Below are 57671 nucleotides of genomic sequence, written 5' to 3'. Positions count from 1 at the left end.
TCAGGTGGATGATTCCCGGCCAGTCGAAGGCGAACGACGGGGTAGGCGATGCGCGAGTCGGTAGTACAGGCAGAGGTCATGATGAGCTTCGTCGTCTCGGAGGAGCTCTCCTTTCGCATCCCGGTGGAGCTGCGCTACGAGACCTGTGATCCCTATGCCGTGCGGCTGACCTTCCACCTGCCCGGTGACGCGCCGGTGACCTGGGCCTTCGGCCGGGAACTGCTGATCGACGGGGTGGGCCGGGCGTGCGGGGACGGTGATGTGCACATCGCTCCCGCCGACACCGAGGGGTTCGGCGACGTGCTGATCCGGCTTCAGGTGGGCTGCGACCACGCGTTGTTCCGCTGCGGTACGGCGCCGCTGCTGGCGTTCCTCGACCGTACGGACAGGCTGGTGCCGCTGGGCCAGGAGCGTTCCCTCGCGGACTTCGACACGCACCTCGACGAGGCGCTCAACCGCATCCTGGCGGAGGAGCAGAGCGCCGGCTGAAGAGAGACGGGGCCGGGGCAGGACGGACGCTGCCTGGCCGTACGTCGTCCCGTACAGGTGTGACGCGTGCTCATCCCAACCGGCGCCGGCCGTACGTCATACCGCTTGTGGCTTCGCGGCTGCGCGGGCTGCTGTAACGCTTCTTCTCAGCTCTCAGCTCTCAGCTTCCAGTTCTCGGCGCTCAACTCTCGGCAACCGGGGCCGGGTCCGGCAGGGGCCGGCACGGGCCCGCTTCAGTGCTTGCGGCGGCGGCCACTCCCGCCACGCAGAGGCGCCCTGGCGCCTGACTGGGGCTGCGGCTGCGGCTGTGGCTGTTCCTGCTGTGCCGGGGCGGCGGGGCCCGGGCGGTCGGCCGAGACCACCAAGGCGGCGAGAACCGTCGTCACCGGCACGGAGGCGACCAGTCCGATCGAGCCGACGAGCGTGCGCACGATCTCCTCGGCGACCAACTCGCTGTTGGCCACCGTCCCCACACTGCTCTGCGCGATGGAGAAGAGCAGCAGCAGCGGCAGCGCGGCGCCCGCGTAGGCGAGGACGAGCGTGTTGACGACCGACGCGATGTGATCGCGTCCGATGCGGATGCCGGCGCGGTACAGCCCGCGCCAGCCCATCGTCGGATTGGCCTCGTGCAGCTCCCAGACCGCCGACGTCTGCGTCACCGTCACGTCGTCGAGCACACCCAGCGAGCCGATGATGATGCCCGCGAGCAGCAGGCCGCTCATGTCGATGGACGGGTACAGCCCGTGGATCAGACCGGTGTTGTCGTCCGTGTTGCCGGTCAGCGCTGCCCAGTCGATGAACAGCGAGCCGAGCAGCCCGATCAGCAACAGGGAGAGCAGGGTGCCGAGCACCGCCACGGACGTACGGGCGGACAGTCCATGGCACAGATAGAGCGCGATCAGCATGATGGCGCTCGCCCCGACCACCGCCACGACCAGGGGGTTCGAGCCCTGCAGGATCGCGGGAAGGATGAAGAACGTCAGGATGAGGAAGCTGGCGGCCAGCGCGACCAGTGCCATGACGCCGCGCATCCGGCCCACCACGACCACGGCGACGGCGAAGATCCCGGCGAGCAGCGTCATCGGGAGCTTGCGGTTCACGTCGGTGACCGAGTACTGGAGCTCCTTGGGGGCGTCCGGCGCATACGCGACGATCACCTCCTGGCCCTCCTCCAGCTGCCGCGAGGAGTCCGGCTGGACGATCTCCGTGAACGTACGGCCCTTGTCCTTTCCGGTGTCGACCCGGACCGTCGCCTTCTTGCAGCTGCCGGTCGCCTGCTGCTGCGCCGACGAGCCCTCGGCGGTCGAGGTGTCGCCGGTCGGCGTCTCCCCCGAGGCGTTCACCGACTTGCAGTCGACCTTGTCGACCTTGGTCACCGTGGCCTGCTGGGTCTGCCGGTCGAAGCCCACACCGGTGCGCTCGTGCCCCGGGGCGCCGCCGGGCCAGAGCACCACGAGGCCGACGACGACCGCCGCCGCGAAGGGGATCAGCACGGCCGCGATGACCTTGCGCAGATGCATCGAGACAGGCGCTGCGGGTCCATGACTGTGCGAGTGTCCGTGCCCGCCGCCACCCGGTCCACCGCCGTCACCACCACCGGGCCGGTCTCCGCCGCCGCCCCCTCCGGGGCCGTGGGGTCCGTTCCCAGGTCCGCCGCCGTGCCCATGGCCGTCATGGCCGTGTCCGTGGGGCGGTTCGGACGGCGGAAGTGGGGGCTGCTGCGTCGTGGTCACCGACCGATCATCGCAAGAACAGCCCGGGCCCACTGTTCACCGCGCCACATCTGACGCTAGCGTGGAGGCACCTTTGCACACGCGGGAGCTCGGAGCACCGGGCTGAGAGGGCGCTGACCTCCGTAGACGCGATGTTTCACGTGGAACATCGCCGGACGGAAATCGCTGCGTCGACCGCCGAACCTGTTACCGGGTAATGCCGGCGTAGGGAGTAGGTCTCATGACCAACAAGGACGTACGCACGCCTGCCTCCAGCCTGACGGACGGGGCGTTCGCCTCGGCCGAGAGTGGCGGAGTGACTGCTTCGCCCGAGAACGGCGAGGCCGGGAAGTCCATCGGCTGGCACAAGGCGTATGTCGAGGGTTCGCGCCCCGACCTGCGGGTGCCGGTCCGTCAGGTGCACCTCACCAACGGGGAGTCGGTCACTCTGTACGACACCTCCGGCCCGTACACCGATCCGAGCGTCGACACCGACGTACGCAGGGGCCTCGGGGCCCTCCGGGCCAACTGGATCATCGCCCGCGGAGACACCGAGGAGTACGCGGGCCGCCCCGTCCGACCCGAGGACGACGGGATCAAGCACACCTCACCGCGCGGCGGACTGCGCAACCTCGACGCGGTCTTCCCGGGGCGCCCGCGCCAGCCCCGGCGCAGCCGTGACGGACAGGCGGTGACGCAACTCGCTTACGCCAGGCGGGGTGAGGTCACACCGGAGATGGAGTACGTGGCCATCCGGGAGAACGTTTCTCCCGAGGTCGTCCGCGAGGAGATCGCGGCGGGCCGGGCCGTACTGCCGGCCAACGTCAACCACCCGGAGATCGAGCCGATGATCATCGGCAAGCGGTTCCTGGTGAAGGTCAACGCCAACATCGGCAACTCCGCGGTCACCTCATCCATCGAGGAGGAGGTCGAGAAGATGACCTGGGCGACCCGTTGGGGCGCCGACACGGTCATGGACCTGTCCACCGGCCGCAACATCCACACCACGCGGGAGTGGGTGCTGCGGAACTCCCCCGTCCCCATCGGCACGGTCCCGCTCTACCAGGCGCTGGAGAAGGTCGACGGGCGGGCCGAGGAGCTGACCTGGGAGATCTACAAGGACACGGTCGTCGAGCAGGCCGAGCAGGGCGTGGACTACATGACCGTCCACGCGGGTGTGCGGCTGCCGTTCGTCCCGCTGACCGCGAACCGCAAGACCGGGATCGTCTCGCGCGGCGGCTCGATCATGGCGGCCTGGTGCCTGGCGCACCACAAGGAGTCGTTCCTGTACGAGAACTTCGAGGAACTCTGCGAGATCCTCGCGGCGTACGACGTCACGTACTCGCTCGGCGACGGGCTCCGGCCCGGTTCGATCGCGGACGCCAACGACCCTGCCCAGTTCGCGGAGTTGAGGACGCTCGGGGAACTCAACAGGGTCGCGAAGCGTTTCAACGTACAGACCATGATCGAGGGCCCGGGGCATGTCCCGATGCACAAGATCAAGGAGAACATCGACCTTCAGCAGGAGATCTGTGATGAAGCTCCGTTCTATACGCTCGGCCCGCTGACGACGGACGTCGCCCCTGCGTACGACCACATCACCTCCGGCATCGGTGCCGCGATGATCGCCTGGTGGGGCACGGCCATGCTCTGCTACGTCACGCCCAAGGAGCACTTGGGCCTGCCCAACCGTGACGACGTCAAGACGGGCGTCATCACCTACAAGATCGCGGCCCATGCGGCGGACCTCGCCAAGGGGCACCCGGGCGCACAGGAGTGGGACGACGCGTTGTCGGACGCCCGCTTCGAGTTCCGCTGGGAGGACCAGTTCAACCTGGCCCTCGACCCCGACACGGCCCGGGAGTTCCACGACGAGACCCTCCCGGCCGAGCCCGCCAAGACAGCGCACTTCTGCTCCATGTGCGGGCCGAAGTTCTGCTCGATGAAGATCAGCCACAGCATCACCGAGCAGTTCGGTGGCACGGCGGCCGCGGGCGCTACGGCCGAGGAGGTCGCCGAGGGGATGCTCCAGAAGTCGAAGGAGTTCGCGGCCAGCGGAAACAGGGTGTACCTGCCCATGGCCGACTGACTCCGGCGCGCCGTCCGACCCGACCTCTTCTCCGAGGTCCCGGCCATCCCGGCCGAGACCTCACGGAGGATGGCGACGCCTTGCCCCGGGCCGTACCGGTAGAGACAAGATCGAGCCCGGTGTGATCAACTTCCGGCTGCGGACCTGCTCGACTCGTGCCGTACGCAGCCTGAGGCAGCGGGAGGAGTCCAGTCCGGCGTGGAGAAGCTTCGCCCTGGTGCATGTAGAAACGGAATGAAGGCGCGCGATGAGGGCGCGGCGCGATGGCCGTGCCTGCCGGGACGCGGCCGTCGCGGGCCCAGTGCCCGCGACGCTGCGGCCGGTCGGTCCCTGCTCCCGCCTGGCCGCGCCCGGTTGCCGGCCCCGCTCAGGGCCGGGCCCGGGCGAGGGCGGGGCTACTCCGGCTGGTGCTCCGGCCCCCCGAAGTCGGGGCTGCTGAAGTCCGGGCTGGAGAAGCTGGGGCGGGGTCCCGCTGTCGGGCCGCCGTCCGGGCTGCTGAAACCTGGCCGGTTGTAGCCGAGTTGGGGCATCCGGCTGATCGGCGCCGACGGCTTCGTACGGCCGAGGGCGGCCGTGCCCGGGTCGGCGAGGGCCTCCCTGAGGAACGGCATGATGCCGCGCTCCAGAAGGGCGTCGTGCCAGGCTTCCCTGGCGCGGTTCACCTCTTCGCTGCGTTCGCCGTGCGCGTCGGCCTGAAGTGAACTGGCGCCGTTGCGCAGGGCGGCGAGCAGGAGACCGACCGCGGCCACCAGGATCGTGACGGCCGTGATGGCTCCGAAGACCCACCCGGTGGTGAGGAGGGTCTGGGCGATGCCCGGCTGGGGGTCGAGCATCTTCAGTATGTAGCCGACGAGCAGGAAGATCGCCGCGGCGGTGCCGGCGAGGACGGGGGCGAGCACGGCGACGACCGCCGCGGCACCCGCCCCGGCGGTCTCGGCGACCTCTCCCATGGTGGTGGCGAGCCCGACCGCGCCCGTGGCCGGATCCGTGGTGCTGCTGCTGGATCCTTCGCGGACGGGAGGGGTGGACGGCGCCGGCTGGCGCAGTTCCTCGCGGACCTTCACATAGTGCTGGTACTCGGTCGCCGCGGCTGCCGTGATGAGAGCGGTGGCGTTGAGCGCCATCGTGCGCAGTTGTTCGGGGTTGAGCCGCTGACCGACAGCGGCGAGTTCCGGACGGTGTGGTGCGGAGCGCAGCGCCTCATCGAGGATCCGCTCGTACTCTTGGCGGTCCTCGCTCAGCAGGTGCTGCGGAACGCTGTTCATGTGCATCCCCCGATGCTCCGTAGGGCTTGGGGCTCGGCATGCTGACGAGCCGTCGGGCAGAAACGGAGGGGAGCCTGCTACGGATAAGCCGATGGTAGAGCGGTGACGGCACACGGTGACAGGGGGTTTCCAGAATTTGCCCCTGTGTTGTGCTTGTCCTCCGTCGGGGGACGCCTGCCCGATGAACGCTCAGCCATCCAGAGGAAGTTGCTGGACCAGTAGCTTTCCGGCCATGGTCACGCCGCCGTCCATCGCGATGGCGAGCCCGTCGGCGTACACATGCGGTTTCTCGACGACGGGGTTCGGGGAATCCTCCCCTTCCTCCGAGCCGACCTCTCCCAGGAGATAGGGAATGGGGCTGTGACCATGGACGATGCGTGAACCGCCGTACATGTCCAGCAAGGAGCGCACCGCCTGGGCACCGCCGTCGTCGCGGAACGCGAAGCGCTTGGTGAACTTGCGGAAGACGTCCCAGCACTCGTCCGCGTCATTGCGGGTGAGCGTTTCGCGGACGGTGTCGTTGACCGCTTCGATGGAGTCGCCGTAGTCGAGATAGGCGGTGGTGTCGGAGTGCACCAGAAGGTGCCCGTCGGCCATCTCCATGGCGTCGAGGCGGGCCATCCACTGGAGATGGTGGTCCTGGAGGCGCTCCATGTCGGTCTTCTGGCCGCCGTTCAGCAGCCAGGCGGCCTGGAAGGTGGCCGTTCCCGCCCCGGAGTTGACGGGGGTGTCACCGAACCGCTTGGCGCCGAGCAGCAGCAGCTCGTGGTTGCCCATCAGCGCCTTGCAGTAGCCCCCGGCGGCGGCGGCCTCCGCGGACAGCCGCATCACGAGGTCGATGACGCCGATGCCGTCGGGCCCGCGGTCGGTGAAGTCACCGAGGAACCACAGCCGCGAGGTGCCCGCCGCCCAGCTGCCGTCGATATCGATGAGGCCCTTCTCGCGCAGCGCGGCGACGAGCTCGTCGAGATAGCCGTGGACGTCACCGACGACATAGAGCGGTCCCGGGCCTTCGGCGGGCTGGACGACCGGCCCGGCCTCGGGTTCTACCGGTACCTGAAGGGTGTCACCGCGGTTGATGACGGGCAGATCGCGCTGCGTCGGTGTGTAGCCCGCCGACTCGCCGGCCGGTCCCGCGCCCTCGCCGGGAGGCGTCTGCTGCGCGTAGGGGCCGGGTCGGCCGTACTGCCGCGAGCCCTCGGCGTAGGGACCGGCGGACTGGTCCCGGGCCTGGTCGTACGGCTCGGCGGCCTGGTCGTACACCTCGCCGGACTGCGGGTACGGGCCGGGGGACTGCGTGTACGGACCGGCCTCGTGGACGTACGCCGGCACGCGGAAGTCGCGCACCGTCGGCGTACGCATCTCGGGTCCCTGACCGGCCCCCTGAGTCATCGACCCCTCCACCACCATCGCGCCGCATCTGCACCGCGTCGGACTGCCTGGTCGCAGCGGCCCGCGGTGTCGTCCGCCCATCATAGGAATGCGGATCGCGCCATGTGATGACCCAGGGGTGGTGAATCGGAGCAGAACCCCAGTTCACCGTGGTTTTCTCCCGAATTGGGAGGGGCTTTCCGCGCCGGATTTACCCGTAGGTCATCCGGAGGTCATTCCTCCTCCGGTGATCGGGGCGGGCTGACGGTCGTCCGGGGCGGCCGTCGCTGCGAGGACGTCCGCACGATCAGCTCGGTCGGTATCACCTGCTCGACCGGTTGGTCCGATTCGACCCCCTCGATCGCGTCGATGAGGAGCTGGACCACGGCCGTGCCGATGCGGCGCGGTTTGAGCGAGAGTGTCGTGACGGGCGGCTCGGTGTTGGCGTACACGGTGGACTCGCTGCAGCACACGAGCAGCAGGTCCTCCGGCACGCGCAGTCCGTAGCGGCGGGCCGCCGCGAGGAGGTCGGTGCCGTTCGGGTCGAACAGCCCGTAGACGGCGTCCGGCCGGTCGGGCCGGGCGAGGAGCCGGTCGGCGGCGACGGCCCCAGCGCACGGATCGTGCGCGGGATAGGCCTCGTAGACCGGATCCTGGCCCACGCGCTCGCACCAACGCAGGTACGCGGTCGTGGACAGATGTGTGTACGTGTCCGTGGTCGTCCCCGTGAGGAGGCCGATCCGGCGGGCGCCGGCGTCGGCCAGGTGGTCGAGGATGCCCAGGACCGCGGCCTCGTGGTCGTTGTCCACCCAGGCGGTCACCGGCAGCGAGCCGGCCGGGCGGCCGTCGGAGACGACCGGTAAGCCCTGGCGGACGAGTTCGCTGACGACCGGGTCCTGGTCGGAGGGGTCGATGACGACCGTCCCGTCCAGGGCCACGTTCGACCACACGTCGTGGCGCGAGGTCGCGGGGAGGATGACCAGGGCGTAGCCCCGGGCGAGCGCGGCCGAGGTGGCGGCTCTGGCCATCTCCGCGAAGTACGCGAACTCCGTGAAGGTGAAAGGTTCATCCCCGTAGGTCGTCACAGTCAGGCCGATGAGGCCGGACTTTCCGGTACGGAGCGTTCGGGCCGCGGCGGAGGGGCGATAGCCCAGCCGGTCGGCGACCTCGCGGACATGGCGTCGGGTGGCGTCCGGGAGCCGCCCCTTGCCGTTGAGCGCGTCGGACACGGTCGTGATGGACACTCCCGCGGCCGCGGCCACGTCTCTGATGCCCGCCCGGCCCGGCCGGCTTCCTCGGCGGGAGGTATCCGACCGGCTCACCTGGTGCTTCCCTGCTGCTGTCATGGCGAGCCGATAGTAGGGCTCATGAGGTGGGGTAGTGCGGACGCATATGCACGCGTTGACAGGCACGTTTCTGCATGGTCATCAGCAGGCAAGTCCCTTGGAAGAGAAGGGAGTTGACCGTTTCAATGACAGGACGTCACTTGTCGGCGCGCATGGGCCTGCCAAATGGGCCATGTTTCGAAGAGGTCTCAACTCACCTTCACGAGGGATGCGCGCCACGGCGCGAGCCACCGGCGCGTGCTCCGGTGGGCGGCGCGCCCCCTCTTTCGTACGCCTTCGGGCGGTGATGCCCGGGAGTGTGTACGCGGTGGCCGGGCGCCGTCGATGCGGTGGGCCCCGGGCCATTCGCAGCGGAGCCGAATCCTCTTAAGGTGAGGAGTATTGGTAGCCGGTGGTGGTCATGAGCCGGAGACGGTCACGAGGAGGAGTGCGGTGAGCGAGACGAGCCCGAAGCTGCGTGCCGAGCTGGAGGGTATCCCCACCTACAAGCCGGGGAAGCCCGCCGCGGCCGCGGACGGTCCGGTGGCGTACAAGCTGTCCTCCAACGAGAACCCCTACCCGCCGCTGCCGGGCGTGATGGAGAGCGTGGTCTCGGCGGCCGGCGCCTTCAATCGTTACCCGGACATGGCGTGCACGGGGCTGATGAACGAGCTGGCGGACCGCTTCGGCGTGCCGCTCACGCATCTGGCCACCGGCACCGGTTCGGTCGGAGTCGCCCAGCAGCTGCTGCAGGCGACGTCGGGGCCGGGCGACGAGGTGATCTACGCCTGGCGGTCCTTCGAGGCGTACCCGATCATCACCCAGATCAGCGGGGCCACATCGGTGAAGGTGCCGCTGACGCCGGGAGACGTGCACGACCTCGACGCGATGGCGGACGCGATCACCGAGCGGACGCGGCTGATTTTCGTCTGCAACCCCAACAACCCCACGGGCACGGTGGTGCGCCGGGCCGAGCTGGAACGGTTCCTCGACCGGGTGCCGAGCGATGTCCTCGTGGTCCTCGACGAGGCGTACCGGGAGTTCATCCGCGATTCCGAGGTGCCGGACGGCGTCGAGCTCTACCGCGAGCGGCCGAACGTGTGCGTGCTGCGGACGTTCTCCAAGGCGTACGGGCTGGCCGGGCTGCGGGTCGGATTCGCGATCGCCCATGAGCCGGTGGCGGCGGCACTGCGCAAGACGGCCGTGCCCTTCGGCGTGAGCCAGCTCGCGCAGGACGCGGCGGTCGCCTCGCTGCGGGCCGAGGACGAACTGCTCGGCCGGGTGGGTTCGCTGGTGTCCGAGCGCGCCCGGGTGGTCGAGACGCTGCGCGGGCAGGGCTGGACGGTGCCGGAGACCCAGGCGAACTTCGTGTGGCTGCGGCTCGGTGAGCGCACGCTCGACTTCGCCTCCGCCTGCGAGCAGGCCGGGGTCGTCGTGCGGCCGTTCGCCGGCGAAGGGGTCCGGGTCACGGTGGGCGAGACCGAGGCGAACGACATCTTCCTCAAGACGACCGAGTCGTTCCGCAAGGAGCTCTAGACGGTTGGCGGGGTGCCGGAGTTGGTGCTGGTGCCGGTCGGTGGGTGTGTGCCGGCCGGCGGTGGAGTCTGTCCGCCGTGCCGGTCCTGCCGGGCCGAAGGCCGGTGTGACCGATCCGGCACCCCCCTCGTGTCAACCCTCGAACTGCCATGCGTCATAATTGCTTGTGAATGTGAACGCGTTCACAAGCGTGTCCCAGTTGATCCCGTGATGTCTGCGACAAACGGGACAAACTGACGCCGATATCTCGGCGATGTAAGGAGATGACGACGTGGAATTGGCTTTGGCGCCGGAGACGCTGGCGCGATGGCAGTTCGGCATCACCACCGTCTACCACTTCCTCTTCGTCCCGCTCACGATCTCGCTTGCCGCGCTCACCGCCGGCCTGCAGACCGCCTGGGTGCGGACCGAGAACGAGAAGTACCTCAAGGCCACCAAGTTCTGGGGCAAGCTCTTCCTGATCAACATCGCGATGGGCGTCGTCACGGGCATCGTGCAGGAGTTCCAGTTCGGCATGAACTGGTCCGACTACTCGCGCTTCGTCGGTGACGTCTTCGGCGCGCCCCTCGCCTTCGAGGCACTGATCGCCTTCTTCTTCGAGTCCACCTTCATCGGCCTGTGGATCTTCGGCTGGGACAAGCTGCCCAAGAAGATCCACCTCGCCTGCATCTGGATGGTCTCGATCGGCACGATCCTGTCGGCGTACTTCATCCTCGCGGCCAACTCGTGGATGCAGCACCCCGTCGGCTACCGGATCAACGAGCAGAAGGGCCGTGCCGAACTCACCGACTTCTGGCTGGTCCTGACCCAGAACACCGCGCTCGCGCAGGCCTTCCACACCCTCTCCGCTGCCTTCCTCACGGGTGGCGCCTTCATGGTCGGCATCGCCGCCTTCCACCTGGTCCGCAAGAGGCACATCCCCGTGATGAAGACCTCGCTGCGGCTCGGCCTGGTCACTGTCGTCGCCGGCGGCATGCTCACCGCGCTCAGCGGTGACACGCTCGGCAAGATCATGTACGAGCAGCAGCCGATGAAGATGGCCGCGGCCGAGGCGCTGTGGGACGGCGAGGCCCCCGCTCCCTTCTCCATTTTCGCCTACGGGGACGTCGACGCCGGCCACAACAAGGTCGCCATAGAGATCCCGGGACTGCTGTCCTTCCTGGCCAAGGACGACTTCACCTCGTACGTCCCCGGTATCAATGACGTCAACAAGTCCGAGCAGGAGCGGTTCGGGCCCGGCGACTACCGGCCCAACATCCCCGTCGCCTACTGGGGATTCCGCTGGATGATCGGCTTCGGCATGACGTCCTTCGCCATCGGTCTGGCCGGACTCTGGCTGACCAGGAAGAAGTTCATGCTGGGGCGGCATCTGCGGGTAGGCGACGACGAAGTGCCGCACGTGGTGCTCTTCAAGAACAAGGCCCTCGGCCCGACGCTCACCAAGTGGTACTGGCGCATCGCGATCCTGACCCTGGGATTCCCGCTGATCGCCAACTCATGGGGCTGGATCTTCACCGAGATGGGCCGTCAGCCGTGGGTCGTCTACGGCGTGCTCCAGACCCGCGACGCGGTCTCCCCCGGCGTCTCGCAGGGCGAAATTCTCACTTCGATGATCGTCTTCACCACGCTCTACGCGATCCTCGCCGTCATCGAGGTCAAGCTGCTCGTGAAGTACGTCAAGGCCGGTCCGCCCGAGCTCACGGAGGCCGACCTCAATCCGCCCACGAAGATCGGCGGCGACCCCAAGGACGCCGACAAGCCGATGGCCTTCTCGTACTAGGCCCAGGGAGCTGCTGAGTCATGGAACTTCACGACGTCTGGTTCGTCCTCATCGCCGTCCTGTGGACCGGCTACTTCTTCCTGGAGGGCTTCGACTTCGGGATCGGCGTCCTCACCAAGCTGCTCGCCCGGAACCGGACCGAGAAGCGGGTGCTGATCAACACCATCGGGCCGGTCTGGGACGGTAACGAGGTGTGGCTGCTCTCGGCGGGCGGCGCGACCTTCGCCGCCTTCCCCGAGTGGTACGCCACGCTCTTCTCCGGCTTCTACCTGCCGCTGCTGCTCATCCTGGTCTGCCTGATCGTGCGCGGTGTCGCCTTCGAGTACCGCGCGAAGCGGCCCGAGGAGCACTGGCAGCGCAACTGGGAGAACGCGATCTTCTGGACCTCGCTGATCCCGGCATTCCTGTGGGGAGTGGCCTTCGGCAACATCGTCCGGGGCGTGAAGATCGACCGGGACTTCGAGTACGTGGGCAACCTCTGGGACCTGCTCAACCCGTACGCCATCCTGGGCGGCCTGGTGACGCTGACGCTGTTCACCTTCCACGGGACGGTGTTTGCGGCACTCAAGACCCTGGGCGACATCCGAGAGCGGGCCAGGAAGCTGGCGCTCCGGCTCGGTCTGCTGACGGCTGTGCTCGCGCTGGCCTTCCTGCTCTGGACCCAGGCGGACAACGGCGACGGCAAGAGCCTGGTCGCGCTGGTCGTGGCCGTCGTCGCCCTGGTCGCGGCGATCGGGGCGAACCAGATGGGGCGTGAGGGCTGGGCGTTCGCGCTGTCGGGCCTCACTATCGTCGCCGCCGTCGCGATGCTCTTCCTGTCGCTCTTCCCGAACGTCATGCCGTCCTCGCTCAATGACGAGTGGAGCCTGACGGTCACCAACGCCTCGTCGAGCCCGTACACGCTGAAGATCATGACCTGGTGTGCGGTCATCGCGACGCCGGTGGTGATGCTCTACCAGGGCTGGACGTACTGGGTGTTCCGCAAGCGGATCGGTACGCAGCACATCGCCGAGGCCGCGCACTAGCACCGATGAATCCATGGTCCTGTTTCACGTGAAACAGGACCAATGAGAAGAGGGTGTGTTTCACGTGAAACACACCTGTTTAACCCAAGGGTGTGTTTCACGTGAAACCGATCGACCCGCGACTGCTGCGATACGCCCGAGCCACCCGCCTGTTCCTGATCGCGGTCGTCGGTCTGGGAGTTGTGGGGGCGGGGCTGGTCATCGCCCAGGCGATGCTCATCGCCGAAGTGGTGGTCGGTGCCTTCCAACACGAACTGTCGGTTGCCGAACTCCGTAACCCGCTCCTGCTGTTGGCGGCGGTCGCGGTCGGCAGGGCGTGTGTCTCCTGGCTCACCGAACTCGCCGCGCACCGGGCGAGCGCGGCGGTCAAGTCGGAGCTGCGGAGGCGGTTGCTGGAGCGTGCGGGTGCGCTCGGTCCGGGCTGGCTCAGTGGACAGCGGACCGGTTCGCTGGTCGCGCTCGCCACCCGCGGGGTCGACGCGCTGGACGACTACTTCTCGCGCTATCTCCCGCAGTTGGGGCTGGCGGTGGTCGTGCCGGTGGCGGTGCTCGCGCGGATCGTCACCGAGGACTGGGTGTCGGCCGCGATCATCGTCGGCACCCTGCCGCTCATCCCGATCTTCATGATGCTCATCGGCTGGGTCACCCAGTCGCAGATGGACCGTCAGTGGCGGTTGCTGTCACGGCTCTCGGGCCACTTCCTGGACGTGGTCGCGGGACTGCCCACGCTCAAGGTGTTCGGTCGGGCCAAGGCGCAGGCCGACTCGATCCGCCGGATCACCGGGGAGTACCGGCAGGCGACGATGCGGACCCTGCGGATCGCCTTCATCTCGTCCTTCGCGCTGGAACTGCTCGCCACGATCTCGGTCGCCCTGGTCGCGGTGACCATCGGAATGCGGCTCGTCCACGGCGAGATGACGTTGTACGACGGCCTGGTCGTCCTCATTCTCGCGCCCGAGGCCTATCTGCCGCTGCGGCAGGTGGGGGCGCAGTACCACGCGGCGGCGGAGGGGCTGTCCGCCGCCGAGGAGATCTTCGAGGTCCTGGAGACCCCGGAGCCGACGTCCGGGACCGGCGCGGTGCCGTCCTCCGGAGGAGTTCGCTTCGAAGGGGTGACGGTCCGGTACCCCGGACGGTCCTCGGACGCGGTGTCGGACGTGTCCTTCGCGGTCGACCCCGGGGAGACGGTGGCACTCGTCGGGCCCAGCGGAGTGGGCAAGTCGACGCTGTTGAACGTGCTGTTGGGATTCGTGGAACCCACGTCGGGGCGGGTGTGTGTCGGGGGAGCCGATCTCACCGGGACCTCCCTGGAGGAGTGGCGTTCGCAGGTCGCCTGGGTGCCGCAGCGGCCCCATCTGTATGCCGGGTCTGTCGCCGAGAACGTACGGCTGGCGCGGCCGGACGCCGACGACTCCGCGGTGCGGCGGGCGCTGGCCGATGCCGGGGCTCTTGAATTCGTGGACGCGCTGCCCGACGGCGTACGGACGGTACTGGGTGAGGAAGGTGCCGGGCTGTCCGCCGGGCAGCGTCAACGGCTCGCGCTGGCACGGGCGTTCCTCGCGGACCGGCCCGTGCTGCTGCTCGACGAGCCGACGGCCTCGCTGGACGGGGAGACCGAGGCCGAGGTCGTGGAAGCGGTCAGGCGCCTGGCCGTGGGGCGGACCGTGCTGCTCGTCGTCCACCGGCCGGCGCTGCTGGACGTGGCAGACCGGGTGGTGCGGCTGGAGCCGGAGGCACCCGTCGCGGTGGACGGTTCCGTGGGCTCCGGCGGTGGCAAGGAGCTTCGGGCCGACGTGGTGGCCTCGGTGCCCGCGGGCGGCGAGGATGACGCGACCCTGCCCCTGAAGGGGCGGGAAGGCGTGCTCGCGCGTGTGCGGGCCATGGCCGGGCCTCGGCGTGGGCGGCTGGTGCTTGCGCTCCTGCTCGGCAGTCTCGCGCTCGGCAGTGCCGTCGGCCTCATGGCCACCTCCGGCTGGCTGATCTCTCGGGCCTCGCAGCAGCCGCCCGTGCTCTATCTGATGGTCGCGGTGACGGCCACGCGGGCGTTCGGGATCGGGCGGGCCGTTTTCCGGTACGCCGAGCGGCTCGTGTCGCACGACGCGGTGCTGCGGATGCTCGCCGACACCCGGGTCGCCGTGTACCGGCGCCTCGAACGGCTCGCGCCCGCCGGGCTGCGTACCGCTCGCCGCGGTGATCTGCTCTCGCGGCTTGTCGCCGACGTCGACGCGTTGCAGGACTACTGGCTCCGCTGGCTGCTCCCCGCCGCGGCCGCGGCCGTCGTGTCCGCCGGCTCCGTCGGGTTCACGGCCTGGCTGCTGCCGGAGGCCGGGGCCGCCCTCGCGCTCGGGCTGCTGGCCGCCGGGGTGGGTGTCCCGCTGCTGACCGGTGCCGTTGCCCGCCGTGCCGAGCGCCGGCTGGCCCCGGCACGCGGAGTACTGGCGACGCGGGTGGCCGATCTCCTCACGGGCACGGCCGAGTTGACGGTCGCGGGTGCGCTGCCCGCGCGTACCGCCGAGGTGCGGCGGGCCGACGGCGAGCTGACCCGTATCGCCTCGCGCGCCGCCACCGCCACCGCGCTCGGCGACGGGCTCATCGCGCTGGTCTCCGGACTCACCGTCGCGGCCACCTCCCTCGTCGGCGCCCAGGCGGTCCTCGACGGGCGGCTCAGCGGCGTGGCGATGGCCGTCGTCGTCCTCACCCCGCTCGCCGCCTTCGAGGCCGTCCTGGGGCTGCCGCTCGCGGTCCAGTACCGCCAGCGGGTGCGCAAGAGCGCGGAGCGTGTGTACGAGGTGCTGGACGCGCCCGAGCCCGTACGCGAACCGGAGCGGCAGTTGGAGGCGCCCGGGTCGCCGTTCCCCGTCGTCGTGAAGGGCCTGGTCGCCCGTCACGCCGGACAGGAGCGGGACGCGCTCGCCGGGGTCGACCTGACCCTCGAACGCGGGCGTCGCACTGCCGTGGTGGGGACGTCCGGGGCGGGCAAGACGACCCTCGCCCAGGTGTTGCTGCGGTTCCTGGACGCGGGCGCGGGGACGTACACGCTGGGTGGCGTCGACGCGTACGGCATGGACGGTGACGACGTACGGCGGCTGGTCGGGCTGTGCGCGCAGGACGCCCATCTCTTCGACAGTTCGGTACGGGAGAACCTGCTGCTCGCCCGGAAGGGCGCCACCGATTCCGCGCTGCGGGACGTGCTGGGGCGGGTGCGGTTGCTCGACTGGGTCGACGGGCTGCCCGACGGGCTGGACACGTTGATCGGGGAGCACGGGGCGCGGTTGTCCGGGGGGCAGCGGCAGCGGCTCGCTCTGGCGCGGGCGTTGCTCGCGGACTTTCCCGTGCTCGTTCTCGACGAGCCCGCAGAGCATCTCGATCTGGCGACCGCGGATGCGCTCACCGCTGATCTGCTGGCCGCGACCGAGGGGCGTACGACGTTGCTGATCACGCATCGGCTGGCGGGGCTTGAGGCGGTCGACGAGGTGATCGTGCTGGATGACGGGTGTGTGGCGCAGCGCGGGGCGTACGCGGAGTTGGTGCGTGGGGAGGGGGCGTTGCGGGGGATGTTCGAGCGGGAGAGCCGGACGGAGCGGTTGGTCGGTGTGCGGTGAGGGTTGGTGCGGTGGTGGGTCGGCCGCGGGCTGTGGGGGCTGGTCGCGCAGTTCCTCGCGCCCCCAAGAAAGCCGGGCTGCCGTGCGCTCTGTGAGGAGGGTTCGGCTTTCCTTCGCAAAAGGGACTAATTAGGCTCTGTGTATGCCAGACGTGCCGAGTTCCGGTGGTGTCCCGGGTTCTGATGACGTGCCGCGGTTGCTGGAGGCGATGCGGGCGGTGGGGAGTGGGCTTGAGCTGCGGTCCACGTTGGAGCGGATCTGCGGGACCGCGGCGGAGCTGGCGGACGCGCGGTACGCGGCGATCGGGGTGGCGGCGGAGGACGGGGACGGGCTTGCCGAGTTCGTGTATCAGGGCGTCGACGGGGAGACGGCCCGGCTGATCGGACGCCTGCCGGACGGGCACGAGGGGCTCCTGGGGGAGCTCCTCCGCGAGTCCGAACCCGTGCGGCTCGCGGAGCCGACGGAAGACCCCCGGTCGTGCGGGTTCCCGGAGCACCATCCGCGAATGCGTGGCTTCCTCGGGGTGCCCATCCCTGTGCAGGGGGAGATCTTCGGCAACCTCTATCTGGCCGAGAAGCGCGGCGGAGAGCCGTTCGACGACCACGACCTCGACATGGTGCGCGTGCTGGCCGGGGAGGCGGGCATCGCCATCGGGAACGCGCGTCTCTACGAGGCCGCCAAGCAGCGCGAGCGCTGGATCGACGGATCCGTGGCCGTCACGACCGCGCTCCTGTCCGGCGGGGACGCCGACGAGGCCCTGCAGGTGGTCGCTGAACAGGCCCGCCGGCTCTCCGACTCGGCCGCCGGACTCGTACTGCTGCCCGCGGCCGAGGGCGGTCTGGAGATCGTCGCCGTGTCGTCCGAGCGGCCGTCGAAGGCGCTGGGCCTGGTCGTGCCCGCCGAGAACGAGGTGGTGGGCGAACTCCTCGCGGGAGAAGCCGTGTTCGTCGAGCACGCGGCAACCGACCCGCGCATGATCGGCGACCTCTCCGGCGGCTACGGGCCCACGATGCTTCTGCCCCTCCAGAGCGGTGGCCGCGTCATGGGAACCCTCGTGATGGCTCGCTGGGAGGGCGTGCGGCCGTTCTCGGAGACCGAGCGCAGCCTGGCGACGCAGTTCGCCTCGCAGGCCGCTCTGGCGCTGATGATGGCGGAGGCACAGCGTGATCGGGAGCGGCTCGCGGTCTACGAGGACCGCGACCGGATCGCCCGTGACCTGCACGACCTCGTCATCCAGAGGCTGTTCACCACCGGGATGATGCTGGAGAGCGCTCAGCGGAGGTCTGCCGTGCCCGAGGTGCGGCAGGGCGTGGGCAAGGCGGTGGACGAACTCGACGTCACCATCCAGGAGATCCGTACCGCCATCTTCGCGCTCCAGCAGGAACCGGCCGAGGTGCCGACAGGGCTGCGGACACGCGTGCTGCGCGAGGTCAAGATGGCGGCCGTGCCGCTCGGCTTCAAGCCGTCGCACCACTTCGTCGGTCCCGTCGACATGGTGGTCGGTGAACTCACGGCCAAGAACCTCATCGCGGCCCTCCGCGAGGCCCTGTCCAACGCCTTCCGGCACGCGGGGGCGACCCGTATCGACGTCACCGTGGACGCGACCGTACGACTGCCGGACGGGCGGCCCGGCGTACGGCTGACCGTCACGGACGACGGTGTCGGCATCCCCGAGGGCGGGCGGCGCAGCGGGCTCAAGAACCTGGCGCGACGGGCGGAGTCGCTGGGCGGGGACAGTTGGTACGGGCCGGGCAGCGGGGAGCATGGGGGTGGCGCGTCGGTGGTGTGGGAGGCGCCGTACTGAAGCGGCCCGGGTGCGGTCGGCCGGTCCGGGCGGCCACGCAAGGCGACCCGCCGAAGTTCCGTCGACCAGGCCCCTGTTCGGCTCAGTGGAGTGGTCCATCCGAGACAACCGGTCCCCCAGGTGTACGACTTGAACAGGACCGGAGCCGCCCGAGCGCGACACGATCCATGTCATGCGCTCACGTCGTCGCCATCCCCTGCTCGTCCCCGTGCTGCTGTGCGCGTCGGCCGTTCTGGTGGCCCAGCCCACCACGGCAGCGGGAGACGCCGACACCCGGGGCGGCCTGAGCGCCGAGGTGGTGCGGCTGTACGACGAGGCCTCACTGGCGACACAGCAGTACGAGGCGGGGCGCCGGGAGGCCGACGTGCAGCGGGGCCGGGCGCAGCGGCTGGAGCGGCTCCTCGCGCGTGAGCGACAGGACATCGCCGCGCTGCACGGGGACCTCGGCCGGATCGCGCGCGCCCAGTACCGAAGTGGCGGCGGACTCCCGCACACCGCGCAGATGCTGCTCGCGGAGAGCCCCGAGGAGCTGATGCGCGGTCAGCGTGCCGTCTGGCAGGCGGATCTGGCGGTCAACAACGCCGTCACCAAGAGCCGCCGGGCCGAGGCACGGCTCGCCGCCGACGAGGAGAAGGCGGCGTCGGCCTGGCAGACGCTGGAGCGACGCAACGGCGAACTCGCCAAGATCAAGCGGGGCATCGAGAAGAAACTGGAAGAGGCCCAGTGGACGCTCCAGGGGCAGGCGGACGCCTCGGTCGCGGCCGGCGCCTGCCGTGGCGCCGTCCGGCTCGACCAGCCGCGAACGCGCTTCGCGCAGCAATGGGTCGCGCCGGTGGAGACGTACAAACTCTCCTCGGGCTTCGGCAGCGGCGGTGATCGCTGGGCGAGCCGGCACACCGGGCAGGACTTCGCGGTGGACATCGGCACGCCGGTGCGGTCGGTGGGCGCGGGGCGGGTGGTGAAGGTGTCGTGCGGCGGCGCGTTCGGCATCGAGGTCGTGGTGAAACACGCGGGGGGCTACTACACCCAGTACGCCCACCTGGCCGCCGTCACCGTGGAACAGGGAGGGCGGGTCGCCGTGGGGCAGTGGATCGGCCAGTCGGGCACGACTGGCAACTCGACCGGGCCGCATCTGCACTTCGAGGTACGCCTGACGCCTCAGCTGGGATCGGGAGTCGATCCACGGAAGTGGCTGGCCACGCGGGGGGTTCGGCTGTAGATCGGGTCCAGGAGAGGGCTGGTGGGGGTGCTACGGGCGGGGGCGGTAAGGGGCAGGCGCCAGGACGCCGTCCCTTACCGGCACTCGGCGAGTGTCCGCTCGGCTACCGGCGCTCCGGGAGTGTCCGCTCGACTACTGGCGCTCCGCGAGTATCCGCTCGATCACGACGGCCACTCCGTCATCGTTGTTGGCGACCGTGCGACCGGAGGCCGCCGCGATCACGTCCGGGTGGGCGTTGCCCATCGCGTACGACGTGCCCGCCCAGGTGAGCATCTCCACGTCGTTGGGCATGTCCCCGAAGGCGACGACCTCCTCGTGCGAGATACCGCGCTCGGCGCAGCACAGTGCGAGCGTGCTGGCCTTGGAGACTCCGGGGCCGCTGATCTCCAGGAGCGCGCTCGGGCTGGAGCGGGTGACGTTGGCCCGGTCGCCGATGGCCAGGCGGGCCGTCATGAGGAAGTCGTCCGGGGCGATCTCGTGGTGGAAGGCGAGGATCTTGAGCACGGGCTCGTCGGCACCGGGCGCGTCCGGCGCCAGGAGCTTCTCGGCGGGCGCGAGGGTGTCGGGGGTCTCCATGTGCAGCTTCGGATACGCCGGCTCCTGGTAGAAGCCGTACGTCTGCTCGATTGCGAACACCGTGCCCGGCGCGGCGTCACGGAGCAGCCGTACCGCGTCGAGCGCGTTCTCCCGCGCCAGCTCCCGGACCTTGACGAAGCGGTGGGCGCCGGGGCCGCCGTGCAGGTCGACCACGGCGGCGCCGTTCCCGCAGATGGCGAGGCCATGACCGTGGACGTGGTCGCTGACGACGTCCATCCAGCGGGCGGGCCGCCCGGTCACGAAGAAGACCTCGATGCCCGCCTCCTCGGCGGCGGCCAGGGCGGCGATCGTGCGCGGCGAGACGGACTTGTCGTCGCGCAGCAGGGTGCCGTCGAGATCCGTGGCGATCAGCCGGGGCGGGAGAGTGGAGGCCGGGTTCCCGGGCCGTCGGGTCGCTGAGGTCACTTCCTCATTCTCCCGCATATGCGCGCACGGGCGTGCGGCGGTCCGCACATCTGAGTGACGCCTGGTCTCACCTGCACCTTTGTTCGTCCAGGGGCGTGGTGCGGCCATTCTGGAGGGAGCCCGGTGAAGGTCCGTCGAAACGGCCGCCCGATCGCCCGATCAGCCTTGGCAACGGGCCTTAGGAACGACCCTCGGGACCGGGCCTCGGGAACGGGCTTCAGGAACGAGGTGCCGGAGCGAGCCGTCAGCGCCAGGCGCCAGAGCCCCGTCCAGGATCTCAGCCGAGTTGCCCGACCGCCTCCATCGCGATGTGCTCGAAGACCTTCTCGTCCGCGGCGAAGGCCGGGTAGTCGGCGACGGGCCAGTGGATCACGATGTCGGTGAAGCCCAGCTCCATGTGCCGGCCCGCGAAGTCGACGAACGCGTCGAGGGACTCCAGCGGACGCGCGCGGTCCGGGGTGAAGCCGGTGAGCAGGACCTTGTCGAGTTCGTTCACGTCACGGCCGACCGTCTCGCACGCGGTGGCCAGCTTCTCTACCTGTCCGCGAATGGCCTGAACCGACTGCTCGGGCGTGCCCGTCTCGAACAGCTTCGGGTCGCCCGTCGTCACCCATGCCTGCCCGTACCCGGCGGCGAGCTTCAGCCCGCGCGGCCCGGTGGCGGCCACCGCGAAGGGCAGCCGGGGGCGCTGGACGCACCCGGGGATGTTGTAGGCCTCGCGCGCCGAATAGAACGTGCCGTCGTAGGAGACGGAGTCCTCGGTGAGCAGCCGGTCGAGCAGCGGTACGAACTCGCCGAAGCGGTCGGCCCGCTCGCGCGGCGTCCAGGGCTCCTCGCCGCTCTTCAGCAGCGTCGTGGCGTCGAAGCCGTTGCCGCCCGCGCCGACGCCCAGCGTGATCCGGCCACCGGAGATGTCGTCCAGCGCGATCAGTTCCTTGGCGAGGGTCACCGGATGCCGGAAGTTCGGGGAGGTCACCAGCGTGCCGAGGCGCAGCCGGTCGGTGGCTCCCGCGGCGGCGGTGAGCGTCGGTACGGCCCCGTACCAGGGACCCTCGCGGAACGTCCGCCACGACAGATGGTCGTACGTGAACGCGGTGTGGAACCCGAGCTGCTCGGCGCGCTGCCAGGCGGAACGCCCTCCCTCGTGCCAGCGGAGGTACGGCAGGATCACGGTGCTCAGGCGCAGACTCATGCCTCAGAGCCTAAGCGGAGCCGCGGGGCACGCCCCAAACGGCCGGTAGGCGGGCCCATGCAAGCCCGCGGGGCGGGTCTGGGCAAGCCCACGGGGACGGGCCCCGGACAAGCCCGCGGGGCGGGTCTGGGTAAGCCCGCGCCGATGAGTCCGGGCAAGCCCGCGGGGGCGGGTCCGGGCAAGCCCGCGCCGATAGGTCTGGGCAAGCCCAGGGGGATGGACCCGGGCCAGCCGCTGCGATGGGTTCGGGCCGGCCCGCGGGACGACCCGCGTCCGCTCAGTGCGGGGCGGGAAACCGCAGGTAGCGCGGGGGTACGGCGGCCGTGAGCCAGACCCCGTTGGCGCTCACCCGGAACTCGTGGCCGTCGCGGTGCATGGCGGCGGCGTCCACGGAGAGCACGACCGGACGGCCGCGGCGGGCGCCGACACGGGTCGCGGTCTCGCGGTCGGCCGAGAGGTGCACGTCGTGCCGGTTCATCGGCCGCAGCCCCTCGGCGCGGATCGCGTCCAGGCTGTGGGCGACGGTCCCGTGGTAGAGGTACGCGGGCGGGGCCGCCGCCGCCAGGCCCAGGTCGACCTCGACGGAGTGGCCCTGGCTGGCGCGGATCCGCGAGCCGTCGATCGCGAAGCGCCGCTTGTCGTTGTTCGCGACCACGTGGTCGAGTTCGTCCCGGGTGAACCGGAATCCGTGCGCCGCCGCCGCGGCCATCAGCGTCTCGATCTCGACCCAGCCGGCCTCGTCGAGCGTGAGCCCGATCCGCTCGGGCTGATGCCGCAGGTGCTTCGAGAGGTACTTCGACACCTTCACGGTGCGTCTTTCGTCCATCCCGCCAGAGTGCCTGGCGAGACGCTCGTCACGCATTTGATTTTGACCCGGAGGTTTGATCCACAGCCAAGTGCGTTATCCACAGGGTCAGTTGGAGAATCTGTGGACAACTCGCCGACACTTTACGACGGTTCGTCAACTTTCCCAGGGTCGGCATGATTTGCGGCGAGCGCGTCCAAGGCACGGGCTCTGACCTCCCGTTCGGCGGCCACGGCGATGAACTCGGCAACGTTCTCCGCGCCGACGAGCCGCTCCACAGCGGACATTGTCTCCGCGGGGACGGCCACGGATCGCGTCTCATCCGCAGACACCGGGGGCTGCTCCGCACCGAGGTGCCGGCGCAGATGCCGGTTGGCGAACATCCGCATCGCCCGGGCGAGTTCGGCATCCACCGTCTGGCGTGCGAGCGGCCGCAGCCGTCGTACGAGCGCGGCCGCTTCGGCGGCATCCGCGTCGGTCGGCGGGTGCTCGCCGAGATAGCGGGCGAATACGTGCTCGCTGGTGAACTCCAGGAAGCGCGAGGCGATGTGCTCCACCTGGCCCCTCAACTCCCGCAGATGGCCCGAGATCGCGGACAGCGGGACGCCCGCCTCGTACAACTCCGCTGCCACGGCCAGCTCTTGGGGGCTCGGCACGAGGAACGTGTCCTCGCTCCCCGGAACGCGTTCGAGCACCCCGAGCTCGACGGCGTCGGCCACCGCCGTGTCGTCCGGGTGACCGCCGAACCGCTCGTCGAGCTCGGCCCGCGAGATACGGACCGCCTCCTCGTCCGTCCACGGCCCGTCGACCTCCGCGACCAGGCCGAGCACACCGCCGAGGCCCCGGCCCGCGTCCCAGGCCTCCAGGAGTTCCTTGATCGAGGCCAGCGTGTAGCCGCGGTCCAAGAGGTCGGCGATCTGCCGCAGCCGGGCCAGATGGGTGTCCGAGTACACGTTGGCGCGGCCGCGCCTCTCGGGCCGGGGGAGCAGCCCGCGGTCCTGGTAGGCACGGATCGTCCGGACCGTGGCACCGCTGTGGTGCGCCAGGTCCTCGATCCGGTACGCGACGCCGGCCGGCTCGTCGTCCACGATCCCCGCCCTCCCGAGTCCTCGTCGCCACCCGATACCGCTACCTGATACCGCTATCTGAACCGCCACCCGATACCGCCATCTGAACCGCTACCCGATCGCGGCTCTGCCGATCGCCCCCGCCGCCGTCCGGGCCGCGGGCGACTGCGCCAGATACTCGACCGCCCTGCGCATCGAGCCCTCCTGCGAAGGATGGTACGAGCGCCGCAGATAGCGCGGCACGGCGGAGCCGAGCTCCTTCCACGTGGGCAACAGCCCTTTGCGCACCGCCCGGTTGTGCTCGCCGAGCGAGTAGCGCAGCCGTCCGGCCAGCCGCGGGTCGTGACGTATGAGGTAGGCCGCGCCCCAGGCCCACATGTACAGCATCACGGGGGCGGTGACCGCCATGCCGGCGACCCTGCGCGCATACCGGGGAAGGCCCTCGCCGCCGCAGTGCTGGTACATGTCGAAGGCGACCGCGCGGTGCTCCACCTCCTCCGCGCCGTGCCAGCGCAGCAGGTCGAGCATGACCTCGTCGGCCCCGGCACGGTCGAGCCCCTCGGCGGCCAGCACCCAGTCGCCCAGGACGGCCGTGAACTGCTCGATCGCCGCGATCACCGAGAGCCGGAAGCGCAGCCACTCCCGGGCCGATATCCGTGCGCCGAGCGGCGGGGTCTCGCCGAGGATCCTCTGGAAGAGGTAGTCGACGTGCTTCGTGTATGCGGCCGTGTCGAGGTCCTGTGCGGCGAGGTGGTCCAGCACGTACGAGTGCTGCACGCTGTGCGTCGCCTCCTGGCCCATGAACCCCTTGACGTCCTTGAGGAGTTCGGGGTCGCGGACCAGCGGGAGGCCCTCCTTGAAGACCTTCACGAACCACCGCTCCCCCGCCGGCAGCAGCAGGTGCAGCACGTTGATGACGTGGGTCGCGGTCGGCTCGTCCGGTATCCAGTGGAGCGGGGTCTCCTCCCAGTCGAAGGACACCCGCCGCGGCGTGATCGGGTAATGGTCGCTCACGGTGGTGCCTTCATCGGTCACAGGGGTGGCTCCATTCGTGCGATCGCGCGCAGCGCTCTCGGCGTGAAGCGGGACATGAGGCGGCCGCCGCGCGCCTCCGCGGTCACGGGGACCACGGCCTGGTTGCGGACGACCGCGCGGAGCACGGCCTCGGCGACCTTCTCCGGCGGGTAGTTGCGCAGCCCGTACAGCCGGGCGGACTTCTTCTGGCGCCGCTTCTCCTCGTCGGCGTCGACCCCCGTGAAACGCGCGGTCGACGTGATGTTTGTGTTGATGAAGCCCGGGCAGATCGCCGTGACTCCGATGCCCTGCCCGGCCAGTTCGGCGCGCAGGCATTCGCTGAGCATCAGCACCGCCGCCTTCGAGGTGCTGTAGGCGGGCAGCGTCCGGGAGGGCAGATACGCGGCCGCGGACGCCGTGTTGACGATGTGGCCGCCCTGTCCGCGCTCGGCCATCTGCTTCCCGAAGAGCCGGCAGCCGTGGATCACGCCCCACAGGTTGACGTCGAGGACGGTGCGCCAGTCCGCCGCGGTCGTGTCGAGGAACGAGCCGGACAGGCCGATCCCGGCGTTGTTCACCAGGACGTCGACCACCCCGTACTCCGCGGCGACCTTCTCGGCGAGCTTCTCCATGGCCTGCTCGTCGGAGACGTCCACCGTCTCGGCCCAGGCCTGAGGGGCACCGATGAGCCGGGACAGCTCCGCGGTGCGGGCCGCGCTCTCCGCGTCCCGGTCGACGGCCACCACGCGTGCGCCGGCCTCGGCGAACGCGAAGGCGGTGGCCCGCCCGATACCGCTGCCCGCACCGGTGACCAGCACCAACTGCCCGCCGAAGCGGTCGGCGTACGGGCCTGTCGCCGCCGGTGCGGTCCTGCCGCCCTCGGTGGTGGTCACGAACTCGGTGATCCAGGCGGCCAGTTGGTCCGGGCGGGTGCGCGGGATCCAGTGCTTGGCCGGGAGCGTGCGGCGCGTCAACTGCGGGGCCCACAGCTCCAGCTCGTCGTAGAGCTTCTCCGACAGGAACACGTCCCCCAGTGGCGTGATGAGCTGCACGGGCGCGTGTGCGTACGCGTCGGCGCGCGGCCTGCGCAGCCGGGCCCGTACGTTGTCCCGGTACAGCCAGGCGCCGTGCGCGGCGTCCGTGGGCAGCGACGAGGTCGGATAGTCGCCCCCGGGGACCTTCTCCAACCGCCGCAGGATCTTCGGCCACTGCTTTCCCAGGGGGCCGCGCCAGGCGAGTTCGGGCAGTACCGGGGTGTGCAGCAGGTACACGTACCAGGACTTGGCGCCCTGGCCGAGGAGTTGGCCGACCCTGCGGGGCGTCGGGCGGGACACGCGCTTCTTGATCCAGTGTCCGAAGTGGTCGAGGGAGGGCCCCGACATCGACGTGAAGGAGGCGATCCGCCCCTCGGTGCGCTTGACCGTGGTGAACTCCCAGGCCTGGACCGAGCCCCAGTCGTGGCCCACCAGGTGGACGGGACTGTCCGGGCTGACCGCGTCCGCGACCGCCAGGAAGTCGTCCGTCAGCTTCTCCAGCGTGAACCCGCCGCGCAGCGGCTGCGGCGCAGACGACCGGCCGTGGCCGCGCACGTCGTACAGCACGACATGGAAGCGCCCGGCCAGACGAGCGGCGACCTCGGACCACACCTCCTTGGAGTCCGGATAGCCGTGCACGAGCATCACCGTGGGCTGCGCCGGGTCGCCCAGTTCGGCGACACACAGCTCGACCCCGCCCGTACGCACCCAGCGCTCACGCGCACCCTCAAGCGTCACTTGTCCTCCGCCCAGCGCCGCACGTGCGGCAGATCGTCGTCCAGCCAGAAGGCGCTCTGCTCGGGGTCCTTCGAGTTGGTGACCACCAGGATCTCCTCGAACTTCGCGCCCGTGCCCCGGAATCCGAGGTGCGGCTCGACCGCCCACAGGCCGGGCCGGGGAGGGTGGTCGGAGAACCTGTACGGCGACCACAGCGGGGACCAGCCGTCACGGTGACCGTGGATCGCGTCGCTCGCCAGGCCCTTGAGCGACTGCGTGCCGAACCCGAACAGATGCGGTGACCAGCGCCGTTCCCTGACCCGGTCGACCTTGTGCGCGATCACCCCGAAGGGATACGCCCGGTGCCGGTTCGCGTAGCCCTGGCGGACCATGAGCAGGTCCACGTCCTGGTAGATCTCGCGCAGCGGGCGCCGCTCGCGCACCTCCCGCAGGATCAGCTCGCGGTGGGCCTCCAGGTCGGCGAGGAGCCTGTCCTGCAGCGGGTTGGGCCCCAGCGAGCCGGAGTACCCGATGTCCGCGGTGAAGCCCTTGTACACCGGCGCCATGTCGAGGATGAACGGCATCCCCGCCTCCAGGCGCCGGTTGGTGGGGAAGAACTGCAGCGGGATCCGGAAGTCCACGAACGCCGTACGGTCCCCGAACCAGGCGAAGGGCAGATGGAACCAGTCCCGTACGCCGCGCTCGCGCAGCCACTCGCGCTGCATCCGCGCCGCCTCGCGCTCGGTCACGCCCGGCTTCAGCTGCGCCGCGACCGCCTCCGCGCATTCGTACGTGAGCCGCTGCACCTCTCTGAACCCCCGCAGTTCCGCGGTGGGTCCGCCGCCCTTCCCCGAAGAAGTCCCTGGTGAAGCCGTTGCCGCTGCCACTGCCGAGGTCATGCCACCGTCCGTCCCACGCCGACTGCCGTACACGCCCGCAACTTGACACTGATGAATGTGACAATTGTTGGAGGCTGCGTCAATAGGCGTGCACGCGACCTGTGGACAACCGGGCCGCTGTGGACAACCGGCCCCGACGGCCGACCCGATGGGGACAATCGGGTCGAGACGGGCCCCGCGTGATGCCGGTCGTCCGCCGCCGGTTGTTCGACCTCAGGGGGACCCCTACGGGCCCGTAATACCCGAGAGGGACGCCGATACAGCTCCCAGGGTTGACGACCACTGTGGTCTGCGCCACTACCTTCGAAATGTGACTGTGATCGCGACCGAAAGCCTGAGCAAGCGGTTCCCGAGGGTGACCGCTCTTGACCGGCTCTCCGTGGACGTCGGGCCCGGTGTGACCGGACTCGTCGGAGCCAACGGAGCCGGCAAGTCCACACTGATCAAGATCCTGCTGGGTCTGTCCCCCGCCACCGAGGGCCGCGCCGAAGTGCTCGGACTCGATGTCGCCACCAAGGGCGGCGACATCCGTGAGCGCGTCGGGTACATGCCGGAGCACGACTGCCTGCCGCCCGACGTCTCGGCCACCGAGTTCGTCGTCCACATGGCGCGCATGTCCGGCCTGCCTCCGACGGCGGCCCGCGAGCGCACCGCGGACACGCTGCGCCACGTCGGCCTCTACGAGGAGCGCTACCGCCCCATCGGCGGCTACTCGACGGGCATGAAGCAGCGAGTGAAACTCGCCCAGGCGCTGGTCCACGACCCGCAGCTGGTCTTCCTGGACGAGCCGACGAACGGCCTGGACCCGGTCGGCCGTGACGAGATGCTCGGCCTGATCCGCCGTATCCACACGGACTTCGGCATCTCCGTCCTGGTCACCTCGCACCTCCTCGGCGAGCTGGAACGCACCTGCGACCACGTCGTGGTCGTCGACGGCGGCAAGCTCCTGCGGTCCAGCTCCACCACGGACTTCACGCAGAGCACGGCGATACTCGCGATCGAGGTCACCGACACCGACGAGCACCCGGACGGCACCCGCGCGGTGCGCGACGTGCTCCACGCGCGCGGGATCGACACCCACGACGGCAGCGGACTGCCCGGCGCGGGCCACATCCTCCTGCTCACGGCGGAGGGCGAGGAGACGTACGACGTCGTACGGGACGTCGTCGCAGACCTGGGCCTCGGTCTGGTGCGCATGGAGCAGCGCAGGCACCACATCTCGGAGGTCTTCAAGGACAGCGACGAGCAGGCTCTCCAAGGCGGCGACGAACAGCGGAAGGAGGCGGTCGGCCATGGCGGTTGAGCAGCCCCCGGCACAGACCTCGGCCCAGGCCACGGCCCCGGCCCGCCCGGGCGAGCAGACCCGGATCCACAACATCGGCTACCGCAACTACGACGGCCCGCGCCTGGGCCGCGCGTACGCCCGCCGTTCGCTCTACTCGCAGTCCCTGCGCGGCGCCTACGGCCTCGGCCGCTCGGTGAAGTCCAAGGTGCTGCCGATGCTGCTCTTCGTGGTCATGTGCGTCCCCGCGCTGATCATGGTCGCGGTCGCCGTCGCCACCAAGGCGAAGGACCTGCCCGTCGACTACACGAGCTACGCGGTCATCATGCAGGCCGTCATCGGCCTGTACGTCGCCTCCCAGGGACCGCAGGCCGTCTCAAGGGACCTGCGCTTCAAGACCGTGCCGCTGTACTTCTCGCGCCCCATCGAGACCGCCGACTACGTCCGCGCCAAGTACGCGGCGCTGGCCTCGGCACTGTTCATGCTCACCGCCGCACCACTGCTCGTGCTGTACGTGGGCGCGCTGCTGGCCAAGCTCGACTTCTCCGACCAGACCAAGGGTTTCGCACAAGGGCTCGTCTCCGTGGCACTGCTCTCTCTCCTCTTCGCCGGCATCGGCCTGGTCATCTCGGCGGTCACGCCCCGGCGCGGCTTCGGCATCGCCGCCGTCATCGCCGTACTGACCATCTCCTACGGAGCCGTCTCCACCGTCCAGGCCATCGCCCACTCGCAGGACAGCACCTCGGCGATCCCCTGGCTCGGCCTCTTCTCACCCATCACGCTCATCGACGGCGTACAGACCGCCTTCCTCGGCGCGTCGTCCTCGTACCCCGGCGAGGTGGGCCCCTCGTCCGGACAGGGCGTCGTCTTCCTCCTCGTCACCCTGGGACTCATCGCCGGTTGCTACGGCCTGCTGATGCGCCGCTACCGAAAGGTCGGACTGTGACCACGCTCACCATCGACCACGTGTCGCGCTGGTTCGGCAACGTGGTGGCCGTCAACGACGTCACCATGACGATCGGCCCCGGCGTCACCGGCCTGCTCGGTCCGAACGGCGCGGGAAAGTCCACCCTCATCAACATGATGGGCGGCTTCCTGGCCCCCTCCACGGGCAGCGTCACGCTCGACGGCCAGGCGACCTGGCGCAACGAACAGATCTACAAGCAGATCGGCATCGTGCCCGAGCGCGAGGCGATGTACGACTTCCTCACGGGCCGCGAATTCGTCGTAGCCAACGCCGAGTTGCACGGCCTCGGCGACAAGGCCGCCCAGCGGGCCCTCGCCACGGTCCAGATGGAGTACGCGCAGGACCGCAAGATCTCCACGTACTCCAAGGGCATGCGCCAGCGCGTGAAGATGGCCTCGGCGCTCGTCCACAACCCGTCCCTGCTGCTCCTCGACGAGCCCTTCAACGGCATGGACCCGCGCCAGCGCATGCAGCTCATGGACCTGCTGCGGCGCATGGGCGACGAGGGCCGTACGGTCCTCTTCTCGTCCCACATCCTCGAAGAGGTCGAGCAGCTCGCCTCGCACATCGAGGTGGTCGTCGCCGGACGACACGCGGCGAGCGGCGACTTCCGCCGGATCCGCCGTCTGATGACCGACCGACCGCACCGCTATCTGGTGCGTTCCAGCGACGACCGTGCCCTCGCGGCCGCGCTCATCGCCGACCCGTCGACGTCCGGTATCGAAGTGGACCTCCAGGAGGGCGCGTTGCGCATCCAGGCGGTCGACTTCCCACGCTTCACGGCACTGCTGCCGCGGGTGGCCCGTGACCACGGCATCCGGCTGCTCACGGTCTCGCCGTCCGACGAGTCCCTCGAGTCCGTCTTCTCGTATCTCGTCGCGGCGTAGGAGGCCAAGATGTACGACCCCACAGTCGCCCGGCTCACCTACCGCGGCCTGCTCGGCCGCCGCCGGGCCCTCATCCTGGGCGCCCTGCCCGCCCTGCTGATCGTCATCTCCGTGGCCGTTCGCGCCTTCACGGGCGCCGACGACCAGGTGGCCTCGGACGTCCTCGGCGGGTTCGCGCTCGCCACGATGGTGCCCATCATCGGCGTCATCGCGGGCACCGGCGCGATCGGCCCCGAGATCGACGACGGATCGGTCGTCTACCTGCTCGCCAAGCCGGTCAAACGCCCCACGATCATCTTCACCAAGCTGATCGTCGCCATAGCCGTCACCATGGCGTTCTCGGCGATCCCGACGTTCCTCGCGGGAATGATCCTCAACGGCAACGGCCAGCAGATCGCCGTCGCCTACACGGTGGCCGCGCTGGTCGCCTCCATCGCGTACGCGGCGATGTTCCTGCTCCTGGGCACCATCACGCGGCATGCGGTCGTCTTCGGACTCGTCTACGCCCTTGTCTGGGAGACCCTCTTCGGGTCCCTGGTCTCCGGGGCACGCACGCTCAGCGTCCAGCAGTGGTCCCTCGCCATCGCCCAGAAGGTGTCCGGCGGCGACCTCGTCACGTCGGACGTCGGGCTGACCACGGGGACGGTGCTGCTGGTCGTGGTGACCGTCGCCGCCACCTGGTTCGCCGGGCAGAAGCTGCGGTCGCTGACGCTGGCCGGCGAGGAGTAACCGCTCCGGGGAGTCGGGGCGGCTCCACGCGCGCGTGACCGGACGTTCCGGGGCTCGCGCGCGTGGAGCCACTTTTGATCTTGAGATCGGCTTTACACGCAGAACGGCACACTTGCTCGAGGGGATGCACAGCGAGGAGGAACGGGGATGGCAGCGCAGGCACCACGGAGCGAAGGACAGGGCCCGGGCGACGGTCAGGGCCAGGGGGCGCCCGAGGACGACTGGGACGAGCTCGTCCTGGACGACGACTTCATACGGTCCGCCGACACGGCCGAGCCGTCCGCGCGCGCCCGGATGCTCGCGGCCCGCTGGCGCGACGGCGGACCCGACCCGCAGCCCTGGCGCTCCGACGAGCCGCCCGCGGGCTGGTTCTTCAGCAAGGCACGGCGCCGCAGGTGGCGTCGCCGGTAGCCGCTCCGGTCGACTTCCACCGGCCGGCCCTGCCGGACGCCCCCTTTCGGGCGCCCCCCCGGCCGGGCGCCCCCCCCGGCCGGGCGCCCCCCGGCCGGGCGCCCCCCGGCCGGGCGTCCTCCGCCCGTCGCTCCTGCAGGACACCTTCCGCTCGGCGCCTTCCGCAGGCGTTCCCTGTAGGGCGCCCTTCGTCGGCGCCACCCTCCGCGCGGCGTCTTCCGACGGGTGCCGTGCTCTGCCGGGTGCCGTGCTCGGCCGGTGATTTATTCGGTGGCGTCCAACTCGGCGTACGGGCACAGTGGTTATGTCCAGGTCGCCGGGTTCCTCCGGCGCCACGATCCGGGAGAGGAGCGCGACGATGCCCGTCAGTAGCAGTTCGTCGAGCTCCCAGCAGGGCAGCCGGCGGGATCCGGAGTAGTTACCCCTCCGTCGAGTCCGCCCCACACGGGGAGCTGCCCGGGGCGGCCGCTTCGAGCGCGCACATTGGCGCGGGCCGCCCACCCGGAGGATTGGCCGAGCGGTAAGGCACCGGCTTGCTAAGCCGTGGTCGGGGTTGACCCCCCGCGCGTGTTCGATCCACGCATCCTCCGCCAGACGCTGTCGCTGTGACTCGGCGGCGTTCGAGACGCCGCTCCGCGGCGAGATTCCTCGCCGCCCGCCGCGCCGCCGCCCGCCGTCCGCCCCTTCGCCCCCTTGGGGCGGGGCTCAGCGTGTGCTGCAGTCGATTCCTCCGGCAACCTCTCCGGCAGCGCCGGGGGTGGGCGGGGGCGCTAGCCCAGCAACCTCTCCAGCACCACCGCGATGCCGTCGTCCTCGTTCGACAACGTCATCTCGTCCGCCACGGCCTTGAGTTCGTCATGGGCGTTGGCCATTGCCACGCCGTGGGCCGACCACGCGAACATCGGGATGTCGTTCGGCATGTCACCGAAGGCGATCGTGTCGGCGGCCTTCACACCCAGGCGGCGGGCCGCCAGGGAAAGGCCCGTGGCCTTGGACAGGCCGAGGGGGAGGACCTCGACGATGCCCTCGCCCGCCATCACGACGCTCACCAGACCGCCGGCCGCCGCTCGCGCCGCGGCCGCCAGCTCGTCGTCGGTGAGCTCGGGATGCTGGATGTACATCTTGGTCAGGGGCGCGGCCCAGAGCTCCGCGACATCGGTGAACGGGACGGCCTCCAGCTGGCCCAGCACCCGGTAGCCGGGGCCGATCAGGACATCCCCGTCGACGCCGTCGCGGCTCGCGGCGACGGCCAGCGGGCCGACCTCCGCCTCGATCTTGGCCAGCGCGAGACCGGCCACCTGCCGGTCCAGGGTCACCGACGTGAGCAGGCGGTGCGCTCCGGCGTCGTACAGCTGCGCGCCCTGGCCGCACACCGCGAGTCCCTCGTATCCGAGTTCGTCGAGGATGTGGCGCGTCCAGGGCACCGCGCGGCCGGTGACGACGAGGTGCGCGGCGCCCGCCACGGTGGCCGCGGCGAGCGCCTCACGCGTGCGCTCCGAGACCGTGTCGTCGGAGCGCAGCAACGTTCCGTCGAGATCGGTCGCGACGAGCTTGTAGGGGAACGCTCCGGTGCCCCCGGAGTCCCCGGTCGACGTGGTCGAGCCGGTCGGGGCCGTCGGCCCAGTGGTGCCGGTCACTTGGAGATCGGCTCCAGCACCTCACGGCCGCCCAGATACGGACGCAGCACCTCGGGAACCCGTACGGAACCGTCGGCCAGCTGGTGGTTCTCCAGGATCGCCACGATCGTGCGCGGTACGGCGCACAGCGTGCCGTTCAGCGTCGCGAGCGGCTGCACCTTGTTCTTGCCGTCGCTGGTGTCGCGCATCCGCACGGACAGGCGGCGGGCCTGGAAGCCGTCGCAGTTCGAGGCCGAGGTCAGCTCGCGGTACTTGCCCTGGGTCGGGATCCACGCCTCGCAGTCGAACTTGCGCGAGGCGGACGAACCCAGGTCGGCCGACGCCACGTCGATGACCTGGAAGGGCAGCTCAAGTCCGGTCAGCCACTGCTTCTCCCACTCCAGGAGCCGCTGGTGCTCGTTCTCGGCGTCCTCGGGGTTCACGTACGAGAACATCTCGACCTTGTCGAACTGGTGCACGCGGAAGATGCCCCGGGTGTCCTTGCCGTACGTGCCGGCCTCGCGGCGGAAGCACGGCGAGAAGCCCGCGTAGCGCAGGGGCAGCTTGTCGGCGTCGAGGATCTCGTCCATGTGGTACGCGGCGAGGGGGACCTCGGAGGTGCCGACCAGGTAGAAGTCGTCCTTCTCCAGGTGGTACACGTTCTCCGCGGCCTGGCCGAGGAAGCCGGTGCCCTCCATGGCGCGCGGGCGGACCAGCGCCGGGGTCAGCATCGGGATGAAGCCGGCCTCGGTGGCCTGCGCGATCGCCGCGTTGACGAGGGCGAGCTCCAGGAGCGCGCCGACACCCGTCAGGTAGTAGAACCGCGAGCCGGACACCTTGGCGCCGCGCTCGACGTCGATGGCCCCCAGCGCCTCGCCGAGCTCCAGGTGGTCCTTGGGCTCGAAGCCCTCGGCGCCGAAGTCGCGGATGGTCCCGTGCGTCTCGAGGACGACGAAGTCCTCCTCGCCGCCGACCGGGACGTCGGGGTGCACGAGGTTTCCCAGCTGGAGCAGGAGGCGCTTGGTCTCCTCGTCGGCCTCGTGCTGCTCGGCGTCGGCCGCCTTGACGTCGGAGGCGAGCTGGCCGGCCTTCTTCAGCAGCTCGGCCTTCTCGTCCGCCGAGGCCTTGGGGATCAGCTTGCCGAGCGCCTTCTGCTCGGAACGGAGCTCGTCGAAACGGACGCCGGACGACCTGCGCCGCTCGTCGGCGGAGAGGAGGGCGTCGACAACGGCGACGTCCTCTCCACGGGCGCGCTGGGAGGCGCGAACACGGTCGGGGTCCTCACGAAGCAGGCGAAGGTCAATCACCCCACAAGGCTACCGGTGCGGGGTTCCGACTCACGACTCGGTATTCCGTTCTGTCGCTTCTGTCACGTATTGGGGGAATTGATGAGGCGCTTCAATGGGCGTCAATGAAAAGAGAGCGGCTCCCTGGAACGGGGCAGGTGGGATTCGGTCGGTTGACTCGATTCCCTTGTGGAGAACGGGACTTGAGAACTGGGTTGTCCACAGAAATCCACACCCCGGAAAAGTTATCCACAGGCTGTGCGAAAGATCTGTGGACATCGGAAGTGATCGTTCCCAAGGCTGTGTGCAGGGCCAGGAATTCCCGGACCAAACCCTCCCTACATGCACTTTCGAGTGGAAATGGTTCGCTCTATGGGATTGGCCAACAGAAACGGGTGGACGAAGGGTGACCGATGGGGCTGTGGACGGACTTGTGGGCTGTGGGCCGATTTGTCGACTGAGTCGCGCTTCGTTGTCGACTTGTCCCCAGGTCGAGAAGCGCGCCTGTGGATAACTTCTGTGGACAGAGACAATCTGCAGGTAGGACCGGCCGGAACGGCGCGGTGGAGCCGACGGCTCCGCCTGGGAAACCGCCCGGAGGACGGCCAGTGGCTGCCGGGTTGCCAACGGGTGTCCGCTCGGCAGCGGCAGCCGTGAGAGAAGCCTGCTCCGCGAGCCGAGTCCAGCAAGCCCCGTTCAGTGAACCCCGTTCAACGAACTCCGCTCAGCGAACCCCGCCAAAAGGCCGAGCTCGGCAAAGCCCGCTCAACAAGGCCCGCCCAGCAGACCCTGCTCGGCAAAGCCCGCCCAGCAAGGCTGCTCAGCCAAGCCCGTTCAGCAAGCCGCGCAGAGTAAGTTCGCAGAGCAGGCCGCACTGAGCAGGCCGAGCAGAGCAAGCCCCGCTCAGTGACCCGCAGGGCAAACCCCGCCTAGAACCGGCCGTCCTGGCAGCGTGCCAGCCAGTCCGAGGCTGCCGCGAACTCGCTGTCCGACGTACCGGCCCGCGGCGCGCGTACGTCCTTGGGGTCGACGTCGGCCTGCGGATAGGACCCGAGGAACCGCACCTGCGGGCAGATCCGCTTGAGGCCCATCAGCGCCTCGCCGACACGGCGGTCCGCGATGTGGCCCTCGGCGTCGATGGCGAAGCAGTAGTTGCCGATGCCCTCGCCGGTCGGCCGGGACTGCAGCAGCATCAGGTTGATCCCGCGGACGGCGAACTCCTGGAGGAGTTCGAGCAGGGCACCCGGGTGGTCGTCGCGCTGCCAGATGACCACGGAGGTCTTGTCCGCTCCGGTCGGCGCCGCGGGCCGGGCGGGCCTGCCCACCAGGACGAACCGGGTCTGCGCGTTCTCCGCGTCGTGGATCCCCGTCTCCAGGGCCTTGAGGCCGTACCGCTCCGCCGCGAACTCGCCCGCGAAGGCCGCGTCGTAGCGCCCCTCCTGCACGAGACGGGCGCCGTCCGCGTTGGAGGCCGCCGACTCCCAGATGACGTCCGGGAGGTTGTTCTTCATCCAGTTGCGGACCTGCGGCTGCGCGGCCGGGTGCGCGCTGACCGTCTTGATCTCCGACAGCTTCGTGCCCGGGCGGACCAGCAGCGCGAAGGTGATCGAGAGAAGGACCTCGCGGTAGATCATCAGCGGTTCGCCGACGGCCAGTTCGTCGACCGTGGTGGTGATGCCGCCCTCGACGGAGTTCTCGATCGGTACGAACGCGGCCTCGGCCTCGCCGGCCCGGACCGCGTCGAGTGCGGCGGGCACGGACACCATCGGGATGAGCTGCCGGGTGGCCGACTCCGGAAGAGTCCGCAGAGCGACTTCGGTGAAGGTGCCCTCGGGGCCGAGATACGCGTAGCTGGCTGGCATGGCCTCACCCTAATGGGCCTTGTGCGGCCCGGCTCCCGCTTCCGGTCCCAGCCGTTCCAGCCGCCCGGGCCGCCTCAGCCGCCTCAGCGGGCGGATCTCACCCCTCCAGCAACTTCTGCCCCACGTACTCCCCCTCCGCCGCCCCGCCCGGCACCGCGAACAGGCCGCTCGACTCGTGCCGGATGTATGTGGACAGCGCGTCACCGCGGTCGAGCTTGCGCTGCACCGGTACGAAGCCTCGCAGCGGGTCGGCCTGCCAGCAGACGAAGAGCAGCCCCGCGTCCGGGACACCGTCCGCGTCGATGCCGTCGTGGAAGGAGAACGGCCTGCGGAGCATCGCGGCGCCGCCGTTCTCGTCGGGCCGGGTGATACGGGAATGGGCGTTGATGGGGACGACGAGCCCGCCGTCGGCGTCGGTCTTCTCCAGATCCATCTCGGTCGTCTCGGTGCCGCCGGAGAGCGGTGCCCCGGTGGCCTTCCGCCGCCCGATCACGTCCTCCTGGGCCTTGACCGAGAGCGTCTCCCAGTCGTCGAGGAGCATGCGGATACGGCGTACGACGGCGTACGAGCCGCCCGCCATCCACGACGGGTCGCCCGCCTCGGGCACGAAGATCCGCCGGTCGAAGTCGGACTCCGACGGCTTGGGATTGCGCGTGCCGTCGATCTGCCCCATCAGGTTGCGGGCCGTCATGGGCTGGGAGGTGGCTCCCGGCGTGCGGTTGAAGCCGTTCATCTGCCAGCGCACCTTCGCCGCCTGTCCCGCGTCCTTCTGGATCGCGCGCAGGGCATGGAACGCGACGAGGGAGTCGTTCGAGCCGATCTGCACCCACAGGTCGCCGTTGCTGCGGGCCTTGTCCAGGTGGTCAGAGGAGAAGTCGGGCAGCGGGTCGAGGGCGATCGGCCGCTGCTTCTCCAGTCCCGTACGGGCGAAGAAGCTGTGGCCGAAGCCGAAGGTGACCGTGAGGGACGAGGGTCCGGCGTCGCGTGCCACGTCCGTGTCGGCGCTCGCGGACGCCTCGCCCGCCATCAGCCGCTTGGCCGTCGTCGACCAGCGCCGCAGCAGCGCGGCCGCCTCCTTGCGGCCGGCGCCCGCCGCGAGATCGAAGGCGACCAGGTGGCCGCGGGCCTGCAGCGCGGTCGTGATGCCGGGCTGATGTTTCCCGTGAAACATCACCTCGTCCGCGCCGAGCGAGCTGAGGAGCGCCGTCCGGTCGGCGGAGGGCGCCGCCGCGTATCCGGCGGCCCCGCCCGCGGCGCCGAGCGCGAGCCCGGTGGCACCGGCGGTACCGAGCAGGCGGCGCCGCGAAATGACGCTCTTGGAGGGGGTCTCTTCGGAAACGGCCCCCCTAGGAGGGGCATTTTCGGAAGAGGCCCCCTTGGGAGTGGACTTGGAGGAGGCGGCGGCCTTCTTGGAGACGCGCTTCTGAGGAGGTGCCCCTTCGACAGGGGCACCCGGGGAGGACGTCTCCGGAGTGGACTGTTCAGCCATGGTCTCGTTCAGCCGATCTGCGCGTTCTTGTCCACGGTCACCTGGTCGATGTCGGAGGTCCGGACCGTCACCGCGATCGCCCAGTTGCCCGCCATCGGGATCTGTACCCCGCTCGCCGTCCAGTGTCCGGTGGCGATCCGGTCGGGGACCACGGGCAGCGGTCCGATGTCCTTCGCCTTGAGGGTGAAGGAGACCTTGACCTCGGGGATGTCGAAGGCCTTGCCGTTCGGCCGCTGTACGTAGACGTGCATGTCGTTGCCGCCGACGCGGGCCGGGTCGATCTCGACACGCGCGAGGCCCTTGCCGTCCTTGCCGCCCGTGTCGAACGGGATGTCCACGGCCAGTGCCCCGGTGGCCTCCTGCGAGCTGGCGGCGGTGGCGGCCTCGGCCTCCTCCACCGTGCGTCCGGGCTCGGTGGACGTCAGCACCGTCGTGACGGCCAGCAGGACCACCGCGACGCCTGCCTCGGCGAGCACCGAGCGGCGCAGGCCCGAGCGGAGCGGATCGGCGTCCCGCTGGCGCTTGTCGCGCGCGGTGGCCACCGCGGCCCGCTGCCGGGCCAGTTGGGTGGCCCGCTTGCCGTCACCGACACCCGCGGACGCGGCGGCCGGCTCCTTCTCGTCCTCGGACTCGCGGTCCTCCTCCGAGGTCGCCGCGGAGGTCTTCGCGGAGGTCTTCGCCGAAGCCTTCGCGGAGCTCGCTGCGGAAGTCTTGGCCGGGGCCTTGGCAGAAGCCTTGGAAGAGGTCTTCGCGGTGGCCTTGACCGGCGTGGCCGCCGAGGTCTTCACGGCCTTCGCGGCCGGTGCCTGCGACAACTGCGCCGTCCAGCGCCGCGATATCCACGCGATACCGACGAGGACGACCACCAGGCCGATCTTGACCAGCAGCAGCTGCCCGTACGAGGTCCCGGTGAACGCGGACCAGGAGCCGAGCTGTCGCCACGACTGGTAGATGCCCGTCGCGGCCAGCACGGCCACGCTGCCGAACGCGATGCGGGAGAAGCGGCGTACGGCGGACGCCTCGATGGACGGCGCGCGGTAGAGCGCCACGAGCAGCGTCGACAGGCCGCCCAGCCAGACGGCGACGGCGAGCAGGTGCAGCACGTCGACGGGCATCGAGATTCCGGTCTGGATACCGGTCGAGGCGTGCTCGGCCATGGCCCAGGTCGCGGCCAGACCCGCCGCCACGACGAACCCGCCGATGGCGAGCCCGAAGGTCAGATCGCCCTTCTCCTCGTCGTCCTCGCGCTTTTCGTACGCTCCGAAGAGCACGGCGATGAACAGGGCGCCCGCGGCGAGCAGCAGCAGGCGCGAAACCAGTGCCGCGCCCGTCTTGGTCTGCAGCACATCGCTGAGCAGGGCCAGGTCGAAGATGTCCCCGACCTTCCCGGAGCCGGTGTACGAGCCGCGCAGCAGCAGCATGGCGAGCGTGGCCCCGGTCAGCGCGAGCCACCCGGAGACCACGAGCCGCTGCACAGACCGCTCACCGGTACCCCGCTGCCAGCAGGCCAGCACGAAGGCCGCGCCGCCGACGAGCAGGATGAAGCCCGCGTACGAGAGATAGCGCGCGAAGCCGTAGAGCCAGCCCACCACTCCGCCGCCGGCCTCCTGGTCGGAGACGGAGACGGACGTCGTCGAGGGGGCCCCGATGGAGAAGGTGAAGGCACCGGAGACGGGGTGGCTGTCCGCCGACACCACCTGGTAGGTGACGGTGAACGTGCCGTCCGGCAGACCCGAGTGCAGCTTCACGGAGTACGTGTTCGTGCCCTGCTCGCTGGTCTTCCCGGTGTCGACGCGCTTGCCCTTGGGGTCGAGCACGCGCACCGAGCCGTCGGACATCGCGACACCCTCGGAGAAGGTGAGCGACACCTGGGCCGGCGCCTCCTTGACCACCGATCCCTGCTGGGGGTCGCTCGCCGTCAGGGCGGCGTGCGCGGAGACGGGCGCCGACCCGGCGAGGAGCGCGCCGATGACGGCGAGGAGCAGCAACAGCAGCGTCCGGACGCGGGGAGCGATGGTCTGACTCACGGTTGGTCCCTCCCTCAGTGGTGAGACGTCGAGGACGACTGCGTGGACGACTGCAGGGACGACTTGGTGGTCGTCGCCGGCCGGTAGGTGGGGGACTTCACCGGCATCTCGACCTTCATCGGCCCGGACTTGGTGAAGTGCAGCTCCAGGGACACCTTTTCGCCCTCCTTCGGCTTGCTCTTCAGCTTCTCGAACATGAGGTGGTTGCCGCCGCTCTCCAGGACGAGCTTCCCGTGACCGGGGACGTCGAGGTTCTTGACCTCGGTCATCGACTGCCCGGACGTCGCGTGGAGGGTGACCTCGCCGGCGATGTCGCTGGTGACGGAGGACAGCCTGTCGTCGGCTCCGCCGGCGTTGGCGACGACCAGGAAACCGGCCGCCATGGAGTCCGAGACCGGCTGCGGCATGTAGACCGAGCCGACGGACAGTTCGGGTTCCGAGGAGCCCGGGTCCGAGTCGCCGCAGCCCGCGAGGGCCAGGGCGGCGGCCATGACGAGGGCGGCCGCCGCAGCTCCCGTCGACACCTTGGCGGACGGCGTACGACGCGTCACGGCTTCTCGCCCTTGATCAGCTTGGGGAGGTCCTTGGTGTAGTCGTCGACGGTGGCGTCCTCGCCGTACAGCACGTAACCGCCGTCGGTCTTCGGGGAGAAGGCGATGACCTGGGTGCCGTGCATCGAGACGACCTTGCCGTTCTTGTCCTTCTTCGGCGCCTCGATGGAGATGCCGAGCGTCCGGGCACCGCCCTGGACGGTGGCGAAGGAGCCGGTCAGGCCGACGACGTCGGGGTCGATGCCCTTGAGCCACTTGCCGAGCGCGGCGGACGTGTCCCGCTCCGGGTCGGTGGTGACGAACACGATGCGGAGCGAGTCCTTCTCGGCCTGCGACAGCTGCTTGTTCTGGGCCAGCTGCTTCTCGGCGACGGCGATGTTGTTCATCGTCAGCGGGCAGACGTCGGGGCAGTTGGTGTAGCCGAAGTAGATCAGCGTCGGCTTGCCCTTGGTCTCCTTGCGGAGGTCGTACTGCTTGCCGTGTGTGTCGGTGAGGACGAGGTCCGGCTTCTCGAACGGCTTGTCGAGGACCGTCGCGGCCTTGTCGGAGCCCGCCTCCTCGGACACCTCGGCGACCGCGTTGTCGGCGTCGTCACCGCTGCCGCAGGCGGAAAGGGTCAGGGCGGCCGCGGCGAACAGCGCGGCCACGGCGTACGTCTTCTTGCGCATAGTGCATTCTCCGGGGGGACACCCCCACCCGGTCGCCGCCGTGCGGCGGGCCGGACCCCCGGCCGGAAACGGATTCGGCCGGGGATCCCGGTGGGGCGTCCCGGGGTTTCGATGAGTGGGACTTGGCTTACGCGTTGGTACGCCGACGACCGGCGAGCACGCCGAACGCCACGCCCGCCACGCCGACGACGATGCCCACGACACCCAGGACGCGGGCCGTGGTGTCGCTGCTGTCGGAGGAGGCGGCCTCGGTGGTCGAGGCGTTGGCGGCGGCCTTCGCGTCGTCGGCCTCCGCGGAGTCGTCGGAGGCGGCGGAGGCGGATCCGTGGTGGTCGCCCTCGGCTGCGGACAGGGCGAGTACCGGAGCCGGCGTCTCGGGCTCCTCCTCACCCTTCGTCGGGGTCTCGATCCAGCGCACGACCTCCTTGTTGGAGTACGTCTGGATCGCCTTGAACACCAGCTCGTCGGTGTCCTCGGGCAGCGCGCCGATGGAGAGCGGGAACTTCTGGAAGTAGCCGGGCTGGATGCCCTTGCCGTCGGCGGTCCAGGTGACCTTGGTGACGGCCTCGTTGATCTTCTCGCCGTGCAGTTCGAGCGGCTTGTCGAGCCTGGACTTGGTGACCTCGACGGTCCAGCCGTCGACGGCCTGCGGCATCACCGAGGCGAGCGGGTGGTCGGCCGGGAAGTTCACTTCGAGCTTGGTGGTCGAGGCCTTGTCGCGCTCGTTCGGCACCTTGAAGTTGACGGTCGCGTAGCCACCCTTGGCGGCCGTGCCCTCGGGCTGCACGCTGACGTGCGCGAACGCGGGGCCGGACAGGACGAGGACGGCGGAGGCGGCGACGGCACCGGTCGCGGCGATACGGGAAGCCTTCATGGCAGGGACACTCCACTTTCAGCACTGGTTCGGTGGCAGAACGGGGTTGCGCGTGCGAAAGAGCGGGCACGCGCGCGTGCCGCACGACGGCACCCCGGGAGTGATACGTCCAGAAGTGGTGCGTCGCGTCAGGCGGCGAGGGTGAGAATCCCGTGGGCCGGCGGACCGCGCCGGACGACCGAGTGCTGAAGAGCGGCCGCGGGTACGGCCGGTGGCAGGTACTCCGTGGCCCGCGGTGCGCGCGGCGCCTCGGGGGACGCGCCCGGGAGACCCGCCAGGAGGGCACGTACGAGCGCCAGGGCTCCGCGCAGGGAGACGAGCGCCCCTTCGGCCACTCCGTGCGCCGAGAGGCGCAGGAGGCGCCGCAGCGCGATGTCCCCGCGGCGCAGCAGCCATCCGGTGGCGGCGGCCGCGAGAAGGTGGCCGAGGAACATGGACAGCGACGGCAGCGCCGACATCGGCGTTCCGGTGGCGGCCGACGCCATGGCGCCCGCCTGTTCGTGGGCCGCGTGAGCCGCGCCCATCCCGCCAGTTCCGTCCGTCCCGACCGTGTCCAGCCGGGCGTCGGCGAGGATCCGCTGCGCCTGGGCGGGGCTGAGCGTCGCGACGGACGCGCCGCACACCAGCCGGGCGGCCCGGGCCACGAGCGAGGCGTCCACACCGGTGGCCGCCGTCGCCGCCGTGCCGTGCTGTCCGAGTCCGAAGAGCGTGTGCAGCGCGGTCTGGCCGACCGCGAGCAGTACGGCGATGCCCGGCAGGGAGCGCTCACGCCCGGCGAGCGGTGCCGCGACGGCGAAGACGGCGAGGAATCCGGCACCCAGCGACCAGAGGGGAACCGTGGCGCAGGAGACGATCGCATGACCGGCCGCGGCCAGCACGACACAGACCGCGGTGAACACCGCGGCCCTCAGGACCCGGAGATCACCTCCGGTGCGCGAGCGCTGGTGGGGGGCAGTCATGGCGGGCTCATCATCGCACTGGGCTCACCCGCGCCACACGGCAGGTCCACAAGGTGACGTACGTTCCGGAAGGTCACGTTCTGACACCGGTAGTACGCACATACACCGGCGGATGGCGCCGGCACATCCCCCGAATGGGCGGCATCACGTCAACGGCACGCTTACACCCGGCCCTGTGCGGCAATACGTATCGGTATGTCGAGCCGCGGCCAGGAGGCTGGAGCATGAGCATCTGGTGGTCCCTCCATCTCCGGCGTGAAGCGGCGAGCGTGCCGCTCGCCCGGCGCCTGCTGCTCGGCACGATGGAGTCGGCAGGGGTGGATCCCGACATCTCCTACGACCTCTCCGTCGCGCTGAGCGAGGCATGCGCCAACGCCGTCGAGCACGGGGGTGAGTCCGTCCACGGAGAGTCCGGCGAGGCCTACCGCGTCACGGCCTATCTGGACGGCGAGACGTGCCGCATCGAAGTGGCCGACTCCGGCCCCGGGTTCCCGTCGGGACGGGGGCGCGCCCCCGTCCGGCCCGCCCACAGCGACGCCGAGAACGGCAGGGGTCTCTGTCTGATCCAGGAGCTCGCCGACCACGTCCACATCGGCAACAAGCCCGGCCGGGGCGGTGCGGTGGTCAGCTTCGACAAGATGCTCAAGTGGCGCGAGGACGCGCCGCTGGTGGCCACGTAAAGAGCGTTTTTGACGCCCTAGGAGGGGTGTTTTCCCGCCGACTTCGGCCTCCCCGGCGTTTCTCAGGGTCCTCACAGCCGCCCCCCATGTCCCTGACTGGCGGCGTCCCTAGCTTTCCCGGCATGACGGGAACACACAAAGACACGACCATCACCCGGCGCCGCGCCATCGCGGTCACCGGTGGAACGGTCGCGGCCGGCGGGCTCGCGATCGCCGGATACCAGTCCGCGTTCGCCGACGGGACGACCGCCGCAGCCACGGAGACGACGGCCACGGAGACGGCCGTCGCGGGCGCGTCCGCCGGTTCGAGCAGCGGCACCTGTGTCCTCATGTCCAGCGTCACGGAGGGCCCGTACTACCTGGACGGCGCCCTCGTGCGGAAGAACATCACCGAGGGCAAGAGCGGTGTCCCGCTGACGCTGCGCATCACCGTGCAGGACACCACCGAGTCCTGCGCCCCGGTGGCCGGCGCGGCCGTGGAGATCTGGCACTGCGACGCCTGGGGCTACTACTCCGGCTACACGACGGCCAACCCCGGCGGTTCGGCGCCCGCCGAGAGCGAGGATGGCTCGACCGCCGACGACAAGACATACCTGCGCGGCTACCAGGTCGCCAACGCCAACGGGGTCGTCAAGTTCGAGACGATCGTCCCCGGCTGGTACACACCTCGGACCTGCCACATCCACGTGAAGGTGCACACCGGCGGCGAGAAGGAGGACGGCACGTACGAGGGCGGCAAGGTCAACTTCACCGGCCAGCTCTTCTTCGACGACGCCGTCGCCGAGCAGATCTTCGAGCTGGAGCCGTACTCGAAGCACACCGGCACCTGGACCAAGCTCGACGACGACATGGTCTACGACGGTGGAGGCGCCGCCGGCGGCCTGCTCACCCTGAAGCCCGTCCACAAGAAGGACCCCTCCAAGGGCTACAAGGGATCCATCACCCTCGGCATCGACCCGGACGCCGAGAACACGGGCGCGGGCAGCGGCGGCGGTGGCGGTACGCCCCCGAGCGGCGCGCCCGGCGATGCCCCCAGCGACGCTCCGAGCGCGTCGGCGTCCTCCACCGACGCCTCCTCGTAAGCGTTTACGTCTATGAGAGGCCGTGAAGTTTCGATGAGCAGCCGTGCGGACGAGACGCTGGCCCACGCCGCCGTGACCGCGCTGACCGGGCACCTGGCGCTGGCCCCCAAGCCCGGACTGCCCGACCCGCGCGATCTCGCCGCCCGCGAGACCGGCGAGGACCACTGCTCCCTGCGCTGGTCGGCCAAGGCGCTGGCGCCAGGCCTCGCGGCCATGGCGGCGGCCGCCCGCCGCACCGGTTCGGCGACACCGGAACTGAGGGCGGATCTAGGCGCGATCGGGCGCTCCACCGAGCACTCGGTGGCCCTGGCGGGCGGCGGCCACCGCGGAGCCCTGTGGGTGCTCGGCCTGCTGGTCGCCGCGGCGGCCCTGGAACCCCGCGCCACCGGGCGCGACCTGGCCGCGACCGCCAAGCGGATAGCGGCGCACCCCGACCGGCGGGCGCCACGCCGCCCCTCCCGCGGCTCGTCCGTCTCCGCGCAGTACGGCGCGGCCGGAGCGAGAGGCGAGGCCAGGGCCGGATTCCCGCACGTACGGCGGGCGTTGGACGCACTGGCCGCGGCACGCTCGGCGGGCGCCCCCGAGCCGTACGCCCGGCTCGACGCCCTGATGACCGTGATGTCGACGCTCCAGGACACCGAGTTGCTCTACACGGTGGGCCCGCACGGTCTGCGGCACGTCCAGGCGGGTGCCCGCGGGGTCCTGGCGGCGGGCAGTACGTCGACCGAGGCGGGCCGCGCGGCGCTGACCGCCTTCGACGACGACCTCCACGCGCGCGCGTGGAGCCCCCGCGGAAGCAGCGGGCTGCTCGCGGGGGCCCTGTTCGTGGACTCGCTGCCGGTGACGGTCAGTTCACCGGCACTGGCCGCCTGACCACCGGTGCGGCGGCGGGCCGGCTGTCCGTCGCCCACCGAACGGCAGGACCCATCGCGTACGAGGCCACCAGCATCAGGCCGCCGAGGAGCAGCCACCCGGAGCAACGACGTCAGCACCAGCGGCCCCGCGGTCCGCGCCATCGTCACACCCGTACCGAAGAAGCCCCACCCGGTCAGCGGGGGCGAGGTCGAACGACAGCTGCCAGGAACCCGCCGACTGCTGCATCTCGGCGACGACCTGGAGCACCGCGCCGACCCTCAGCACGGCCACCGCCACCCAGGGCGAGACCCCGGCAGACAGCGTGAACACCGCGCACGAGGCCAGCATCACGAGCCCCGAACGCCGCACCGCACGCGTGGCCGACGCCGGCTCCCGCACCAGGCGCGCGTCACCAGGGCGTACGGGCGATCGTGCAGCACTCCGAGGGCTTCGCCGCGTCCCTTTTCGTCGTCCACGCGCGCGTGCACCGGCGGACCCCCGCCGCGCGATCAGATACCCCTCGGCGATCAGCTGGTCGTACGCCGACTTGGCCGTCCCGCGCGAGATTCCGGGCTCGACCGCGAGCCGCCGCGTCGCGGGCAACCGCGTCCCGGGCGCAAGCCGCCCGTCCCGCACGGCATCGCGTAACGCCCGTTCGGGCCCGGCCCGGCGCCCGGCGGCGGCATCGGGTTCAAGGTGCAGATCGACACCGAAGCCGGACCAGAACGCGTCCACAGACAAGTCCCCCTCGGTGAAACGCGTCCCTTCTTTCAGGGGCGCGGGGCGCGTGACATGGTGCGGCTGCCCCGCCGGACCGCGACCAGCCACCGACCGCGAGCAGACGTCGCGCGCAGACGTACCGACCGCGCGCAGACGTATGGCCGGGCACCACACTGCTGCCCGGCCATTCATGTCATCTCAGCCCATGTCGTGTCAGCCCTTGAGGGACGCCATCCACGCCTCGACCTCGTCCGACCGGCGAGGCAGCCCGGCGGAGAGGTTCCGGTTGCCGTCCTCCGTGACGAGGATGTCGTCCTCGATGCGGACGCCGATGCCCCGGTACTCCTCGGGCACGGTCAGGTCGTCCGCCTGGAAGTACAGCCCCGGCTCGACGGTCAGGCACATGCCCGGCTCCAGCGTGCCGTCCACGTACGTCTCCGTCCGCGCGACCGCGCAGTCGTGGACGTCCATGCCGAGCATGTGACCGGTGCCGTGCAGCGTCCAGCGCCGCTGCAGCCCCAGCTCCAGAACGCGCTCCACGGGGCCCTCGACGAGCCCCCACTCGACCAGCTTCCGGGCCAGCACGCGCTGCGAGGCGTCGTGGAAGTCGCGGTACTTGCCGCCCGGCTGCACGGCCGCGATACCGGCCTCCTGGGCCTCGTACACGGCGTCGTAGATCTTCTTCTGGATCTCGCTGTACGTGCCGTTGACCGGCAGCGTGCGCGTGACGTCGGCGGTGTAGAGCGTGTGGGTCTCCACGCCCGCGTCGAGCAGGAGCAGGTCACCGGAGCGCACGGGGCCGTCGTTGCGCACCCAGTGCAGGGTGCACGCGTGCGGCCCGGCGGCGCAGATGGAGCCATACCCGACGTCGTTGCCCTCGACCCGCGCGCGCAGGAAGAACGTGCCCTCGATGTAGCGCTCGGAGGTGGCCTCCGCCTTGTCGAGGACCTTCACCACGTCCTCGAAACCGCGGACCGTCGAGTCGACGGCCTTCTGCAGCTCGCCGGCCTCGAACTCGTCCTTGACCAGCCGGGCCTCGGAAAGGAAGACACGCAGTTCCTCGTCGCGCTCGGCGGTCACCTTGTCGGTGAGCGCCGCCTCGACGCCGGCGTCGTAGCCGCGCACGACCCGCACCGGGCCGGTCGCCTCGCGGAGCGCGTCGGTGAGCTCGCGGACATCGGAGGCCGGGATGCCGTACAGCTGCCCGGCCTCGGTCAGGGAGTGGCGGCGGCCGACCCACAGCTCGCCCTGGCCGGAGAGCCAGAACTCGCCGTTCTCGCGGTCGGAGCGCGGCAGCAGGTAGATCGTGGCCTTGTGGCCGTTCGTGGCCGGCTCCAGCACGAGGACGCCGTCCTCGGTCAGGTTGCCGGTCAGATACGCGTACTCGACCGAGGCACGGAAGGCGTACTCCGTGTCGTTCGAGCGGGTCTTCAGGTTGCCCGCCGGGATCACCAGGCGCTCGCCCGGGAAGCGCGCGGAGAGCGCGGCACGGCGGGCGGCGGTGTACGAGGACTGCGGGATCGGCTCCAGGCCGTGCAGCTCGGTGTCGGCCCAGCCGGACTTCATGCTCTCGGCCAGCTCGTCGGACACGCCCGGGTACAGGCCGTTCTTGCGCGGCTTGATCGGCTTCTCTTCGTCCGCCTGGTCGGCGTCATCGTCAAGCACAGCTTCCGGGGTCTCCGGGTTGAGCGCCTCCGACACGGTCTGCCTCCTCGATACGACTCTGGACGCCCTCCATCGTACGGTCGTACGGAAGGACGCCCAGGGCCGGAAGACCTGTCTCGCGGGGCTCGCCCGAAGGGGCGGGACGCTCACTCGAAGCGTGCCGCCAGGAGCACCACGTCCTCATCGCTGTCGGCGACGTCGAGGCCGTCCGGCAACACACTCCGAAGGACGTGATCGGCGACCGCGCCCGGGTCCGTGCGCAGCGCCCTCGGCACGGACGCGGCGGCCGCGTGCAGCCGCGAGAAGGCACGGTCCATGGGGTCGCCGGTGCGGTGCAGCAGCCCGTCCGTGTAGAGCAGAACCGTCTCCCCGGCCTCGGCCTGGAACTCCACGCTCGGCGCCTCCCAGCAGGCGAGCATCCCCAGGGGCGCCGAAAGGGACGTCTCCACGTACTCCGTGCGCCGCTCGCCGATCACCAGCGGCGGGCTGTGCCCGGCCCCGGCGAGCGTGATCTTGCGCAGCGCGGGCTCGCAGTACGCGAACAGGGCGGTGGCGGAACGGGCGGGCTCGGTCAGCCGCAGCAGCAGTTCGAGATCGGACAGGACGGCGACCGGGTCCTCGCCCTCCATCACCGCGTACGCCCTCAGGGAGGCCCTCAGCCGGCCCATCGCGGCGACGGCACTGGGCCCCGACCCTGTGACGGACCCGACGGCGAGGCCGAGCGCTGCGTCGGGCAGCGGCAGCGCGTCGTACCAGTCGCCGCCGCCGCGCGGCCCCGTGCGGTGCCGGGCGGCGAGCTGGACGCCGGAGACCCGGGGCAGCCGCGAGGGGAGCAGTTCCTCGGAGATGGTCGTCATGCACGCGCGCGTGCGGTCCAGTTCCACCAGCCGGGCCAGGTGCTCGGCCGCGTAGCGCGCGTACAGGCCCACCAGGTGCCGCTGGCGCTCGACCGGCTCGGCGGGCTCGTCGTACAGCCACACGGCGGCGCCCAGGCGGTCAGCGGTCTCCGTGGACAGCGGGAGCGCGTAGCTCGCGGCATAGCCGAGGCGGGCGGCGACCTCGCGGTGGCGCGGGTCGAGGCCGTCCTCGGAGAGCAGGTCGGGCTGGGCGATCTCGCCCTCGCCTCCCGGGAGACCGTCGAGGATCTTGCCGTACGACATGGCGCTGCGCGGGACGGTCTCGATGTGGCCGAGATCGGCTCGGGCCAGGCCCAGGCCGATGGTGGTGTCGGGACCGAGTCCGTCGCCCGGTTCCAGGACCACGAGACCGCGCTGGGCACCCACGAGGGCGGCTCCGGCGCGCAACAGCTCCTGCAGCGCGTCCGGCAGCGCGGCGGTGCGCGCCAGGCGCTCGGTAAGTTCGTGCAGAGTGGTGAGATCAGAGACCCAACCTGCGAGTCTGTCCTGGAGGACGGCTCCGGGGGCGTGTGGTGAAGTGGTCGAAGGGGTACCCGAGGCGGCGGGCGCGGGCGCGACAGTGTGTGTGGGCGATGGAACCGTTGAATCGATTCCGGCCACTTTCGGGAGGTGAGGGGCGTTCATGGCGTCCGGCTTTCCGACCGGTGCGTATTGCTCAATAGCATCGCAAACCCCCATGTCATTCTGCGCCGCTAGCAGTGTCTCCACATGTACACGCACTCGTGAGGGGATGTCCAGCATTGTCCTGCCGGGATTCCTGGTGTCCGTGGGACCGTTGCGGAATTGCAAAGTTGGCTTAAAACTGACTCGAGTCTCGGCGTATTGAGGTCGACTGGCCTTGTTCGACGGAGCGTCACAGCGGTCGTGATGGGTACGTACTCGGTGAAGGCCAGGGGTGGTTGGGATCGTCCCGGAACCTGGCGACGGACCCGGGCGTCTTAACCACCGACGACCGTGCCCCATCCTCCCGTGGCGGAGGCGGCGAGAAATACGCGCGACGGCAAACGCCAGGCGCCGCCACCCCACGCCATGCCCGTGCTTTTGCCAGACGCAGTATGGACGCGGACACAGCCCAATGCTCGGCCCATAGGGGTTCCCCTTGTCTCGGACGGGGGTGTGATGCGCCAGTAGGTACGCACAGTGAAGTGATCGACACATGGTGTGATGTGGTCCTCGGTGTTGCCAGGCGTGCAACGGAAAGGAACGAGCGCTCATGCGCGAGATCCTCGGAAAGCGACGCAGGCTCCTGTCCAAGCGAAACGGCGGACAGCCTGAGATGCTCGGCGCGGCCCTGACCTTCGCGACCGCATGGCAGTGGCCCGTACTCCCGGGAGTGGCGGCGGACCCGCAGGGGCGGGCCCGATGCGCGTGCCCCGACCCGGAATGCACAGTGCCCGGTGCCCATCCCTTCGACCCCGGCCTTCTTGCGGCCACCACCGATGAGCGGATGGTGCGCTGGTGGTGGACGAACCGGCCCGCGGCGCCGATCATCCTGGCCACCGGGGACAAGGCCCCCTGCGCGGTGAGCCTGCCGGCGCTCGCCGCGTCCCGCGCGCTCCTCGCGCTCGACCACATGGGGATGCGCCTCGGCCCCGTGATCGCGACCCCGACGCGCTGGGCGCTGCTCGTGAAGCCGTACTCCCTGGAGCAGCTCGGCGAGTTGCTCTACGCCCAGGACCACGTTCCGGGCTCGCTGCGCTTCCACGGCGAGGGCGGCTATGTGGCGCTGCCCCCGTCCGAGACCGGCCAGGGCCGGCTCCGCTGGGAGCGGGCTCCGCTGCCCGGCTCGGCCGCCCCCTGGGTGCCCGATGTAGAGGCCGTGGTGGACGCGGTGGTGGAGGCCCTCACCCGTACGGGTGTGAGCGCCCCCGAGTTGTAGGGATACCGGGCGCGCGGCGAGCCGCGCGCCCGCCCTCGCTCGTTATGTTCCTTTCATGCTGCGTCACTCCCGGGGACGACGAGCCCCAGGCCCTCGAAGAGTCCGTCCGATCGCGCTGGCGGGCGTGGTGGCGCTCATGGCCGCGCTGCCACTGGCCGTGGCCTCCGCGGGACCTGTGGGTGACGTGGATTCCGCGGCCCCACGGACCTCCGAGGACGGCTCACGCGCCTCCAGCGACGGCTCACGCGCCTCCGACGACGCCGTACGCGCCTCGGGCGCGCGTGGTTCAGACGACGCGCCCGCTGCCGCCGTCGGTCGCGCCGGCGCACCAGAGGCGCCCGAACCCCGTTCCGCGCCCTCCGAGAGCCCCCTGACGCTCGGCCTGGGCCTCGCCACCGCGGCCCGCTGCGGTCCCGAACTCGCCTCCCCCGACGGCATCGAGGCACAGACCTGCGTGCTGACCCAGGGGGAGGACACCTGGGCGCGTACGTACTACCGCAACGCGACCGGCGACGATCTCACGTCCGTACTGACCCTCATGGGACCCGCCGGCCGAACCGTACGGATGCACTGCGCCGTGGGCGCGGACGACGAGCCGGGGGTGTGCGAGACACCGCGGGAGCGCACGGCGGGGGACGCGGGTGCGTACACGGCGGTCGTGGAGTTCGCGGAGGGGGCAGAGGGGCCGCTGTTGTTGCGCTCGGGGAGCAACTCACCTGCGCAGACTGCGCGTTGAGGCTTCCGCCGACAGAGCGCTCGAACCCGGAAATGAAAAGACCCGGTTGCTGGCGACGGGGGATGCACCAGCAACCGGGCTAATGGAACGGTAACAAGAGATCGGCGGTTCGCAAATTCGATCTCGGCTATTCGGACACCGACTTCCCTGCCACAACGGGGAGTTGTGACAGGAGTCACCCGGTTGACGACCCTGTCGGCCGACTGACCGGTCGGCCAGTTCAAGCTGGGTGCCGGCTGTGTCTCAGCTGAGCGTGACCTGCCGGTTGGTGAGACCGCCGCGCGCCCGGCGCTCGTCCGGCGTGAGCGGTGCGTCCGAGGCCAGCGCGCCGGCCAGCCGCTCGGCGAACTCGGCCGCCGGCTTCTCGACATCCTCCGCCGTGACGCCGGTCGGCAGGTCCCAGACCGGCACCGTGAGGCCGTGGGCACGGAAGGAGCCCACGAGACGGGTGCCGTCGCCGAGGCTCGACCGGCCCGCGGCGTGCAGCCGGGCGAGCGCGTCCAGAAGCTGCTCCTCCGGGTGCGGCATGACCCAGCGCAGGTGGTTCTTGTCGGGCGTCTCGCACCAGTACGCGGCGTCGACACCCGCGAGCTTCACGGTCGGGATGGCGGCGGCGTTGGCCCGCTCCAGGGAGGCGGTCACCTCCGTGGTCGCGTTCTGCGCGTCCGGAACCCAGAATTCGAAGCCCGGGTGCACAACTGGCTCGAACGCGCCTTCGGGGTCGAGGAGGTCCTGCAGCCGCGGTCCGTCGGCCGGGGCGCGACGGCCCTGGACCGGAGTGCCGGGCTCCGCGGTGAGTGCGCGGCGGAGTGTGTCGGCCAGGTCGCGGCTGATGTCACCGGACGCTGTGTCGTTCTGCAGGCCGATCAGGACCGAGCCGTCCTCGCGGCGCAGCGCGGGCCACGCCATCGGCAGCACCGTCGCGAGCGTGACCGACGGGACGCCCTCCGGGAGCGCTTCCTTCAGGTGCAGCTCGACGGTGGCCGCGGGCACCAGCTCGCGCAGCGCGATCCAGTCGGCCTCGCCCGACAGTGCTTCGAAGGGGCGATGCACCAGCTCGGTCACGGCGTGCGCGGCGGCCCGTCCGTGACAGGCCTTGTAACGGCGGCCGCTGTTGCATGGGCAGGGCTCGCGTGCCCCGACGACCGGGATCTCTCCATCCGTCAGCTGAGGCTGCTTGGCCTTCGTCTGGGGTCGCTTCTTGGCCATCGTGGATGTCTCCCGGTTACGGCTCGACTCGTACGGGCGCGAGCCTAGCCGCTCGTACGGGGAGTCACGGGACCCTGTGGACAACGTGCCGAGTCGTCCCGGAAGCGGTGATTCGGTTCGTCCTTGAACCAGTGCTTCCGTCTGCTTCGGGTTGCTTCGGGCCAGGTCGTCCGGGGTTAGGGGCGCCCGGAGGGCCAGGGGCCCCCGGCTCGGGCCGCTATCGGTTCAGGGCCCCGGTTCGAGCCGCTGTCGCCTCGGATCGCCCTCGACCCGGGATCGCCCTCGACCCGGGATCGTTCTCGGTCCAGGCCGTTTCGGTCACGGTCGTCCCCGGCTCGGGTCGCCGTTCTCAGTCCAGGCCGTCGAAAGCGTTCCCGAAGTCGAGGTCGGGTATCGCGGACACCGACGGGGCCGTGACACGCGCGGCGAAGTCGTCGCGGCGATGGCCCGCGTGTGCGTCCTTGTGTACGACCACCCACACCGTGACCTCACCGCGGGCGTCGTCCCGGACGCCCCAGTCGTCGGCCAGCGCCGTGATGATGTTCAGCCCGCGACCGCCGCGCGCGGTGACCGAGGGTGTGGCCGGAACCGGACGGGTCGGACCGCCGCCGTCCGTCACCTCGACGGTGAGCCTGCCGGTCGGTTCGACGCGCCACGCGCACCGGACGTCGCCGTCCCCTGCCAGTGCGTCACCCAACGGCCTGCCGTGCCGGCAGGCGTTGCTCAATAGTTCGGAAAGGATCAGTACGGCATCGTCGATGACCGTTTCCGCCACACCGCCGGTGCGCAGCTGAGCCCGCATCCGGTGCCTTGCTTCCCCCACGCCCGCAGGGCCATGGGGTACGGCCATGCTCGACGACGTGGGCACCTCCTGTGCCACCACCAACGCCACCCCCGAGACCTCCTTTGCCCCACGCCACGGTGTGAATGCCCCCCTGGACTGGACCGGAAACCGGCCAATGCACGTGCAGTGACGCACTCTTAACGATCGAATACGGACCGAACGCGCCGGAGCACTCCCTGTAATCGCGTGGCCTGAATTCGATGGTGTGGCCGAGGGGTGGGGGTGGCCGCGCAGGGGACTCCCGCAGGGTCCCAGGTCAGCGGCCCAGCTGATGGAGCACCGCGCGCGGGCGGTTGGTGATGATGGCGTCGACGCCCAGCCCGACACAGAGATCGACATCCTCGGGCTCGTTCACCGTCCACACGTGAACGTGATGTCCGGCACGTTTCAGGCGCTCGATGTACGCCGGGTGATTGCGGACGATGCGCATCGAGGGACCCGCGATCCGCACCCCCGCGGGCAGCCGTCCGTCGCGCAGCCGGGGCGAGACGAACTGCATGAGATAGACCGTCGGCAGCGTCGGGGACGCGGCGCGGACGCGGTGCAGCGAGCGCGCCGAGAAACTCATGACGCGTACGGGCGACTCGGCGGCCGAGGGCGGGGCGTCCAGACCGAAGCGCTTCAGCAGTACGAGCAGGCGTTCCTCGACCTGGCCCGCCCAGCGCGTGGGGTGCTTCGTCTCGATGGCGAGCTGTACGGGGCGGTCGGCGTCCGCGACGAGTTCGAGCAGGCGTTCCAGGGTGAGGACGGACTGCTGCTCCCAGGACGGGGGCCGCTGCTGTTCCCAGTCGGGCGCTTCGTCGCGGTTCTTCCAGGAGCCGAAGTCCAGGGTGGCGAGGTCGGCGAGTTCCAGGGCGGAGACGGCGCCGCGGCCGTTGGAGGTGCGGTTGACGCGGCGGTCGTGGACGCAGACGAGATGCCCGTCCGCGGTCAGCCGTACATCGCACTCCAGGGCGTCCGCCCCGTCCTCGATCGCCTTCTCGTACGCGGCCAGGGTGTGCTCCGGGGCCTCTTCGGAGGCCCCGCGGTGGGCGACGACCTGGTTCAGGTGCTGTCGTGCGTGGGTCACCGCGTCATGGTGCCATCGCGAGTGGGTAGGCGTGACAGCGGTGGCATGGTGCATGCGATGGTTTTGTCAGACCTGTCCGATATAAATGAAGATCCCGGAGTCACAGGCACCGCTTATGGTGCCCTGACGGCCCATGGGAAAAGCTGACGGCATACAAAAGCACATGCACAGCTGAATCGCGCCGGTTCCTGAACACACGCGGGTGGAGTCATGAACACACGTGAGTGATCGTGACCGGGTGCGACCTGACTGAACAGCCGTGGATCGAGAGGAAGAGCTGTGAGCACCGAGAACGAGGGCACTGCGGTACCCCCGGCCCCGTCTGCACCTCCCGTGCCGGTGGACACTCCTGCTGCTTCCGTGCCGCCGGAGCAGGGGGTGCCGCGGGGAACGGACCCTGTGGACCCCCATCAGGGCACGGCTCCGTCCCAGGGACCGGCCTACCCCCAGGAGACGGGCGCTTCCCGAAGTGGCGAGCCGACGGCCACATTGCCCCCGGTTCCCTCCGGGGCGCCCGAGGCCGCGGGCCCGGCACTGGAAGCGGGTGCCTGGCCGCCTCCGCCGCCGGCCACACCCTCGTACGCGAGCGGCGGCGAGGGCGGCTCCGGGGATGTCTGGGGCTCCTCGTACCAACAGTCCGCGCCCAAGCCCAAGTCCGGCGGGCGCGGCGGTCTGGTTGCCGCGGTCCTGGTGGCCGCGCTGGTCGCGGGCGGCGTGGGCGGTGGCATCGGCTTCTGGGCGGCCGACCGGAACGACGACTCCTCGGACTCCACGACGGTCGCCGCCTCCCAGAGCGGCGGCGACCTCAAGCGTGACCCGGGCACGGTCGCGACCGTGGCCGCCACGGCGCTGCCGAGCACGGTCACCATCGAGGCCGAGGGGAGCAACGGCGAGGGCGGTACGGGCACCGGCTTCGTCTTCGACACTCAGGGCCACATCCTCACCAACAACCACGTGGTGGCGGAGGCGGTCGACAACGGCAAGCTGTCGGCGACCTTCTCGAACGGCAAGAAGTACGACGCCGAGGTGGTCGGCCACGCCCAGGGCTACGACGTCGCGGTCATCAAGCTCAAGAACGCACCGAGCGACCTCAAGCCGTTGCCTCTCGGCAACTCCGACAAGGTCGCCGTCGGCGACTCGACGATCGCGATCGGCGCGCCCTTCGGCCTGTCGAACACGGTGACCACGGGCATCATCAGCGCCAAGAACCGCCCCGTGGCCTCCAGCGACGGCAGCGCCCAGAGCAAGGCCTCGTACATGAGCGCCCTGCAGACCGACGCCTCGATCAACCCGGGCAACTCCGGCGGCCCGCTGCTGGACGCGAACGGCTCGGTCATCGGCATCAACTCCGCCATCCAGTCCTCCAGCGGCGGCCTGGGCGGCACGAGCCAGTCCGGTTCCATCGGCCTGGGCTTCGCGATCCCGATCAACCAGGCGAAGACCGTCGCGCAGCAGCTGATCAAGACCGGCAAGCCCGTCTACCCGGTGATCGGCGCCTCGGTCTCCCTGGAGGAGGGCACGGGCGCGAAGATCACCGAGCAGGGCGCCAGCGGCTCGGACGCGGTCACGCCGAACGGCCCCGCCGCCAAGGCCGGCCTCAAGCCCGGCGACGTCATCACCAAGCTCGACGACCGGGTGATCGACAGCGGCCCCACCCTCATCGGCGAGATCTGGACCCACCAGCCCGGCGACACCGTCAAACTCACCTACACCCGCGACGGCAAGCAGCAGACCGCCGAAGTCACCCTGGGCCAGCGCGAGGGCGACAGCTGACCCGTTAGTCTTGTCCCCGCGCCGATCTCTCAGCGGCGCGGGGTGGGTTGCCCGAGCGGCCTAAGGGAACGGTCTTGAAAACCGTCGTCGCAGCGATGTGACCGTGGGTTCAAATCCCACACCCACCGCAGGTGAACGGCCTCTGACCAGGCGCAACGGTCAGGGGCCGTTCTGCTGCTCGATGCCCGTGGGTCCCCTCTGTTCCCCGTTGGTTCCCGTCCGATCGGGCACGCAGGGGGCACAAATCAGCCTTCGCCGTGGCTGGGTGCTGTGAGGTCCACCCATATCCACGGCTCGTGGTGCCACGTGCGCACTTCGCCTATGACGAGGTCGACGGTTGCTCCCACAGGCGGCAGCTCCTGGGCGAGTCGCTTCACTCCGGGCTCGCGGCTGCGGCGAATGATGTCCAGCGAGGCACCTACGGGCTCGTATCCGTTGAGCTTCGCCGTGAGGCCCCATGGCTGGTGGCTAGTGATCGTTGCTTGGACTTTCTCGCCCTGACGAAGCTGGCTGAGGGGGTGCCTTGATTCATCTGCCATGGCGGCATCATCACTCCCCAACCCACCACTCCCCCTGCTCCCATCCCGTCCGCCGTCGACCAACACACCGTGGAGCGGGCGTGGTTCAGGGCGTCAAGGTGGAGCGCGCCACTGTACGAACGACCTTGACGCCCTGGGCCGCGACTGCTCGGCTCTGCCTGGGTCGACGGCGGACGGGATGGGAGCCCACGACGCTCGCCACGATTCCGCCGGCACCCGCGAATGGCGCCCCCTCCATCCCGGAGTCTGAGCGCCTCCGCCGGAGGCACGTCCTTGACCTGCGGATCGGTTCTCGTCTCATGCCCTGGGCCTACCCGCGTGGGCGCGCGTCGGCGCAGCGCCCGCAGCCGGGACTTGATTTGGTCGGGTGGAGGCATGAAACTAGCTACAGAAAGTGACCTGTTACTCTCTGTTGATCTCAAGGTTCGGTCGCTACTGTGCGTTGCCATGGGCAAAGTGGTGCGTTTGTACTGGGGATACATGGTGACTGCGGCTCTGATCGTCGGATGGAGCCAGCAGTGGGCGCTGCCAATTATCGCGGCTCTGTCGGTCGCTGTCTCGGCCTACGCGGGCTTCCAAGTGCCGGTCTGGTGTGGGGCGGTGAACCGTGACAAGAAAACGTACTGCCGCGAGAACGCCTATGGCGTGCTGATGGGGTGCCGCAGGCGTCAGCATCGGTGGCAGAAGATCTCGCTGATCGTCACGCGGAGCAAGGCTGGTGACTTCAGTCGCGCTGTGTTCCCGACGACCAAGGAGAAGTTCAACGCCTTCTTGGGGCTCGGTGGGCTCCTGTCGGCCATTGCCGCTGTGGTTGCCACCGTGGCAACGGGTTGAGGCTCCCTTCAAGGGAACGTGGGCATGGGCGGCTCATTGAGTGACGGGCACGGCAGCGAGTGAGGGGCACGCAAGGGGCACGGGGAGAGCAGTGACTGTGTGACAGAAGCTCCTGCACTCGTTCGACCTGGGGCGGAGCGGGCTGCCCGCCAGATCGCCGAAAGGTCTTGAAAACCGTCGTCGCAGCGATGTGACCGTGGGTTCAAATCCCACACCCACCGCAGTGCGAGGAGCAGGGGCGCCCGGAACCGAGAGGTTGCGGGGGCCCCGGGGGTGGGGGTTGGGGTGGGGTGGGGGTGTTGGGGGGGACCGGC

Annotated in this window: 46 protein-coding genes, 3 tRNA genes, 1 pseudogene and 1 riboswitch; of the genes and pseudogenes, 23 read left to right on the top strand and 27 right to left on the bottom strand. The window is 70.1% G+C overall.

The genetic code is table 11. The features are described 5' to 3' along the window. Nucleotides 1–48: 48 nt before the first annotated feature. Nucleotides 49–489 (top strand): SsgA family sporulation/cell division regulator, encoded by a 441-nt coding sequence (locus ACFWXQ_RS22950; protein ID WP_359715395.1) that lies wholly within the window; start codon nt 49–51, stop codon nt 487–489. A gap of 233 nt (nt 490–722) precedes the next feature. On the opposite strand, the gene ACFWXQ_RS22945 is transcribed toward ACFWXQ_RS22950, so the two are convergent. After that, nucleotides 723–2222: a YibE/F family protein gene (locus tag ACFWXQ_RS22945; RefSeq protein ID WP_383936042.1), complete on the bottom strand. Its 1500-nt coding sequence runs from the start codon at nt 2220–2222 to the stop codon at nt 723–725. 71 nt (nt 2223–2293) lie between these two features. Continuing rightward, a riboswitch (TPP riboswitch) is annotated at nt 2294–2450 on the top strand. On the opposite strand from ACFWXQ_RS22945, the gene thiC reads away from it, so the two are divergent. Further along, nucleotides 2443–4290, top strand: coding sequence for a phosphomethylpyrimidine synthase ThiC (gene thiC, locus ACFWXQ_RS22940; protein ID WP_383936040.1), 1848 nt, complete (start codon nt 2443–2445; stop codon nt 4288–4290). (Overlaps the previous riboswitch by 8 nt.) A gap of 395 nt (nt 4291–4685) precedes the next feature. Here the strand turns inward: thiC and ACFWXQ_RS22935 are convergent, their stop codons facing one another. The 3 genes from ACFWXQ_RS22935 to ACFWXQ_RS22925 all read right to left on the bottom strand — a co-directional run bounded on the left by ACFWXQ_RS22935 (nt 4686) and on the right by ACFWXQ_RS22925 (nt 8272). Next, nucleotides 4686–5561 carry a hypothetical protein gene (locus ACFWXQ_RS22935; protein ID WP_383936038.1) on the bottom strand — a complete coding sequence of 292 codons (876 nt, stop codon included), beginning with the start codon at nt 5559–5561 and terminating at the stop codon, nt 4686–4688. Between the two features lie 183 nt (nt 5562–5744). Beyond that, entirely contained in the window at nt 5745–6962 is a 1218-nt protein-coding gene (locus ACFWXQ_RS22930) for a metallophosphoesterase (RefSeq protein ID WP_383936109.1), read from the bottom strand. 197 nt (nt 6963–7159) lie between these two features. Further along, nucleotides 7160–8272 carry a LacI family DNA-binding transcriptional regulator gene (locus ACFWXQ_RS22925; RefSeq protein ID WP_143643351.1) on the bottom strand — a complete coding sequence of 371 codons (1113 nt, stop codon included), beginning with the start codon at nt 8270–8272 and terminating at the stop codon, nt 7160–7162. A gap of 432 nt (nt 8273–8704) precedes the next feature. On the opposite strand from ACFWXQ_RS22925, the gene hisC reads away from it, so the two are divergent. The 6 genes from hisC to ACFWXQ_RS22895 all read left to right on the top strand — a co-directional run bounded on the left by hisC (nt 8705) and on the right by ACFWXQ_RS22895 (nt 19217). Then, nucleotides 8705–9787: a histidinol-phosphate transaminase gene (hisC, locus tag ACFWXQ_RS22920; RefSeq protein ID WP_383936036.1), complete on the top strand. Its 1083-nt coding sequence runs from the start codon at nt 8705–8707 to the stop codon at nt 9785–9787. 271 nt (nt 9788–10058) lie between these two features. Further along, nucleotides 10059–11567: a cytochrome ubiquinol oxidase subunit I gene (locus tag ACFWXQ_RS22915; RefSeq protein WP_383936034.1), complete on the top strand. Its 1509-nt coding sequence runs from the start codon at nt 10059–10061 to the stop codon at nt 11565–11567. Between the two features lie 20 nt (nt 11568–11587). Beyond that, nucleotides 11588–12592, top strand: coding sequence for a cytochrome d ubiquinol oxidase subunit II (gene cydB / locus ACFWXQ_RS22910; RefSeq protein ID WP_383936032.1), 1005 nt, complete (start codon nt 11588–11590; stop codon nt 12590–12592). A gap of 101 nt (nt 12593–12693) precedes the next feature. After that, nucleotides 12694–16194 carry a thiol reductant ABC exporter subunit CydD gene (gene cydD, locus ACFWXQ_RS22905; RefSeq protein ID WP_383936030.1) on the top strand — a complete coding sequence of 1167 codons (3501 nt, stop codon included), beginning with the start codon at nt 12694–12696 and terminating at the stop codon, nt 16192–16194. Nucleotides 16195–16336: 142 nt separating this feature from the next. Beyond that, a complete protein-coding gene (locus tag ACFWXQ_RS22900) occupies nt 16337–17998 on the top strand; it encodes a GAF domain-containing protein (protein ID WP_383936028.1) in 1662 nt (553 codons plus the stop codon). A 172-nt stretch (nt 17999–18170) separates the two neighbouring features. Next, nucleotides 18171–19217 (top strand): M23 family metallopeptidase, encoded by a 1047-nt coding sequence (locus ACFWXQ_RS22895; RefSeq protein WP_383936026.1) that lies wholly within the window; start codon nt 18171–18173, stop codon nt 19215–19217. Nucleotides 19218–19349: 132 nt separating this feature from the next. Here ACFWXQ_RS22895 and ACFWXQ_RS22890 read toward each other — a convergent pair whose 3' ends face one another. The 7 genes from ACFWXQ_RS22890 to ACFWXQ_RS22860 all read right to left on the bottom strand — a co-directional run bounded on the left by ACFWXQ_RS22890 (nt 19350) and on the right by ACFWXQ_RS22860 (nt 26947). Beyond that, the gene (locus ACFWXQ_RS22890) at nt 19350–20237 is read right to left on the bottom strand and encodes a Cof-type HAD-IIB family hydrolase (protein WP_383936024.1); all 888 of its coding nucleotides are present in this window, start codon (nt 20235–20237) and stop codon (nt 19350–19352) included. A gap of 259 nt (nt 20238–20496) precedes the next feature. Then, complete coding sequence (locus ACFWXQ_RS22885; protein WP_383936022.1) at nt 20497–21411, bottom strand: LLM class flavin-dependent oxidoreductase; 915 nt, start codon at nt 21409–21411, stop codon at nt 20497–20499. Between the two features lie 277 nt (nt 21412–21688). Next, nucleotides 21689–22237, bottom strand: a complete 549-nt coding sequence (locus ACFWXQ_RS22880) for an RNA 2'-phosphotransferase (protein WP_383936020.1) — start codon at nt 22235–22237, stop codon at nt 21689–21691. Nucleotides 22238–22359: 122 nt separating this feature from the next. Continuing rightward, the gene (locus ACFWXQ_RS22875) at nt 22360–23304 is read right to left on the bottom strand and encodes a MerR family transcriptional regulator (protein ID WP_383936019.1); all 945 of its coding nucleotides are present in this window, start codon (nt 23302–23304) and stop codon (nt 22360–22362) included. A 90-nt stretch (nt 23305–23394) separates the two neighbouring features. Next, complete coding sequence (locus ACFWXQ_RS22870) at nt 23395–24318, bottom strand: metal-dependent hydrolase (protein WP_383936017.1); 924 nt, start codon at nt 24316–24318, stop codon at nt 23395–23397. Beyond that, on the bottom strand, nt 24315–26069 hold the full coding sequence (locus tag ACFWXQ_RS22865; protein ID WP_383936016.1) for an SDR family oxidoreductase: 1755 nt from the start codon (nt 26067–26069) through the stop codon (nt 24315–24317). Before ACFWXQ_RS22865 ends, ACFWXQ_RS22870 begins: the two co-directional genes overlap by 4 nt. Further along, entirely contained in the window at nt 26066–26947 is an 882-nt protein-coding gene (locus ACFWXQ_RS22860) for a M24 family metallopeptidase (RefSeq protein WP_383936014.1), read from the bottom strand. Before ACFWXQ_RS22860 ends, ACFWXQ_RS22865 begins: the two co-directional genes overlap by 4 nt. 316 nt (nt 26948–27263) lie before the next feature. On the opposite strand from ACFWXQ_RS22860, the gene ACFWXQ_RS22855 reads away from it, so the two are divergent. The 6 genes from ACFWXQ_RS22855 to ACFWXQ_RS22830 all read left to right on the top strand — a co-directional run bounded on the left by ACFWXQ_RS22855 (nt 27264) and on the right by ACFWXQ_RS22830 (nt 31816). Beyond that, complete coding sequence (locus tag ACFWXQ_RS22855; protein WP_055613974.1) at nt 27264–28250, top strand: ABC transporter ATP-binding protein; 987 nt, start codon at nt 27264–27266, stop codon at nt 28248–28250. Continuing rightward, nucleotides 28240–29175: an ABC transporter permease subunit gene (locus tag ACFWXQ_RS22850; RefSeq protein WP_359715437.1), complete on the top strand. Its 936-nt coding sequence runs from the start codon at nt 28240–28242 to the stop codon at nt 29173–29175. The genes ACFWXQ_RS22855 and ACFWXQ_RS22850 overlap by 11 nt, the downstream gene beginning before the upstream one ends. Beyond that, a complete protein-coding gene (locus ACFWXQ_RS22845; protein ID WP_359844183.1) occupies nt 29172–30083 on the top strand; it encodes an ABC transporter ATP-binding protein in 912 nt (303 codons plus the stop codon). Before ACFWXQ_RS22850 ends, ACFWXQ_RS22845 begins: the two co-directional genes overlap by 4 nt. A gap of 9 nt (nt 30084–30092) precedes the next feature. Then, on the top strand, nt 30093–30812 hold the full coding sequence (locus ACFWXQ_RS22840) for an ABC transporter permease (protein ID WP_383936011.1): 720 nt from the start codon (nt 30093–30095) through the stop codon (nt 30810–30812). 147 nt (nt 30813–30959) lie between these two features. After that, nucleotides 30960–31223, top strand: coding sequence for a hypothetical protein (locus ACFWXQ_RS22835; protein ID WP_383936009.1), 264 nt, complete (start codon nt 30960–30962; stop codon nt 31221–31223). 503 nt (nt 31224–31726) lie between these two features. Then, nucleotides 31727–31816 (top strand) — tRNA-Ser (locus ACFWXQ_RS22830). 177 nt (nt 31817–31993) lie between these two features. Here ACFWXQ_RS22830 and ACFWXQ_RS22825 read toward each other — a convergent pair. The 9 genes from ACFWXQ_RS22825 to ACFWXQ_RS22785 all read right to left on the bottom strand — a co-directional run bounded on the left by ACFWXQ_RS22825 (nt 31994) and on the right by ACFWXQ_RS22785 (nt 42555). Beyond that, complete coding sequence (locus ACFWXQ_RS22825) at nt 31994–32860, bottom strand: HAD family hydrolase (RefSeq protein WP_383936007.1); 867 nt, start codon at nt 32858–32860, stop codon at nt 31994–31996. Further along, complete coding sequence (serS, locus tag ACFWXQ_RS22820) at nt 32857–34146, bottom strand: serine--tRNA ligase (protein WP_383936005.1); 1290 nt, start codon at nt 34144–34146, stop codon at nt 32857–32859. Before serS ends, ACFWXQ_RS22825 begins: the two co-directional genes overlap by 4 nt. A gap of 908 nt (nt 34147–35054) precedes the next feature. Next, entirely contained in the window at nt 35055–35987 is a 933-nt protein-coding gene (pheA, locus tag ACFWXQ_RS22815) for a prephenate dehydratase (protein ID WP_383936003.1), read from the bottom strand. Between the two features lie 97 nt (nt 35988–36084). Beyond that, nucleotides 36085–37476, bottom strand: a complete 1392-nt coding sequence (gene efeB, locus ACFWXQ_RS22810; RefSeq protein WP_383936001.1) for an iron uptake transporter deferrochelatase/peroxidase subunit — start codon at nt 37474–37476, stop codon at nt 36085–36087. Nucleotides 37477–37484: 8 nt separating this feature from the next. Continuing rightward, nucleotides 37485–39503 carry a copper resistance CopC/CopD family protein gene (locus ACFWXQ_RS22805; RefSeq protein WP_383936000.1) on the bottom strand — a complete coding sequence of 673 codons (2019 nt, stop codon included), beginning with the start codon at nt 39501–39503 and terminating at the stop codon, nt 37485–37487. A gap of 14 nt (nt 39504–39517) precedes the next feature. Further along, entirely contained in the window at nt 39518–39994 is a 477-nt protein-coding gene (locus ACFWXQ_RS22800) for a copper chaperone PCu(A)C (protein WP_383936107.1), read from the bottom strand. A 56-nt stretch (nt 39995–40050) separates the two neighbouring features. Continuing rightward, nucleotides 40051–40722 carry an SCO family protein gene (locus ACFWXQ_RS22795; protein WP_383935998.1) on the bottom strand — a complete coding sequence of 224 codons (672 nt, stop codon included), beginning with the start codon at nt 40720–40722 and terminating at the stop codon, nt 40051–40053. Nucleotides 40723–40849: 127 nt separating this feature from the next. Next, nucleotides 40850–41596, bottom strand: coding sequence for a YcnI family protein (locus tag ACFWXQ_RS22790; protein WP_383935996.1), 747 nt, complete (start codon nt 41594–41596; stop codon nt 40850–40852). Nucleotides 41597–41724: 128 nt separating this feature from the next. After that, the gene (locus ACFWXQ_RS22785; protein ID WP_383935994.1) at nt 41725–42555 is read right to left on the bottom strand and encodes a hypothetical protein; all 831 of its coding nucleotides are present in this window, start codon (nt 42553–42555) and stop codon (nt 41725–41727) included. 224 nt (nt 42556–42779) lie between these two features. On the opposite strand from ACFWXQ_RS22785, the gene ACFWXQ_RS22780 reads away from it, so the two are divergent. From ACFWXQ_RS22780 to ACFWXQ_RS22770, 3 genes are all read left to right on the top strand, one after another. Beyond that, nucleotides 42780–43235, top strand: a complete 456-nt coding sequence (locus ACFWXQ_RS22780; protein WP_143643376.1) for an ATP-binding protein — start codon at nt 42780–42782, stop codon at nt 43233–43235. Nucleotides 43236–43357: 122 nt separating this feature from the next. Continuing rightward, entirely contained in the window at nt 43358–44317 is a 960-nt protein-coding gene (locus ACFWXQ_RS22775; protein WP_383935992.1) for an intradiol ring-cleavage dioxygenase, read from the top strand. Between the two features lie 33 nt (nt 44318–44350). After that, nucleotides 44351–45190 (top strand): triphosphoribosyl-dephospho-CoA synthase, encoded by an 840-nt coding sequence (locus ACFWXQ_RS22770; protein WP_383935990.1) that lies wholly within the window; start codon nt 44351–44353, stop codon nt 45188–45190. 473 nt (nt 45191–45663) lie between these two features. Here ACFWXQ_RS22770 and ACFWXQ_RS22765 read toward each other — a convergent pair. From ACFWXQ_RS22765 to ACFWXQ_RS22755, 3 genes and pseudogenes are all read right to left on the bottom strand, one after another. After that, nucleotides 45664–45907 (bottom strand): annotated as a pseudogene (locus ACFWXQ_RS22765) (GntR family transcriptional regulator); the annotation flags it as partial. A 198-nt stretch (nt 45908–46105) separates the two neighbouring features. After that, the gene (locus ACFWXQ_RS22760) at nt 46106–47593 is read right to left on the bottom strand and encodes an aminopeptidase P family protein (RefSeq protein WP_383935988.1); all 1488 of its coding nucleotides are present in this window, start codon (nt 47591–47593) and stop codon (nt 46106–46108) included. 110 nt (nt 47594–47703) lie between these two features. Further along, nucleotides 47704–49215, bottom strand: a complete 1512-nt coding sequence (locus tag ACFWXQ_RS22755; RefSeq protein WP_383935986.1) for a PP2C family protein-serine/threonine phosphatase — start codon at nt 49213–49215, stop codon at nt 47704–47706. A 472-nt stretch (nt 49216–49687) separates the two neighbouring features. On the opposite strand from ACFWXQ_RS22755, the gene ACFWXQ_RS22750 reads away from it, so the two are divergent. Both ACFWXQ_RS22750 and ACFWXQ_RS22745 read left to right on the top strand, forming a co-directional pair. Further along, the gene (locus tag ACFWXQ_RS22750; RefSeq protein WP_383935984.1) at nt 49688–50353 is read left to right on the top strand and encodes a bifunctional DNA primase/polymerase; all 666 of its coding nucleotides are present in this window, start codon (nt 49688–49690) and stop codon (nt 50351–50353) included. 136 nt (nt 50354–50489) lie between these two features. After that, on the top strand, nt 50490–51089 hold the full coding sequence (locus ACFWXQ_RS22745; protein WP_383935983.1) for a hypothetical protein: 600 nt from the start codon (nt 50490–50492) through the stop codon (nt 51087–51089). A gap of 243 nt (nt 51090–51332) precedes the next feature. On the opposite strand, the gene ACFWXQ_RS22740 is transcribed toward ACFWXQ_RS22745, so the two are convergent. The 3 genes from ACFWXQ_RS22740 to ACFWXQ_RS22730 form a co-directional block, all read right to left on the bottom strand. Next, nucleotides 51333–52298, bottom strand: coding sequence for a DUF5926 family protein (locus ACFWXQ_RS22740; protein WP_383935981.1), 966 nt, complete (start codon nt 52296–52298; stop codon nt 51333–51335). Between the two features lie 349 nt (nt 52299–52647). Next, entirely contained in the window at nt 52648–53277 is a 630-nt protein-coding gene (locus ACFWXQ_RS22735; RefSeq protein WP_383935980.1) for an ATP-binding protein, read from the bottom strand. A 121-nt stretch (nt 53278–53398) separates the two neighbouring features. Then, on the bottom strand, nt 53399–54211 hold the full coding sequence (locus ACFWXQ_RS22730; protein ID WP_383935978.1) for a glycerophosphodiester phosphodiesterase: 813 nt from the start codon (nt 54209–54211) through the stop codon (nt 53399–53401). Nucleotides 54212–54490: 279 nt separating this feature from the next. On the opposite strand from ACFWXQ_RS22730, the gene ACFWXQ_RS22725 reads away from it, so the two are divergent. Together ACFWXQ_RS22725 and ACFWXQ_RS22720 are read left to right on the top strand one after the other, a co-directional pair. After that, entirely contained in the window at nt 54491–55984 is a 1494-nt protein-coding gene (locus ACFWXQ_RS22725; RefSeq protein ID WP_383935976.1) for a S1C family serine protease, read from the top strand. A 41-nt stretch (nt 55985–56025) separates the two neighbouring features. Further along, a tRNA-Ser gene (locus ACFWXQ_RS22720) sits at nt 56026–56112 on the top strand. A gap of 117 nt (nt 56113–56229) precedes the next feature. On the opposite strand, the gene ACFWXQ_RS22715 is transcribed toward ACFWXQ_RS22720, so the two are convergent. Further along, nucleotides 56230–56523, bottom strand: coding sequence for a hypothetical protein (locus tag ACFWXQ_RS22715; RefSeq protein WP_383935974.1), 294 nt, complete (start codon nt 56521–56523; stop codon nt 56230–56232). Between the two features lie 447 nt (nt 56524–56970). Between ACFWXQ_RS22715 and ACFWXQ_RS22710 the strand changes: the two genes are divergently transcribed. Beyond that, the gene (locus tag ACFWXQ_RS22710; RefSeq protein ID WP_383935973.1) at nt 56971–57357 is read left to right on the top strand and encodes a hypothetical protein; all 387 of its coding nucleotides are present in this window, start codon (nt 56971–56973) and stop codon (nt 57355–57357) included. Nucleotides 57358–57486: 129 nt separating this feature from the next. Continuing rightward, nucleotides 57487–57575: transfer RNA gene (locus tag ACFWXQ_RS22705), tRNA-Ser, on the top strand. The last annotated feature ends 96 nt before the right edge of the window (nt 57576–57671 follow it).

It is taken from the genome of Streptomyces sp. NPDC058697, from assembly GCF_042715345.1.
Taxonomy (GTDB): Bacteria; Actinomycetota; Actinomycetes; order Streptomycetales; family Streptomycetaceae; genus Streptomyces; species Streptomyces liliifuscus.
The sequence above is the reverse complement of the archived record's forward strand: the minus strand, read 5'-3'. Positions and strand labels throughout refer to the sequence as shown.

Coding starts and splice junctions, on each gene's coding strand:
- ACFWXQ_RS22740 (WP_383935981.1), bottom strand. CDS start 52,298: ATGGCCAAGAAGCGACCCCAGACGAAGGCCAAGCAGCCTCAGCTGACG.
- ACFWXQ_RS22800 (WP_383936107.1), bottom strand. CDS start 39,994: ATGGCCGCCGCCCTGGCCCTCGCGGGCTGCGGCGACTCGGACCCGGGC.
- ACFWXQ_RS22900 (WP_383936028.1), top strand. CDS start 16,337: ATGCCAGACGTGCCGAGTTCCGGTGGTGTCCCGGGTTCTGATGACGTG.
- ACFWXQ_RS22850 (WP_359715437.1), top strand. CDS start 28,240: ATGGCGGTTGAGCAGCCCCCGGCACAGACCTCGGCCCAGGCCACGGCC.
- ACFWXQ_RS22780 (WP_143643376.1), top strand. CDS start 42,780: ATGAGCATCTGGTGGTCCCTCCATCTCCGGCGTGAAGCGGCGAGCGTG.
- ACFWXQ_RS22710 (WP_383935973.1), top strand. CDS start 56,971: ATGGGCAAAGTGGTGCGTTTGTACTGGGGATACATGGTGACTGCGGCT.
- ACFWXQ_RS22745 (WP_383935983.1), top strand. CDS start 50,490: ATGGCCGCGCTGCCACTGGCCGTGGCCTCCGCGGGACCTGTGGGTGAC.
- ACFWXQ_RS22785 (WP_383935994.1), bottom strand. CDS start 42,555: ATGACTGCCCCCCACCAGCGCTCGCGCACCGGAGGTGATCTCCGGGTC.
- ACFWXQ_RS22835 (WP_383936009.1), top strand. CDS start 30,960: ATGGCAGCGCAGGCACCACGGAGCGAAGGACAGGGCCCGGGCGACGGT.
- ACFWXQ_RS22950 (WP_359715395.1), top strand. CDS start 49: ATGCGCGAGTCGGTAGTACAGGCAGAGGTCATGATGAGCTTCGTCGTC.
- ACFWXQ_RS22840 (WP_383936011.1), top strand. CDS start 30,093: ATGTACGACCCCACAGTCGCCCGGCTCACCTACCGCGGCCTGCTCGGC.
- ACFWXQ_RS22775 (WP_383935992.1), top strand. CDS start 43,358: ATGACGGGAACACACAAAGACACGACCATCACCCGGCGCCGCGCCATC.
- ACFWXQ_RS22925 (WP_143643351.1), bottom strand. CDS start 8,272: ATGACAGCAGCAGGGAAGCACCAGGTGAGCCGGTCGGATACCTCCCGC.
- ACFWXQ_RS22935 (WP_383936038.1), bottom strand. CDS start 5,561: ATGCACATGAACAGCGTTCCGCAGCACCTGCTGAGCGAGGACCGCCAA.
- ACFWXQ_RS22860 (WP_383936014.1), bottom strand. CDS start 26,947: ATGACCTCGGCAGTGGCAGCGGCAACGGCTTCACCAGGGACTTCTTCG.
- ACFWXQ_RS22790 (WP_383935996.1), bottom strand. CDS start 41,596: ATGAAGGCTTCCCGTATCGCCGCGACCGGTGCCGTCGCCGCCTCCGCC.
- ACFWXQ_RS22755 (WP_383935986.1), bottom strand. CDS start 49,215: ATGCTGGACATCCCCTCACGAGTGCGTGTACATGTGGAGACACTGCTA.
- ACFWXQ_RS22895 (WP_383936026.1), top strand. CDS start 18,171: ATGCGCTCACGTCGTCGCCATCCCCTGCTCGTCCCCGTGCTGCTGTGC.
- ACFWXQ_RS22885 (WP_383936022.1), bottom strand. CDS start 21,411: ATGAGTCTGCGCCTGAGCACCGTGATCCTGCCGTACCTCCGCTGGCAC.
- thiC (WP_383936040.1), top strand. CDS start 2,443: ATGACCAACAAGGACGTACGCACGCCTGCCTCCAGCCTGACGGACGGG.
- pheA (WP_383936003.1), bottom strand. CDS start 35,987: ATGCCAGCCAGCTACGCGTATCTCGGCCCCGAGGGCACCTTCACCGAA.
- ACFWXQ_RS22715 (WP_383935974.1), bottom strand. CDS start 56,523: ATGGCAGATGAATCAAGGCACCCCCTCAGCCAGCTTCGTCAGGGCGAG.
- cydB (WP_383936032.1), top strand. CDS start 11,588: ATGGAACTTCACGACGTCTGGTTCGTCCTCATCGCCGTCCTGTGGACC.
- efeB (WP_383936001.1), bottom strand. CDS start 37,476: ATGGCTGAACAGTCCACTCCGGAGACGTCCTCCCCGGGTGCCCCTGTC.
- ACFWXQ_RS22890 (WP_383936024.1), bottom strand. CDS start 20,237: ATGCGGGAGAATGAGGAAGTGACCTCAGCGACCCGACGGCCCGGGAAC.
- ACFWXQ_RS22795 (WP_383935998.1), bottom strand. CDS start 40,722: ATGCGCAAGAAGACGTACGCCGTGGCCGCGCTGTTCGCCGCGGCCGCC.
- ACFWXQ_RS22750 (WP_383935984.1), top strand. CDS start 49,688: ATGCGCGAGATCCTCGGAAAGCGACGCAGGCTCCTGTCCAAGCGAAAC.
- ACFWXQ_RS22880 (WP_383936020.1), bottom strand. CDS start 22,237: ATGGACGAAAGACGCACCGTGAAGGTGTCGAAGTACCTCTCGAAGCAC.
- ACFWXQ_RS22770 (WP_383935990.1), top strand. CDS start 44,351: ATGAGCAGCCGTGCGGACGAGACGCTGGCCCACGCCGCCGTGACCGCG.